The organism is Streptomyces sp. NPDC088706, assembly GCF_044752765.1.
GTDB lineage: Bacteria > Actinomycetota > Actinomycetes > Streptomycetales > Streptomycetaceae > Streptomyces.
On sequence record NZ_JBIVLW010000016.1, the window covers coordinates 68,868 to 123,973 of the forward strand.

Below are 55,106 nucleotides of genomic sequence, written 5' to 3' on the forward strand. Positions count from 1 at the left end.
GGGGGGCGGGCCCCCCCCACAGCCCTCGCCCGCTCCGCCCGCCCCACTGTAGGCTTGCTCGGCGGTGTTGATAGGCGCCGGGGGGCGGGGGGCGCCCCCCCCCCCCCCCCCCCGCCTCAGACCAAGCCCCAGGGAAACTGCCGTCAGGAAACCAACCGATAGGAACGCAAAGCTAGAGTCGCGTCATCCGATACCACCGCCAGCAGGCCGTCATCCGCTAGCCGATCGAGGCTCCGCGCAGCAATGCGTTCGGGGATGCTGATGGCCCATGCCACATGCCGCGCCGTGGCGCCAGGGTGCGCCGCTACATACACGAGGACGGCACGATCGCCGCGGTATGCCCGTTGCAACAGGTCCTCACCGAACAGGCCGGCCGCACAGGCGCAGAGACAGATTCCGCTAGACACGGCAAGGTAGTCACCCGCCATGTGGCCAGCCCAAGCGTTCAACCCACCAAGGACAAATAGGGTCGGCGAAGTGAAGCGAGGGGATCGAATAGCAGATTCAGACAAATGCGCCTCCTCAAGTACGGACCAAGCCGACACGCAGCGGTCCCGGACGGATATTTTTGGAGTGGTTGTCACCTTGCGGTGTAGCCCAACCGCCCGGCCTGGTTCTTTCCGGGACGTTGTACGTTGACATGACCCCGGCGGCGTTATCCAGTCTTTTGGAGTTCTTTCTCGTCTGCCGTGAGCGAATCCCCCTTCAGCCGCCGAGAAAAAGCTGGTTCTAGGTATGCCGGGGCAGCGATCCACATGACCCGACCCACTACAGCGGCCGCTGGTCTCGGCGCTCGCGCCAGCAGTTCACACGATGCTGGGCCGCGCCATGCCACTTAGGTCGAAGACGTCGTGCTCCACTGCGCGCCTGGGCCCAGGTCGCACTCAGCGCCTTCGGCAGAGGCGGGCCGGTCCGCGGACTTGTCCTCGGTGACGACCTCGGTGGCCCTCGTCCGTACGGGAGCAGACTCCAGGCCCGCTCCGGATGGAGCCGGAAACGAAGTCGCCGCCGGACCGATCTGACGAGCTGAAACTCGGTTCCCAGGTCAGCCTCCGCTGCCGCGAGCTTGCATTGGCGTACGTAAGCGGATCGGCGGGGCGGGCGCGCGTCGGCCGGTATTCCTGGCCCTGACTGACGTCCAAGGGCAACCCGACGCCCCGGGACCAGTCCACCAAGCGCGGCAAGAAGTCGAAGTCGGGGTCAATCAACGATCGCGTGCAGGTGCTCGCCGACCGGGCTGGTATCCCCTGCGTCGGTGGAAAGAAAGTCACCGCCCGCTCCCTGCTGGCCGGGCCGAACACTGACCTGGTGCAGGCGCACGTGCCGCTGGCCGAGCGGAGCCGGCGCGGCCGGTGGGCGCCGGGGGCAACTACGGCGGCCACCGTCTACGACCGGCCCGCACTCCGCAGGAATGACCGATCCACTGTCGGAGGTGCCCGTGTGCGGGCACCCTACTGACACGTAGCGCTGACGGGGTACTCTGCGCGAGGCTCAAGGGCCCAGGAGTACGTGAGGCCCGCCTCCCCCAGTTGGCATGGGGGAGGCGGGCCTCAACGCGTGTGGCGCTTGCTCAGATACTGAACTCGCCGGACTTGATGCCCGCCATGAACTGCTCGAACGAGTTCGAGGGGAAGATCAGCGCCGGGCCGCCGGGGTTCTTGGAGTCCCGAATGCCGGAGGCGGCAGTCAAGGTGGCGACCTCGACGCACTGCCCCTGAGAGTCCCCGCTGTAGGAAGACTTCTTCCAGACAGCCCCCTCAAGCTCCGATGCATTGAGCGGGTGTCCGTTGTTGGTGGTCACTGGTGCAGTCCTTCCAGGTACTCATTGAGGAGATCCCGTGACTTGTCCACGGGAAGGGCAGAGGAAGCGATGTTCTCGAACTCAGCTTCCAGGTAGGCGACCTGGGCCGGGTCGTAGGTGTGCGAACCGCCCATCGGGTTGTCGATGCTGGCGACGGGCGTCCACGGGTGACGGAACGTGAGGATCGTCATCGCACCGTTCGATCCCACGGATGGGTGGGCGGTGAGCGGCAGGATCTGGAGGGTGACGTTCTCCATCTCGGAGGCATCGATCAGTTTGCGGAGCTGGTCCTTCATGAGGCCGGGGCTGGACTCGAACTCTGCGTGGAAGGCGGACTCAGGGATCAGTCCATGGAACTTGGCTCGGCTGAGAACTTCCTGCCGAGCCAGACGAAGGGCGATGAGTGACTCCGGATCGTTCGAGCGGGCACTCGAATGCATCTCCCTGACGTAGCGGGGTGACTGCACGAGGCCCGGGATCACCTTGGGGTGCATGATGCGGATAGTCTCCGCCTCGGCTTCCAGTTCCACGAAGTCGAGGTACGCCTCGCTCACCTTCTCGGCGTACGACGCCCACCAGCCCTTGCCCGCCGGCTCTTCCGCAACGCGGGCAACCTCCGCAACGCCGTCTTCGTCTTCGACGCCGATCTTCGCACACAGGGTGAGCACATCGTCTCGCCCGATGCGGTAGTAGCCGCGCTCGACGCGAGAGAAACGTGCCTGGCTCCAGCCCATGGCACGAGCAGCGTCGCCTGACGGCAGGTCAACCGCCTCGCGCCACTGGCGCAGTTGGGCGCCCACGCGTCGCCTCTTGATTGACGGCGTCGCCCGCTTCGATGACGACGTCGCTCTGTTCTGCGTCATGGGCGCAGTCTGGCACGCCCGCGTTACCTCTGGCCATCCGCACGAACGTTCCCGCCGTTTTTGATTATCCGCGAAAGTGTTGCACTCCGAACCAAAAAAGGAGCAGACTGAGCGCACGGCGGCATGACTGTCCATCAGGTCATGATCATTTGTGACGCACGGTGATGCCCGCCTTCCTGCGGACCGGTCCGCCGGTTCGGCTGGGGATCGCCCTCCCGCCCCCGAGAGGGCGATCTCCCGTCACCCACACCTCAACCGAAGCCGAGGCCGCGATGACGAGCCAGAGCCACACCCCCGCGTCCACCGTGTCGATGGGCAGCAGCAACCGAGACGTCCGGACGCCGCACGTACGGTTAGCCCCGGGCACCCAGAACGAGACCTGCTTGATGCAGTCCACCTTCGGCATCACGCGCCGGCCGCCCGGCGAGCTTCCACCGCCGGAAGACGGTCGGCAGGTCGGCGCCATCCGGCACCAGGCGCGCGAACACCTGTCTGCGCACGGCCTGTCCGGCCTCGCGGACCAGGCCGTGCTGATCCTCTCCGAGCTGGTCACCAACGCGATCGTCCACAGTGGCGGCCAGAAGGTGACCGTGGCGCTCTCGCTCCGCGCCGGCTTCCTGCGCATCGTCGTCCGCGACGGCATCCCCAGCTTCCGAACACCACGTCGGCCTTCCGGGGACGACGACGAGAGCGGTCGCGGACTCGCCCTTGTCGAGGTCATCACCTCGGAGGGCGACGGTGCCTGGGGCGTGATGGACGGCGGCTCCGCCACGTGGTGCGAGCTGAACTTGGCGGCGGCTTGATGACCAGTGTCGCCACCGGCCGCCGGGTACCACGTTGGACGCCGCCCCACGACGCGGCTGAGCTTCAGTACATCCTCACCGCCCTGTCGAAGTACCGAAAGGTCGAATGGGACAAGGTGCTCAGCGCCCTGGATGTCGTCCTGCAAGGTCAGGAGGAGACCAGTCACCACGCCGCAGGCCGGTCCGGCAAAGGCCCTTCTCCCGCGTACAAGGACGCCGCCGAACTGGCCGAGCACTTCCGCATCGTCCTCACGGAACTGACGAACCGAGGTCTCAATGACCACGCCGACGCGCACGCGGACGTCGCCGTCCTCATCGCCGAGGCGCGAGAGCTGACTTCCGAGGAGTCGACCGACACCCTGCCTCCGCCGCTCTCTGTCCTGCGGAGGATGGCAGTCCTCACCTTGGCCCTCATCGAGCGTCTGGACGAACTCCGCATCGTACGAGGGGTGATCGAGCGGTGATCACGACGACCCTCGCCACGATCGCTTCCTCCCGGGCGCCCCTGAACCGCCCTCTCCGGACCGTTCCCGAGGCTGCTCCCCCGCGGCTCGGCCACTCCGACGGGGGCCCCGACTCCAGCACGTGCACCGAAAGGAAGACGACCAGGATGTGCCGCCACATTCCGCCTTGTCCCACGGGTGACGCGCCCGACCGGCAGGCCGCCCGTGTCTCCGTCGCCCACCCCGAGCAGGGCTGGGACCTGCTGTGCAACGGTGTCGTGCTCTTCGACGACACCGGCCACCTCCTGCCCGACGGCAAGATCATCGCGCCGTGCCGCCGGCCGTACGCGGTCGCGGAACTGCGGAGGGCGGCATGAGCAGCATCCTACGGAGCGTGCCCCCGCGGGATGCCCTGCTTCGCGTCGGGTCCTACAACGTCATGGACGGCAGCGGAGACCGCTGGGCCGAACAGATGGACCTCCTGGAATCCCTCGACCTCGACATCCTGGGCATCCAGGAGGCCAAGCACTGGGAGCGGCAGGACCGCGCGCGGCTCCACGCGACTGCCGAGAGGCTGGGGATGCAGCCGCTGTTCGCGCCCTCGCAGAGCCATGGCTGCCACCTCGTCCTCTATTACCGGTGGCCGCGGGTCCGCTGCACGAAGTTCACGCCGGACATCTCCAACGGTCGTTTCCATCACACCGCCTCCCGCGCCGTGATGAAGGTCGCCGGGCTGACGATCAAGGTCTTGCACGCGCACTTCAACCCCTTCAGCCCGGCCCTGCGGCTGACGGAGGCGGGATGGCTGACGGAGTACGCCGCCGACGACGAATTCTCGATGATCGTCGGGGACCTCAATGTCTCCGGCCTCGGCGACGAGGACCCCGCCGACTGGAACCGTGTCCCCTCCCATCTGCACTCGCGGCATCGGAAGGTACTGCCCGATGGCAGTTACGGCGACGCGGACCGTGACGCGATGCGCGCCCTGCGCAGCGCGGGGTTCGCCGACCCGCCGCTGCATCTCGGGATCGTGCCGCCCCGTACGGCCGGCCACTGGGGCGGGGGCACGGAGAGGTGGGACCGCCGGTCGGACTACGTCCTGGCGTCACCCCCGCTGATCCCGGCGATCTACGACCACCGGGTGGTGGACACCCCCACATCGCGGGGTCTGTCCGACCACTTGCCCACGATCACCGTCTTCCACCTCTTGGTGCCGTCCCTCCAGGGAGCAGCGCGATGAACGACTCCACACCGGAGCCCGGGGCGAAGCCCGCCTTCTACGTCACCGCACGCGCCGGCGAGGTGATCGGCCCCGACGCGGCGTCCCTGATCGTGAGGCGCGACCCGGAGGGGGAGCACCTGACGTACTGGGACGAGACGGAGGGCGACCGCGACAGCAAGGGCACGCTCTGGACTCGGTGCTCCCAAAGGCTGAGCCGCACCGAGCGGCCGGTCGGGCAGCCTGCCGGCGGCCTGCACCCGGACCGGCAGTACGGCATCCAACTGCACCGGTACTGCGGGGCCTGCGGCTGCCCGGCCCGTCTGCGGGACGGACGCTATCTCCACCTGGTCACCGAAGACGAGCGCATGGAGAACGGGGTGGTGCGGACGGTTCACCCGCCGGTCTGCCTGGATCACGCCGCCGCCTGCGCGGCCCGCGACCCGAGACTCCGCAGCGGGTTCACCGCGCTGCTGGTGGGCGTCTCCGCGCTCTGGGGCGTCGTCGGCACCCTGTACGAGCCGGCCGGCCGCCACGAGGTACGGCCGCGCCCCGGCGGCCCGCGTCCCATCCCGTACGGCGCCGACGCGGAGATCCTGCGCTGGGCCCTGGCTGGCCTTCTGGTGCGTGAACTCTCCGACCTGGAGGAGGTGGTCGACCTCGACCGCTTCCTCAGCGAATCCTCCGTCTGAGCACTCAGCCCCCCTTTCCCGAAGGACTCACCGTGGAATCCGCCCCCGCTCCGGCAGGTCGGCCTCCGGGCCCGGCCGTGACGCCCGGCCCTAAGCTCCCCTACCTGCGAAGGGAGTTACTGGCCCGCTTCGATACGGCGGAGCCCCGATGGCAGCGCCTGTCCCGCCAACAGCTTTCCGAGCAGGAGATCGGCCGCGGCCTCCAGGACGACTACGCCAACTCCGTCATCCTCGGCCGGATCATCGGCGAGCACGGGTGGCCGGTCGCCGGAATGGTCGGCGAGGACGGCGCGGCGGCGGCTCTCCAGCTCGCCCTGCACGCCGACACCTGCGCGACCGTGCAGAAGCTCAGCGCTCGGGCCATGTACCAGGCGGTACAGGCCGGCACCGCATCGATCAGGCAGTGGGCGCACCTGCACGACCGGTGCCTGCTCCGGGCGGGGATGCCGCAGCTCTTCGGCACCCAGTACGTCCTGGGCGCCGACGGCCACGTACGAGAGCCGGTGCGTGAGCCGGAGAAGCTGGACGAGCGACGCGCGGACGTCGGGCTGCCGCCTGCGGCCGAGGCTCTGGACCGTCTCCGCCGGCGTCTCCGGGAGCCGCCCCCTGCTCGGGAGGACTCGCCCACCGCCAATCTCATGGCCGCAGCATGAGCACCACAACGACGAGGAAGCACTTCCGCTGGCGGGGCCTGCACGTCCCGTACATCGCCCCGTGGACTGCGGAGACCACCCTGCCCGGTCAGATCGTCCGGCTGGCGGGAGTGGGCGGTACGGGCATCGGGTACGCCGACGAGCAGCCCCACGACCGTCGGATGGGGATCTTGTGGACCCGGCAGTCCCTCGCCCGCGGACGGGGCACCCCTGACCTTGGCGGGATGCATTCGCTGCGTCAGCGGCAGGCCGTGACGCACATGCTCTGCGGCGTCTGCGGCGCATCGACGTTCGACTCGGACTTCGCGCGCGCTGGGGTGAGCGGCATCTGTACGTCGCGCGGGCCGCGCAAGGCCGCCCGATCGCGGAGGGGGAGCGCACGGTGATGGCGCCGGTCTGCCGGCCGTGTGCGGTGGAGTCCGTGACCGACTGCCCCCACCTGCGCAAAGGGTGGACGGCCGCGCTGGTGTCGTACGCACAGGGCTGGGGCGTCGCCGGGCTCACACTCGACCCCCGGACCTTGGAGCCGCTGCCCCTGCCGGAGAAGCAGCTGCACATGGTGGCGACCGACGACCTGGCGGTGCGCTGGACGATCGCGATGCAGATGGTCACCACACTCCACCGGGTCACCCCTGTCGCACTGTCCGACCTCGTCCTCTCTCCCTAGACAGCCGCCCGGCGGCCCGGATGGTACGGGCCCGGCCGTCAGGCGGTGATCACCCCGGCGCGGGGCTGTCGCCTCGTACCTGACGCGAGCCCTCGCACCCCGCGCCGGCCAACCGCGCTCCCCGGAGCGCGCCAGTCGGATACCCGATCGAAGGGAATTGCTCATGAAGACCAGCACGGCCGTACTCGCAGCCGGGGGGGCCGGCGCCGCCATCGCCGTCGCCCAGCTCGTGCAGAGGCACCGCCACCACAAGCAGGACATCGACACCGCGCTCTCGCGCATCCAGATCGAGTGGCTGGCCCGAGCCTCCTCGGACCCGCTGGAGGCCGCGTTCTGGGCGCCCGAAGGGATCGAGCCCCAGCAGTACCAGCAGATGCTGTCCGGCAACCGCTCTCTCTGCCAGCTCAGCCTGCGTTTCCGGCGCGGTCTCGTTCCACTCCGCCAACTGGCCCTGCACGCAGACAAGCTGATGGCGACGGAGACCGGCCGCGCCTACTGGCAGAGGTTCGGCTCGTACCGCGAGGCCGAAGCCGAGGCGGGAAGCCGTGCCGAGCGGCAGTTCACCCAGGCCATAAAGGACGCCTACCTGCGCGCCACGACCCTGGCCGCCTAGCCGCAGCTTCGCTACACACGCCGTCGCGGGGCCCAGCTCCCCCCCTAGGAGGCGAGCCCTGGCGGCCCCGCGCCGGCCACGTCCCGCATTCATCACCCGACCACTGGACTGGAGAATCGGATGCCCCTGACAGCAACCACCTATCGCACGGTCGAAGGCGCGTACCTCGACCTGATCCGGCTTGCCTGCGGCGACCCCGAGTACCACATCGACGCCCGAGGGAACGAGGCCCGTGAGGTCATCGGCGTCACCTTCCGCCTGACCGACCCGCGGCAGCGGTTACCGTACATCGCCGCCCGCAAGGCGAACCCGGTGTTCCAGTTCGCCGAAGCCCTCTGGTACCTCGCCGGCCGCCGGGACCTGAAGATGATGGAGCACTACGCCTCATCGATGCGCGCCGGCTCCCCCGACGGCGTGAACCTCGGCGGCTCCGCGTACGGTCACACCCTCTTCGCGCGGGGTGTCTACGGCGAGCCCTCGCCTTTCGAGCGGGTGATGCACCTGCTGCGGCACGAGCCCGACAGCAAGCGCGGCTACCTCCCCGTCTTCTCCGCGGCCGAGCACGCGGTCGCCGTCAACCCGGACATGGCGTGCCTGGCGGGCCTGCACCTCCTCGTCCGGGACGGCGCCCTGCACATGGTCTGCCACATGCGGGCCAACGACCTCGACTGCGGGTTCCTGTCGGACGTGTTCTCCTTCACGATGATCCAGGAGTTCATCGCCGTCCAACTCGGCCTGGAGCTGGGCCACTACACCCACACGATCGGCTCCGCCCACGTCAACGAGCGCAACGTCGCGCGCGTCAAGCGGGTACTGGAGGAGGCAGCGCTGCGGCCCTCGTCCCTCTCCTTCCCCTTCCCGGCGATGCCCTCAGACACCACCCCCGAGACCATCCGGCAGGTCCTGGGGCACGAAGAGCGGCTGCGCACCAACACGGACAAGTACACCGCGGCCGACATCGCGCACCTGGACCTGGCCCCGTACTGGCAGCAGGCGCTGCTGCTGTTGGAGCTGTACCGGCAGCTCCAGTACGACGACATCGAATGGGTGAGCCAGGACGTCATCGACGCGCTGCACCCGGGCCTGCGCTGGCTCGTGGGCCACAAGTGGGACGGTGCCGTGGCGGAGGGCTCCCGATGAGCCGCAAGCCTCCGTCCGGCGCGGTGGTCGAGGGCATCGACTTCGCCCGCTGGTCCGTCATCCTGTGCAAGCCGGACGCGGTCGAACGCGGCCTGGTCGATGCCGTCCTGGACAGGATCGCCGCCGCCGGAGTCACCATCACCGGTCGGCAGGACGTGACGGTCCAGGCGTGGCAGGCGCACGTCCACTACTGGGATCTCCTGGTGGACCGCGACTGGTTCCCCGGCCGCGACATCCCGGCCTGTCTGGACGCGGCGTACGCCTGCCGGGAGGTCACCGTCGCGCTCGCCCACGGGGAGCCGGGCCTGCACACCCGGCTCCGTGACCTGCTCGGCCACTTCGACCCCACGGTGGCCGCCCCCGGCACGATCCGCGGCGACCTCGGGGACGACAGCCTCGAAGCAGCCCTCGCCGAGAAGCGGCTCGTGCACAACCTCGTCCACACCAGCGACGACCAGGACGCGGCCCGCCGCGACTTCGGCACCTGGTACGGCGCCGGCCGTCGTGCCCTCCTCACCCCCGCCGTTCCCTCGCAGAGCACACCCACCTGACCCCGGGAGACACCTGATGAGCGTACCGACCATCGAAACCCGCCGCCCGCTGCCGATCCTGTCTTCGGACCAGATCAGCGGCATGAAGCCGGAACTCGCCGACGTCATCGAGTACCGCAAGAGCGGCCTGTCGCTGAACTGGATCGTCGGCTGCCCGCTCGACTGCGGGTACTGCATCCGGCACACCTTCGCGAACTTCGAGATGAAGGTCCCCCGGCGCCTGATGAGCGACGAGGAGGCCGTCCGCAAGCTCGTCGGCCACCCGTACTTCCGGGCGCACCGCACGCCGATACAGCTCCTGAACCGGGCCACGGACCCGATGCTGCCCGCGGTCAAGCCGCACCTGTTCAACGTGCTGCGGCAGCTCGACGACCAGGGGCTGACCAACCACGTGCTGATCATCACCCGGTGGCGCGTCGACCCCGAGGACTGCGCGGTCCTCAACAACTTCCGCAACCTGCGCCTGACCGTGCTGGTGACCCACTCGAACATTCAGGACGAGCGGATCGAACCGGTGGACAGCAAGATCGCCGCGGCCAGCCTGCGCACCCTGTACGAGCACGCAGAGCGGTACCGCACCATCCTCTACTGGCGGCCCATCGTCCCCGGCCTGAACGACTCACCCGCGGACATCGCCCGAGCGCACGAGCTGTCGCGGTTCGCGCACGCCACCGTCTTCACCGGCCTGTTCTTCCGTAAGGAGATCGCCGCGTACTACGAGGACCACGGCCTGGAGATGCCCTACGAGGACACCGCCCGGCGCAAGATCATGCCCGAGCACGCCGAGCAGCGCATCCTCGACGCCTTCGAGAAGGACGCCTCCTGGGGCCCGCTGTTCCGCAAGACGAGCTGCGGGGTCGCGTACGCGCACGGGGAGGCCGACTACAACGGGCACTACGGCATCCGCGAGCTGTGCGACATCTGCCCGCCCGAGCAGATCAAGCTCTGCGAGAAGGCATGGGTCAAACCCGAGTTGACAGCCGTCACCCAGGAAGCGCGCGCCCTCGGCGCAACCGGGCCGATCGACGTCACCGAGCGTGCCATCGTCGTTGAAGGTCTGGACGAACCGCCGCGCTACTTCCTCCAGCACGGCTTCGGCTACCAGTGCCACGACCGCGCCAAGCCCCACCACCCCCGCCAACACGGCCGAGCCCCCATCGGCTGGGAGGCGGAGAACGGACCCTCAGCAGCATGAACTTCCCCTCCTGGCCCGCGCTCCTCGTTGTCGATGTCGAAGGCAACGGCGCCAACCCGCCCGACCTGGTCGAGGTCGCAGCCCTCCCCGTACGCGACGGGAAGCCCGACACGACCACGGCCGGCGCCTGGCTGATCAAGCCGCCGAACCCGGTCACCCCGTTCGCCGCCCGGGTGCACGGCCTCACCAACCAGGTACTCGACGGGAAGCCCGGCTGGGAGGAGATCAAGGACCAGGTCCACACCTGCCTCGGCACGGCGTGGATCGCCGCCCACAACGCCCACGTGGACTACCGCGTGCTGTCCGCGCACCTGCCCACGTGGCGGCCGGCCGGAGTGATCGACACACTCCGGCTGGCCAAGGCCATCTACCCCGGGCTGCCCAAGTACAGCCTGGACGCCCTGATCGAACACGCCGCCCCGGACCTGAGCCGAGCCCCGGCCACCGGCCGGCACCGCGCCACCTACGACGCATACGCGACCGCTCAGCTCCTCACCGCCATGGCCACCAAGTACGAGAGCTGGGAACAGCTCGTGGCCGCCGCCGTCCCGCCGGGCCTGCCCGGCGCCCCCGAACCCGAACAGGAGCCCACCCTGTGGTGACCCCGAAGACCCTCATCCGCATCGGCGTGATGGGCACCCACTCCACCGGCAAGAGCCTGCTGATGCGCCGGATCGAGATGGAACTGCGCGGCCGAGACATCCCGGTCGCACTGACCGGCGGCCTCGGCCGCCGCGCCGCCCAGGTCTCCCTGCCGAAGATGCACAACCACACGGCGGAGTCCACCCGCTGGGTACTCGCCACCGGCATCGCCGACGAAGTGGCCGCAGCCGCGAGCCTCGACTCGGACGCGCCCGTGCGCGTGGTCCTGGCCGACCGCGCGTGCTGGGACGCCCTCTCCTACTACCGAGCCGCCCTGGAGTGGCGCGGCGACACCGCTCCCCGTACGGACCGCGAGTCCCTGCACAACCTCGCCGCCGCCCACACCCCGTACGACCTGCTGCTCGCGACCACCCTCAACACCACCATCCCGGTCAAGCCCAAGCACGACTACGACGACCGGTACCGGCGGCTGGTCGACCAGCACACCCACGCGCTCCTGCGCGAGGAGAACCTGCCGCACGTCCGCGTCTCCGCACGTGAAGACAGCCAGGAACTCGCCATCGCCCACGCCCTGCACCTGTGCACCACGGAGGCCCCGGTATGAGCAGCGCCCCGCTCGGCGGCACCATCGAGATAGCCGGGAAGACGGTCACCCGGCTGGGCTTCGGCACCATGCGCCTCACCGGTCCCGGCACCTGGGGAGACCCGGACGACCGCAACCGGGCCCTCGCCGTCCTGCGCCAGGCCGTCCACACTCACGGCATCAGCCACATCGACACCGCCGACGCCTACGGCCCCCACACCGTCGAGCACCTGATCAAGGACGCCCTCTACCCGTACCCCGACGAACTCCTCATCGCCACCAAGGTCGGCTTCGCCCGCCCGGCCTCCAACATGTGGGCGCCGCACGGTCACCCCGTCTACCTGCGGTCCTGCGTCGAAGCGAGCCTGCGCCGCCTGAACGTCGAGCGCTTGGAGCTGTGCTATCTGCACCGGATCGATCCCGAGGTGGCTCTCGCCAACCAGCTGGGCACGCTGGCCGCGCTCCGCGACGAGGGCAAGATCGGCCACATCGGGATCTCTAAGGTCACCCCCGAGGACTTCCGCCGAGCGCAGAAGGAGGTTGCGGTCGCGGCCGTGCAGAACGTCCTCAACGTCAACGACCGGTACGACCCGGTCCTGGAGCTGTGCAGCGACGAGGAGATCCCGTACGTCGCTTACCGGCCGCTCGACGCCGGCACGGCAGTCGACAGCGGACCCGGATTGACCGGCGCCCTGTCCTGGCTCCTCGCACGCGGTCCCCACGTCGCGCCCATCCCCGGGACCAGTAGCCCCCAGCACCTCAACGACATCGTGCAGGCCGTGGACGGAGGGGGCTGCGCATGACGTCGGTCGCCGTGTTACCGGCGTCGGGCACTCGGCGCCGGGCCCCGTACGCGAACTGGCGCCCTCCGATCGTCGGCGTCAGCGTCCTCGCCGTCGTGAGGAACGGTCGGCTCCTGCTAATCCAACTCCACGACGGCTCCTATGTGCTGCCGACGGCGAATGTGGAGGACGGGCAGAGTCCCGAAGAGGCCGCGCAGGGCGCACTGGCCGGGCTAATGCCTGGCCTGCCCGTACAGCGGCAGGTTGCTGTGGATCGGGTCCAGATGTGGCGTCGGCAGGTCTTCTCCCATGTCGTCGTCACGGAAGCGCTGACCGCGCCAGAGGTGCGAGCCCTGACGTACCGCGACCCGCGTGCGGACGTACAGGTACTGCCCACGGCGCGCGCCCTCGCCGTGCTTCCCCCAAGGGCACAGCTTCGCGCAGTGCTCGGCCTTCAAGCAGCATCGATCGGCGCCGTGCTCCACCTCAACGACGGCCAGATAGCCAGGGTCGAAGATGTGCTACCCCGCAGCGCACGGTCGAGAACGTCCGGCAGAAGGTAATGACCCGCTACCAACTCCCCAACCGTACGGCGGCGGTGCACACGATGGGGGGAGGGCTCATCTGATGCGCGCGACAGAAACCAGAAAGCCATGGCAGACGACCCCAATGAGACGAACAACCTGACCGGGGCGCCCAACGCACCCTCCACCGCCCGGCAAAACCGCCCGGCGAGACCGGATGTGGCAGCCGAGTCCGACGCGCTCCACGGCCCCTTCGAGACAGCCAGGTCGCTGGCGCACCTTGCCCGTGCCAAGAAAGCCACGGGTTCCGCCGACCGGCTCGCTGTCACTGCCAGTAGAGACGAAGAAGTCACGATGACGGCGTGAGCTCTGACACGGACCTGCCGAAGGAACTGCTGGACGGGCTGTCGCGCGAAGGAGTCGAGCAGGCCCGCGCGGCGATGGTGCCCCGCGGCGGACCACCCGACGCGGAGGGCCGCGTGCAGCGGGGGGTGCTGGGTTCGCGGGGTCTGCAACTTCACTCAGATCGCACCGCGAGCGCGAGACGCCGCGGCGTCGACCGCAGAGGCGCTGCCCTTGTACGAACGCATACTCAACGGCGCCTTTCACGGCGTCATGGCCCGCTATCGGCTGCCGAATTGCGCGGCGGCCGTAGCGTACACATGCGGCAAGGGCTCATCTGATGCCCCAGGCGGAGGGCCGGAGCACCGAATCCGGCACCCGCAAGGAGATGAGCAGCGCGGTGGACGCCAGGGCATCCACCGCCAGTCAGCGAATCCGACGTGCGGTGAGTCCGAGGCTGGCCGCAACGCCCGACGTACACCACGACCCGCAAGGGTTGAGCTCGCTGAGCACGACCGACCTCCTACTTTTCGAGGCTGCGGTATGAGCCGGAATCAACGGCCGAACTCATTGCCTGATCGGGTGGCCACAGAGCTACGCGCCCGAATCACCGATGGCCGTTGGCCGCCGGGCCGCGTGCTTACATACGCAGATATCCAGCAGCTGTACGGAGTCAGTCGCGAGACCGTGGCTGCAGCCCTTACGAGGCTGCGCGATGCAGGACTGGTGGAAACCCGACGCATGGGCACCCGACCCAGGGTCGCGGGAAAGAGTTGGCCCGCTGCCACAGGGACATCGATTCAGGACGAGATCACAGCCCACGTTCGAGACCAGGTGAATCGCGGCGTCTACGGCCCCGGTGATCGCATCCCATCCCTGGAGGCACTCGCCGCCGAACACTCCGTTTCCGTGGCGACAGTCCGAAGATCACTTTCCCCCTTGCTCGATGAGGGGGTCTTGATCACTATCCGGCCGCGCGGCACGTTTGTGGCAAACAGTCCCGCCGACGTAGATTGAGCAGCCGCTGCGCCGCTCTCCTATGGGCGCCACGCGCGTGTACGGGAACCGTCAGTTACGTAAGGCCGTAGAACGCCCGCCCCGTTATGGGGGCCTCGACTCCGGGCGCACTGAGGCGGCGAGCCCTCTGCATCCCCCCGGGTACACAGAGTGCATTTTGCGCGTTACATCACATTCGGTTCATAACGTTCGTCATATGACGCAAACTGACGATATGGACATAGCCGCATCGAGTGGACTTTCGATACCGGACCTTGCCGCCCATCTGATGCGAACGGCGCCCACGGAGGAGCTGCAGCCGCCGGTCACGCTCGGCATCCGCCCGGTGCCACCCCTGGCGCGATCGGGCATCGAGAGGCTTCGGCAGGCGATTAACGCGGTGAGCGAGAGTCTCGGCCCGCCGACGCTTTATGGCGGGAGCGCCGTCGGGCCTACGATTCGCTGGCGGGCACCATCACACACCGTGATCCTTGATTCACCCGATGCCGCAGAGGGTGGTCTGCAGCTCTCGGTGCGCCGGACCGAGGCCCTGGAGCTGTCCGAGGCCGATCGCTTCCGGCACGCCACAGGGCTGGACACTGCGGATCTGCCCTTTCTGTGGCAGTGGCAGCCGATCCCGACCGCACCCCCTCCGCCGTCCGTGCCCGTCGCACACGACTGGACGAGCCTTCGAGCTTCCCTCGAAGCCCTGCTCCGCGCCTGGTGTGAGCAGCTCGAAGGGCAGCTGGGCCAGGACGACGCCTGCTTCGACATCGTGGTCGACACGGAGGGCAAGCCGCGGCGGCTGGTGGTTTTGGTCAGCCCCGCAGACAGCCTGACGGTGCTTGTCGATGACAGGGACGGCGCAGACAGCGACGATCACCATGCCGAGATGACCGGCCGAGGGTGGCAGGACTTCATACCCCTGCATCGTTGGTGGGGTGCCTACTTCGAGCGCACGTCGGCGGGGGCCGCCGCAGCAGCCGAGCTGATCGGCACGGAGCTGCGGGCGCGTGGAGCCCAGACCCCTCACGACCTGCGCCTGGCAGACGTCGGAGCTGGCGAGGGCCACGGACTCCTGACCCTCCCGGCCCTCGGGATCGCCCCCGCCCTCCCACGGTGAGAGCGCTGCGGCACAAGTGGATGAGCTACACCCGCGGAACTGACCAGTCGTCACCACATCCCGATGGATTACTGATTGCCTCGCCCGATTCCCCGGGTTGATCGTCGAGCGCTGCGGCCAACCCCGCATCGCGGAGTTGAACAAAGTCCGCCCAGAAGCGGGTTGGGCTTCCGCCTTTGTGAACACCCTCCGAGGGGCGCATAATTGCGCACCGAGGTCGGATTACAGTCAACCGAATATGCACACCCACTTCCTAACGACCACCAGCTGTAGACCAGCGAGGGTCTAATGCCGAAGCCATAGGCGCGCTGGTACATTCTGCAACGAACAGAATTCTGCAACGAACAGAATGCGGAGCCCCGAGGTAGAACAACCCAACCCTTGACGGGGACGTTAGGCATCCACTATCCGCGACAAGACATTTTAGATCGCCCGCGTCAAGGTGATTCGCCTCACGTGAATTTCTAAGAAGTCTTTACCGTTTCGCCTGTCTCGGTCAAATCGGGCGAACCGGAATTCGGCCTGCCCCCGCTTCCAGGACACCAGACGACCGGCATATGGTCGGCCTTCCGGGATCTGCTCTTCCCGCATGCCCCCTTTCGGCATGCGGGGAGGAGCTTGCAATCGCCCGGTTTCGATCGGATGGAAGCTGGGGTGAGAACCATGCTGCGGGCCTTGCGTGATGCAGGCGAAAGGCGCAAACTGCTCAGGTATTGCGCAAGGGAGGTTGCCGACCTGCCGGTCCCGGATCCGTTCTCCCTTCCCGCCCTGGTGGGCGCGATGGAGGCGGCCAGTGGACGCGGTATCCGGTTTGTTGCGCTGGATGCGCCTGAAGCCAATCTCCAAACGGCCTGCGGATTGCGACTCCGGGGCCCCGAGAGCACCTGGGTGATCTATCACCCTCGGCCCACTCCGCACCAGACCGAGCACGTAGTGCTGCACGTCCTGGCCCACGAGTGGCTGGACCACGGCACCACCGTCCCGCTCGCCGAGGCGATACAGCCCCTGCCGACCGCTCTGCAGCACGGCGTGACGGAGGCATTCCAGGGGGCACCTGTTCACGCACACGCTCGGTACCGAAGCGTGGACGAACGTGAGGCCGAGGCGTCCGCGTACCTCATCAAGCAACGGATCGGCCGGAGCCGCGAATCAGGGTATGACCTGGTCAGCAGGCTGGAGTCGACTTTGTCGCACCCTCTCGCGCGGCGCGGCCCTCGACCAGAAGAGGTCGCGTAGATGACCACCATGCTTTGGGCCGTGGCCATCGGAATGACCATCACGGCGGTATGGCGTTTCCCGGCTCTCAGGCACGGCGATCCGATGCGGCGAGCCCTGTGGGCGTGCTCTGCCGCCTTCGCCGCCACCGTCTGGTGCAGGGTTCCGCAAGTGAAGCAGGCGCTGGACACCTCGCCCGTGACGGACCTCTCGGCCTTGCTGAAATACCAGACGTCTCTTGTCGCGATCCTCGCGGGCCTCCGCTACATCACGGCCGTCTACGGGGAGCCCTCGGGGGGCACCGACCGGCACATTGCCATAAGCCGGCGCATCAGCCATGTGGCGCACACGTGTGCACTGGCGGCGATGGTCGTCCAGGTCGTGCTCTTCTTCACCGTGGTCGACCGGAGTCACCCGAGTACCGACTTCGCCTCCGCGCAGGCCGGCCAGTGGGGCGGCGCGCTCTTTCTGACGATCCAGTACACCTACCTCGGGGTGGCTGCGGCCACCTGCGGGTACCAATGGGCTCGGGCAGCCCGACGGGCCGAGAAGCGCGCGCTGAGGATCGGGCTGGCACTGATGGCAACGTCCATGGCGATCTACACGATCTATCCCGTTCTTCGCACCGTGACCATGTGGATCCCGCCAGAGGTCAGCGCGCTCACGATGCGCACGGTGGCTGATTCCGTGAACATGGTGGTCGCCTGCCTCTGGGCCGCCGGCGCCGCCGTACCGTCCACCATGGCGCTCTCGACCCGCTGGAACGCCTGGAGAGCTCTGCAGAAGCTTGACCCGCTCTGGTCAGACCTCATGAACGCGTTCCCGCACCTTGCGCTGGAGCGACCGGGAGCGAGGATCTTCGAGTCGCTGCGCTGCGCCCCCTCCCTCGACGTACGCCTGGACCGGCGGACGCAGGAAATCGCCAGCGGAATCGAGCAGCTGCGCCACCACGCCTCCCCAGACCTGCTCTACGTCGCCGAGGACCTGGCCGAGTCCCACGACGACCCCCAAGCAGCGGCCGAGGCGTACTGGATCAGGGCCGCTCAGCAGAGTCAGAAATCGGGTAAGCGTTGCGCCGTGCCCTCCAGGAGAGTGCGCGAGAAACCGTTGACGAGCGCTATCGCCGAAGCGAACTGGCTGGCGCGGGTCGCCGCGGTGCCCGTGCCCGACCCGCTGGTGCAGCTTCTGCACCTGCGGGCAGGCGAACCGCCCATCGACACTGCCCTTCAATCCGGCGGCCAGAGCCCGGCGTCTACTTGGGCGTAAGCAGTTTCGGCCGTGTCATGTCTCCGAGAGGTCGGCCCGCCCAGGGCTGAGCAGGCCCGACAGCAGGCCGATCATCTCGGGCGTGACGCCACCCTCGCCGCTGCGAGCGGCGAGGTCGACGTCGTAGCGACTCGCGAGGTAACGAAGGTCGTCCAGGACTCGGCTCTCGGGATCGTCATCGAGATGGAGCACGGACACGCCGAAGTAGCCGGCCATGCCGGTGATAGCTACGGCCCGGGCTACCCGAGCATCCCCGAAGACGCGCTCGGCCGGTATGCCACGGAGCAGGGCTTCGACCTGGTCCCCTCGAACGACTTCGGCGCCAGCTTCGCTGTTGACCCCCGCCGCGATCGTGTCGGGCGACGTTGCACCGTCCGGGAAGCGGTCGGCGACCAGGGCGCGGAGCGCCTCGGTGAGCGGCGGCAGCGCTGCTGGCGTAGAGGCTGGCACCTCCTCGCCGAAGGACCGGCGCTGGGCAGCAAGCAGCTCGTCCTCGTCCACTCCGTACAGCGCCGCGAGGGGGGCGATCCACTCCTCGTTGAGCCGGCGCGCGCCGCGCTCGGCACGGCTCAGGCTGTACTTGCTGATCTGGACCGCCTCTGCGGCGGCAAACTGCGCGTACCCAGCGTCACATCGCAGGTCGGCCAGATCGCACGCACCCTCGCGGGGGAAGAGAACGTCGATATCGGCGCGAACCCCCCGAGCGATGGCCGGGAGCTTCTCCCCGGCCGGGAACGTCCTCTCCGCCTCCCAGTCCCCGACAACCGCCTGCGACTTCGCCCCCACCGCAGCTGCCAGATCGCGCCGAGAAACATCGACGGCGCGGCGCGCTCTCATCAACTGAGGGCCGTTAAACCGGCGTGGCGGCAAGGTTGACACTCCTGAACGTGCTGGTGGGTGGCGGTGGAGCCGCACAACAAGGTCTTGCAACCAAAACCTACATCAGATACTTTTCGTTGCAGAGCCGGAGGGGGAACCCCTCGCGGGTCACCCTATTCCCCTTGACCGCCAGGCAGGCACCCCGGGTTCTGCCACGAACAGGTAGGACTGGCCCTGATGCCGGCATACCGACAGGCGCTGTCAGGCAGCGGGTCCGGAGCGGGCCGCAGTCCTGCTCACGCCTCGCGGGGTGACTCTCTGCAACTAGTACAGGGTTTAAGAACCAAGTCTGGATCTTGACGCGGGTCCGTGCGTATGTTCGTCGTCCCCCGGGCAGCCCGCCCGCGGCGGCGGACGTGAGGAGCCGGCGAGCACGGAGGGGACCGGTAGGTCCCGTAAGACAGCGGCGGCGTCCGGGAGCGGTAACTCCCGGACGCCGAACGCTAAGCGGCATACCCGCCCCTGCAAGGGCGGAGATTGCCCACCATCACCACGCTGAGTCCTTCCGAGGGGCGCTTCAGCGTGGCAACACTGCAAAGGGGAGTATCGCATGTCTCCTGTCCTGCGCAAAAAGCCGTTTCGTACGGTCTGCGCGGCAGCCATCCACGCTTCGGCGCTTCTGCGGCCCGAGCCGGAACGCCTCGTCCAGGCTCGTCCCGTCACCGGGAGCGGGCGATGAGCAGCGAAGCCCGCGAGTGGGTCTGGGAGCACAGCTCCAGCCGAGGTGCCGCGCGCCTGGTCCTGCTGTCGATCGCCGACCGGGTGACCGACGACCAGTGCATCTCCTGGGCCTCGCTGTCCAGCCTGGCCAAGCGGACGCGCGCCTCGGTCTCCACGGTGCGCGAAGCCATCGAGCGCCTGGTCCTCGCCGAGGAACTGGAACAGCTCGACGACCTCGTCGGCCCGCAGCGCAGCACGGTCTACCGCCTGCCCCTCGCCGCCGATGCCCTCGTACAGGCCCGGCGCGAGCAACAGCAGGAGGAGGACGGCGAGACGGGGGGCGCCGACGCGCCCACGGGGCCCGCGAAGCTTCAGCTCTCGGCTCTGCGGCGGTACGGAATCCGCTCGCGTGAGGTGCCGGAATCCCCCGCGAGGGGCCGGAAACCGGCAGTACCGGGAACCGGCAGGCCGCGACGGAAACCGGCACCCCGGCGTGCCGGTGACCGGCACAGCGATGTGCCGGTCACCGGCACACAGAACCGTAGTGAACCTGATTTGAACCGGAGGTACAGCAGTAGTGGTGCTGCCGTCATCTCCGCTGCCGAGTGGCGGGTCGACCCTGCCACCCACTCCTGGATCCGCCAGCAGGGGCACCTCGACCGCCTCGGCGAGCAGGGCCTCCAGGCAGCCGACGCGAAGTGGCGTGCCCATCGCGCCGACTTCAAGCCGAGGCCGGCGGACGCCTGGGCTGCGGACTGGAAGTCCTGGGTCGCCCGAGAGCACGCTCCCGGCCGCCCGAACCTCCACGCCGTGCCCGGCAGCAAGGGCGGCGCTCCTGGCGGGATGACGCGGGCCGAGGCCCACACCGCCGCCCTGCTGGCCGCCCTCGACGAGCCGACCGGAACGGAGGGCTGACCGTGGACCGCCGCGAAATCGCTGCCCTGCTGGCCTACATCGGCCGGCTCGACCCCCGCACCATCCGCACCGACAAGGGCGAGGTGGCCGACCAGCTCGCCCAGTGGCACGAACTCCTCGGTGACGTGCCGACGGCCACTCCGTACGGCTGGGATGCGCTCGCCGTGGCCCGGCAGCACATCCGCACCTCGCCGTACCCGATCCTCCCTGCGGATATAGCCCGTCCCTGGGAGAGCTACCGGCGCGACCGCCTGGCCAGGCACTCCGACCCGACGCCGTCCGTCGACCCGGACGACCAGGCTGCCTGGACCGCGGAGCTGGTCGGTACGCGCCGAGCCGTCGCCACCGGCACCGTCCAACCCGCGCAGGCCCGGGCCATCGCCACCGGCCGCGCGGGAGCCGACCCGAGGCTGGAGGCAAGGCTGCGGGAGATCGGCTCCTGCATACCGCCCGCCGCCCGAGCAGCCCTCGCTCCCTTCCGGCCCGCCCGCGCAGCCCGAGAGGCCGCTGTCGCGCAGGGGCTGCCCGACGCCCTGAGCGTGCGGTGCGCGTGGTGCCTGGCCCAGCCCGGCGATTCATGCCGTCGCCGGAGGATCGGTCCCGACGGTGGAGCCCGCGGAACCGCCCCCTGCGCCACGCACCCCAGCCGCCTCGATCTCGCCGCCGCCCAGCAGGCACAGCTCACCGAGCAGACCCGGCGGCCTGCCCTCGCCTGACCGGCGCTCCCGGCACGTGCACCCCGTCCGCTGCACGGCCACCTGAAACCACCGTCCCGCTCCGGCTGCGGCGCGCGCCTCCGCGCCGCAGCCGGCACCCGACGCCGCACCCGCCGAGCACCGCGCCCGCCGGTCCGTGCGGCAGCACATCGGAGACCCAACTTGCGCCACATCACTACCCATGCCGCGCCGGCCACCGGCCTGCGCGGCATCGGAGACACGAGCTGGCAGACCCGCGGCACCTGCCACGGCATGGACACCGAGGACGCCGAGGCCGTCTTTTTCCCCGGCCCCCGGGACCACGAGGAGATCGCGGAGGCTAAGGAGCTGTGCGGCTGGTGCCCCGTACGTCGCGAGTGCCTGGACTTCGCCCTGGAGAACGCCCTCAAGGAAGGCGTGTGGGGTGGCCTGACCGAGGCCGAGCGCCGCCCGCTGCACGACAAGCTCCAGAAGCGCCTGGACTACCGGCGTGTGATCGCCTTCTTCCAGGGGCGTGACGTGCACCTGACGGAAACCGAGCGGCAGGTCGTCATCGACCACGCCTACGTCCGTGGCTGGCTGCCCGACCGGCTCGCCGTCGCCCTGCGGATCAGCCACAAGCACGCCCGCGACCTGCTCCGACAGGCAGCCAACAAGGTCCTCGACCGCGACCGTCACCACGGGGCGCCTCGCCCCAAGAAGAAGCGGAAGAAGACCTCGAAGGCCAAAGGAACTCCCACGCCCGCAGCCACCGGCACCCAGCAGCCCGCACCCCGCCCGGCAGCGTCGTCCCCGACGCACGCCCATTTCGGAAAGGCCGCATGACCCACCCCGTACTCGCCTTCGGCGCGACCTCGGACCTCCCTCTCCTCCTGGCTGCCGTCGTGCCCGCCACCCTCGCGCTCGTGCTGACCGCCTGGGCCATCCGGCGCCGGGGAACCCGAACGCAGAACCGTGTCGGCGGACCGGCGGTAAAGGTCGCCGCCGTCGCCGCCTTGGGCTGCACGGCCTACAGCGCCGACACGAGCTGGCGGTTCGCCGCCGACTACCTCGACATGGCCGGCACGGCCGAGCGGGCCGCCATGTTCGCCGCAGCGGAACTCGCGCTCTTCGCCACTGCGCTGATGGCACGACAGAACCTCGCCGTCCAAGGCGCCCCCGGACTACCGGGCACGCTGGTCTGGGTGATCACCTCGGTGCAGGTGATCCCCGCCTACGCCGAGAGCGGCCCGGTCGGCGGTACCGTTCGAGCCTTCGTCGGGCCGATCATGGCGGCGATGCTGTGGCATCTGGCCATGGGCATCGAACTACGGCTGCGCACCCCTGGCGCCGCGTCGAACGGGCTGGTCGCCGTACTGGGGCGCGAGGCCCGCGAACGGCTGCTCTCCCGCCTGGGCATCGCCGCGCGAGACCGCGACGCCGCACAGATCACCCGGGACCGAGCCACCGCCCGCGCGGTCGCCCTTGCCGCCCGGCTCGCGGACCGTACTCCCACGCAGCAGCGAAACCGTCGAGGCCGGTGGCTGACCCGACGTCTATCGAAGGCGGTGGGCAGGGCCGCGGTCGGCACCGATCCACTCCAGCGGGCACAGCTACTCGACCAACTCGCCGCCCGGCGACACGCTCTCACGCTCGCCACGGTCCCGCTCCCTTCCCCATGGTCCCCGGCGAGCAGCAGCGCATCGGCTGCTCCGGTCCCAGCCACCGGTCCCGACGGTCCCGACCAGCCGGTCCCGGAAGGAGGACTGGGGACTCCTCGGGGACCGGTCCCCAGCGAGACGGCTCCGGAGACAGAAACCGGGGCCGGGACCGAGGCCGGGACCGGGACCGAGGCCGGGACCGAGGCCGGGACCGGGACCGGGGCCGGGACCGAGGCCGGGACCGGGACCACCACCGGGACCGACGCCGGGACCGAGGCCGGGACCACCACCGGGACCGACGCCGGGACCACCACCGGGACCGGGACCGGGACCACCACCGGGACCGACGCCGGGACCACCACCGGGACCGGGACCGGGACGAAGAAGGAGCAGTGCGGCCAGCCCCGCGCCTCTCAGGCGCGGCGCCCGTCGGGCACGCTGACCGCCACCGAGCGCAAGCTCGTCCGGGGTGCACTCCCGCACGTCCCCGCTCTGCTCGAACGGGACCGAAACGAAGCGGTCACTCGGAGACAGCTGCGGGAAATCATCCACGCGCATAAGTTGCCGGGCGTGGGAAACCGCCGAATCGGCCTCGTACTCGGCGAACTACGGAGTGCCGACACCACCCGGGCAAGGAGCGCCGCCTGATGAAGACCTGTCGCCGGTTCGACACCGTCCGCGCGGAGTTCGAGCGGGAGATCAGCTTCATGCTGGCCCACTCCCAGCGGTACGAGGGCAGGCCCTCGGGAAAGTCCAGCGCGAAGCTGGCCACGTCGGCGAAACAGCAGATGGCCCGCGCGCTCTCCACCCACGTCGGGCGCTGCATCGAGTGCGGCTGACCTGTCAAAACCCCAGCTCAATGGCCCTATTCACAACAGGTGGTCCGGCTCCGTGCCGGGCCACCGTTCCGCTTGGGAGGTATCGCTGTGATTCCGCGTTTTCCTCGGTCATCCGAGCCCACCGTCGCCGAGGCCGGCGCCTGGGCGGACGTCTTGGTCCGCCGACGGCTCCTGCACGCCGCCGTCATCACGCCTACTGGCCAGTGGCTCGTCCAGGACCGTCCCAACGCCCCCGTCCGCGTCCTGCACGGACCGGAAGGCTTCCTGGCGCTGACCGCGTCCATCCAGCACCGAATCCGCTCCACGAGGCCCGAATCCCGATGACGAACGCTCCCGAGAACGGCACCGCCCCGGACCCAGCTCGCGACATCAACTCGGTGCCTGGTCGAGCAAGTTGGGGCGGAAGCATAGCTTCCGCCGATCCCGCCCCCAAGGGGGCGGGATCGGACCTGCACCGGGGGGCGCAGGTCCTTCAGGCTTCGACCGGGGGCGGATCGAAGCCGAGGCAGGAGGAGAAGCAGACGCAGCCGCTAACCCGCCGAGAGAGAGCTTCTCGCTCCCGTCAGCGACCGCGTCAACCGCCCGAGAAGAAGCGCCTGCGCCAGCCCGCCACGCGATTCAACGAAGACGAATACGCCCTGATCAGATCCGCCGCCGACCGTTGCAAGCTGTCGGTCGCCGGGTTCCTCGCCCGAGCCGCTCTCGCCGCCGCCCGCGACCTCGACCGCACCAGCGCCGAGATCGCCGACGAACGCGAAGTGATCGTCGCCCTGTTCGATAGCCGCCGTCGGCTCGGCTGGGCCGGCAGCAACCTCAACCAGGCAGTCAAGGCACTCAACTCCGGCGCGGACGCTCCCCAACTCGAAGCGACCATCGCCGCCGTACGGCACGCCGCCGAGGCCGCCCACGAAGCCGCCACACGCTTGATCGAGGGCAACAACTCATGATCCCCAGCGTCAATCCATCAGGGTCGGACACCCGAGGTCTCCTCTACTACCTCTACGACACCGGCAAGCACGAGGACCACACCGACCCCCATCTCGTCGCCTCCTTCGACAGCATGTCCCCCGACCCCGGACGCGACCCGAACGCCACCCTCACCGACCTCACGAAGCTCCTGGACCAGCCGATGATGGCCCTCGCCCGGCACGCCCGCCCGGCCAAGCACGTCTGGCACACCTCCGTACGCGCCGACCCGGGCGACCGGATCCTGTCCGACGAGGAGTGGGCCGGCATCGCCCGCCGGATCGTCGCCGCCACCGGCATCGACCCCGGCGAGGGACAGTCCGGCTGCCGCTGGGTCGCCGTACGGCACGCCGACGACCACATCCACATCGTCGCCACCCTCGTCACCGAGGACGGCCACCGCCCCGACGACTACCGCTCCGGCGCCCGCGCCCAGGCCGAAGCCCGGCTCATCGAGAAGGAACTTGGACTCCACCAGGTCGCACCCGGTGACGGCACCGCCGCACAGCGGCCCACCAGCGCCGAACGGCACAAGGCGAAACGTCAGGGCCGCGAACGGACCGCCCGCGAAACACTCCGCGAGACCGTACGGCGGTCGGTGACCGGCGCGAGGAGCGACGAGGAGTTCTTCGCGCGGCTCGCCTCCGCCGGCCTGCTGATCCGCAAGCGCACCGCGCCCTCCGGTGACCTGCTCGGATACAAGGTCGCGCTGCACGACGACCTGAACAAGGACGGCGAGCCGGTGTTCTACCCCGGCGCACGCCTGGCCCCCGACCTCTCACTGCCACGCATCCGCGAGCGCTGGTCCGGCGACCCGGCCTCCGACCAGGACGACAAGATCCGTACGAGGCCGAGCACCCCGGCCGCCGCCCGGCGGACCACGGCATCAGCGGCGTGGCAGGCGGTACTCGTCATCGAGCGCGGTGAAGACGCCGTCGCCGCAGCCCACATCGCCGCCGCCGGCGAAGTCCTGGACGCTCTCGCGACCACGTCCGCCGCTCACACCCGCCGCGAACTCCGCGCCGCCGCAACGGCCTTCGAGCGTGCCTCCCGTTCCCACGTACGCGCTATACGCGGACACGACCGGGCCCTGCGTCAGGCGGCCCGCGACCTCGTCCACGGCGGGGCGGTTCTGGGCCGGGGTGAGGACGGCGCGAGCACCGCGATGGCGATCGACATGCTGTTCTTCCTGATCACCGTCGCCGCGCACTGGCACGCACGGAAGGGGCACGCACAGCAGGCGGAGGCTGCTGCGCGGGCCGCCGAGCACCTGCGCTCCGCTTACCAGCCCGCCGCCGCTCAGCCCCTCGGCGTGCTTCACGCGCGGGGACGGCGTCTGAGCAGGCCGGTGATCCAGCGGCAGACCGCACTGCTGCGCGACACCCTTCCGAGGCTGGCCGAGCAGATACTCGCCGAGCCCGGCTGGTACGCCCTGGCCGCGACCATCACCGAAGCCGAAGCCGCCGGCCACGACCCAGCCGTCCTCCTCTCGGCTGCCGTGGAACGCCGGGAACTCGACACCGCGGACAACGTCAGCGACGTCCTGGTGTGGCGGCTCCGGCGGACGGCCGACCTGCCCGCCGACGCCTCCGTCCTCCCCGAGACGGGCACGGCATACAGCCGGACCACAACGCGCAGGCCGACGACCCGACCCTCCACACCAGGCAGACGTCGCAACGGGCCAGAGACGCCGAGGCAGGCTCGGTGAGCCCCGCCGAGCACCGGACGTGCTGGTCAGCACACCCCACCGCAGCGATACGGGAGCGAGCGCTGTGGACTTCGTGAATTGAAACCGCTGGGGCCCTAGGGCACGATCATGAAGCGAGTTGGACGAGGCAGAGGAGGACGCCAGGGTGTTTCACCGAATACGCCGCAGGGCCAAGGAACCGAGCGTGGCGGAGCGCCAGGTAGCCGACTGGCATGCGCGGATGGAGAACCAGGTCCCTCCGGGCCTCGGCGAGCCGACGGCTCAACCGGAGCACGCCGGGCCGATGGCAATGGTGGACGACTTCCTGCCGCCGGAGCTGCGGGTGCCGAGCCACGACCAGCTCGACGGCAGGATGATGCCGTGGACGCAGCCGCTCGTCCTCGACGGCGAGATGGCCGCCTGCACCGAGTGCGGCGAATACCGGGACTGGCTCATCCTCTCCACCCGGGACGAGATCTGGCTGCGTTGCCGGGCTGGTCACCAGCAGCAGGAGACGCGCCTCGACACCGCGTGGTACAACCGGCATGCGGGGCCGGCGGACGCGACGCACGCGACGTTCGAGGACTGCCTGCGCCACCTCGGGCACTGACCACCACTCCTACGACCCCACCGGGCCTGCGGGCCCGTACTGACCACCCGTCGCCTAGCACCAAGGGGTCAGTTCCGTCATGCGCGTTCGCGTCGCCACCACCATCCTCGGCATCACCGCCGCCCTCCTCGCCGTACCCGCCTGCTCCACCGACTCCGTCGACAGCCAGCCCACCACCGGACCGGCCGCACGTCCCGGGAAGGCGACGAGTGGCACCACCGTCCTCTCGTCGGCCGCGCTGGAGTCGCGCCTGCTCGACGAGGGCGACCTCGGGAGCGGCTACTTGCGCAAGCCGGAGCGCCCTGCCCAGCACGACGACGTCACCGTCGTCGGCTGCCCGGCCCTGAACGAGCTGGGCGGTGACGCCGCGATCGGTGGCAGCCTGTCCTTCCCGCGCAAGGCGAGGGTCTCCTTCACCTACAACGGCAGCTCCTCGGAGGTCTCGGAGGAGCTGTACAGCGACAGCGCGAACAAGCTGTCCGAAGGCATCGGCCGGATCTTCGAGGCGATGACCGGGTGCTCGACCTATCAGGTCGTCGCGGGTGGCACCCCTATCAACATGGCCTCCCAGAAGCTGTCCCCGCCGCGCGGTCTTGGTGACGAGCAGTGGAGCCAGCTCCTGACGGCCTCCGCCGCAGGGCGGAGCACCGTGGTCAAGCAGACCGCGATCCGCGCGGGCAGCCTGTTGCTGATCGTTTCCGGCTCCCCGGCCCTCGTCGACCGCCACCTCGACAAGGCTCTCGACAAGGCCGCGGCAGGGAGTTGAGACGGAATTACCCACCGGGCGTCGTTCAGCGCGAGCGACGCCCTGCGTGGGTCGGTTTCGCAGCCTGTGAAGGCTGCTGGGCCGTCGAGTCGCCGTGCCCGGCGCATGCGTGAAGCCCGGCCTCCCCGTACGGGGAGGCCGGGCTTCGTTGGTGTCCGGCGAGGCGGACGGGACCGTGGGCGCCATTCCCACGTCGGGGCTCACGGCCCGGAGGTACCTTCGGGCGTACCACGGCCCGCCCGCCTCTCCCGCTCCGGCCGAGAGCGGGGGCCTTCACCACCTGCGCGGTGAACGCCTCCGCCCTCGGACAAAGCGAGTACCTCACCGTGTCATCGGGTGCGATATCGGCCGAGAACGTGTCGATAGATCGTCTGCGTGCTGACCCCGAAGGTCCGGGCGGTGGCCGTGACGGTGGTTCCGGGGGCGGCGAGCGTTTCGCGAGCCAGCATGATCTGCTTCTCGTCGAGCGGTAGCCGCCTCGGGAGGCTGGGAGCGTCGTCGGCGGCGGGGTCGTAGCCGAACGCTGCGCCGTCGTCGTACGGCAGTCCGGTGGCCATGCAGTGGTAGAGGCAGAGGACGACCTTGCGTCCCAGCTTCCTCAAGGCCGTGGCGTGCGCGTCACCTGCGGAGCGGCGCATCGTGTAGTACGCGTGGGCTCCTGGTGAGTGGGCGACCAGGGAGAAGGCCGTGGTGTGGAGCGTGCTTCTCAGGTTCCTGGAGGACGCCCGCCGGTAGGCAACCCGCACGGTCTGGCCGGAGGCCCAGGTGACCGGGGCGACACCCGCGTAGGCCGCGAGGGAGCGTCCGCTGCCGAAGCGCTCGACGGGCCGGTCGCCGATCTCCGCCAGGAGGTAGGCACCGAGGACGGTCCCGATCCCTGGAACGCCTTTCACCAGCGGATGAAACCGGTGGGCGGCATAGTGCCGCTCCAAGTCCCGCTCCAGCTCGTCGGCCCTGCGCACTGCGTGGTCGAGGGCCGCCAGAAGGTGGCTGATACGCAGACCTTCGGCGGCCTCGACCCGGGGTTCGAGGAGCATTGCCGGGCGGTGGAAGATCATGCGCAAACGCTCTGCTTCGTTCTGAACCGAGCGCTTGCGGCCCGCCGCGGACAGCAGCGCAACCAGAGCCGTACGGTCCAGCAGGGCTGCCGCACGCGGGGTGGGGGCAGCGGCGAGCACGGCTCGCGCCTAGGCGCTGCGCAGTCCGCCGACGCTCGCCGGCCACGCCGATACGGCCGCCGGCCAGATCCGCATCAGCCCCGCCCGCAGGGCGTGCAGGGCTTCGGTGCGGCGCGCTACGGCTGCTCGGTGGGCGTGCGCCACGACGCGCAGGGCCTCTGCCTCCGGAGAGGATGCAACGACCGGACGAGCCTGGCCCGCCAGAGTCATCGAGGCGATCAGCCTCGCGTCGGCGCGGTCTGTTTTGGAGATCCCTTGTGCCGTGCGGTGACGAGCGGCCCGGGTGGGGTCGACGTGAACGACCTCCAGCCCCGAAGCCGCCAGCGCGCGGGCGAAGAGGATGTTCACGTCCTCGATCCCGGTGACCGTCGCTCGCCATCTGCGAGCCAGCGGCGCGAGGAACTCCCGGTAGCAGGCAACAGGGTCCGGGGCCTCGGCGTAGACGATCCGGGTCTCGCCGACGACCGCACCCGACCGGTCGACCACGGCCACGTCGAGCCACTGGTCCGACCAGTCACAACCCGCGAAGAGCAAACACCCACCTCCTCAGGGCAGAAGAATGGAGAAGACGCGTGTGCGCCCTAACTGGCCGGTGCCCGCAGCAGCCGCTCCTGTGTAGCTGCGGGCAGCACCCGGCGCAGGACCGGTGCGGTCGAGCTGAGAGCGGCGGCGAAGGCGGCGACGAGATGATGCGGGACGCCGGCGGCGAACGATGCCGCCCACAACCACGGTGCGCCGAGCGCGGGTTCGGCCCACGCCTGCCACCCGGCCAGACCTGCCCCGTCGTACTCGGCCACGAGGACGCGCGGGTCGGAGTCCTGGATGAGCGGCGGAACCTCGCCGAGGCTGATCTGCGAGGTGAACGTCGGGTCCGCCGCTGCCCCCTCCGGCTGGTCGAGGTCGCGGAACCATCCATGAGCGGCAACAGCGTCAAGGACCAGCTCGGGTCCGGTGAGCGGCTCGGTCGGCTGGTCGCTCGCGTCCAGCGCGACAAGGAAGTCGACCACTGCCTCGCCGGGGACTTCGCGGGTGAAGTAGGCCGACCACTGGGCGAGCGGGCTACTCGACTCGGCTCGGGCGGAGACCTGCCAGGCGACCGGCAGTCCGCCCAAGAGGAACGGCTCGTCCGGCAGCGCCCATTGGGCCCAGCGACGGGCATCGGGGCTGATATGCAGGACGGTGCTGCGCACGACCTGGCGGTCCTCCGGTGCCTCATCCGGCTCGTGCCGTCCGCGGACAACCGTCAGGCTCGTCCAGCCCAGGCCGGACAGCGTGTCGGCAACGGCGTCGTAGAGGCGCCCGTCGTCACCGGCAAGGTGTCGCGGGCCGACCCAGAACGCAGGCGGGCCACCGCGAGCGGCGGAGGGGTCGGTCGGGAATTCGGGGTACAGGGGCGCCTCCAAAGGCTCGGTGCGGATTCAATTGCCGCCGGCACGACGGCGGGCGCGGCGCGTGGGCGCTTGAACGGGGCCCTGCCACGTCAGGGCGACAGCGACCTCGGTCGGCAGATGGCCGAGCTGGGCGTCCGCGTCCCGTCCTTCGGCGAGATAGACGACGATCCGACCGGTCTCGTCCACGGACGCCACCACTCGCTCGATGCGGTGCGCCATCGGGAAGAACGGGTTCATGGCCAGGCGGACCGGAGCCTTCAGGTCACGGGCGGACAGCAGATCGATGAGATCGCCGACGGTCATCTCCGAGGACGTCACGAAACAGCCTCCTGGGGTGGGGAAACGGGGGGACGGCAATACGGATCGGCCGGTGAGCGGTGACGGTAGAAGTCGCCGCAGTCATACGCGATGTGAGGTCGCCAGCACGCGCTCCACCACTGCGGCGACAAGGTCAGCCGGTGTCTCGGTGTCGAACGACATGTGGTAGCCGGGCACCTCGGCCGTACCGGTGACGGCGATCGTCCACCCCTCACCATCCGTACCGGGACGGCCACCTGGGAACCAGCCGAGGTAGAAGCAGCCGTCCTTCGAGCTGATGTGCACGTCCGCCCGGTCATGCACGATCAGGTGGAAGTCGTCAGCGGAAAACTGATCTGTCACGAGCGTGGGTCGGCCGCGGCCAAGCTGCCACTCGCGCAGACGCAGGGCTTCGATGGTGGTGGAGAAACCAAAGCCGGCAGGAGCTACGGTCAACGGCAATCACCTCTCTGACCTGGCATTTCTTGCCAGGTCGTCTACGTTGACATGCGTCAACGCACCTTGGCCAGTCTTTCCGCGATCTTTCTTGTCTGCCCCCGGCGAACTGCTGGCGCAGTCCGTTTCGCGACGAAACCACGGAGCCACGCGAAGGAAAAGAAGTGGCCGACGAAGGCCCTTCTGGTACATGCTGGCCCGTTTCCCATCGCGAGGAGAAGTGCATGGAGATCCGGCCTCTTGCAGAACTGCGCACCGCGGACGGTCTGTCTCTGGCGTTCAACCCCTATGCGTTCGGCGGTCGTATGGAGCCCGAGCACGCTGCGGAGTTTCAGCAGCGCCAGATCGCGGACTGCGACCTGGCGGACGGCGTCGCGGCCGGAACACGTGACTCTTTCGAGCGGCTGCGCACCGTTTTCGCCTACGGCGTGCTGTGTTACGACGTGTACACCTTGGTCGGCGACCAAGCGCTCCTCATCTACGAGCAGGCGTTGCGCGACCGCTTCATGGAATGGTGTGTCGGCACCATCACGTTCCGTCGTCCTAACGACCCGGACGTCTCCTGCTCCGTCACGTCATACGACGACGTGAAGAAGCTCGCGGGCATGATGCTGCGCGAGCGGTCGAAGCTGGTTGTAAATGCCCACGCCGTCGAGTTCAACGGAATGCTGCACGGACTGCGCCTATGGGCGCGGGCCGCGGGTCTGCTCCGAGGGCGCCGCAGCCGCACGGTGGAGGGCGCGCTCGCCCAGCTGCGCAACCATGTGGCCCACCCGTCCGGCCACCATGTCGACACCCCCGTCGAGGCAGCCCGAACGGTGCGAGATCTAGCGGAATTGATCAATCAGCTGTGGGGGCAAGCCACTACCGATGGGCGCCTCTATCCGGCCCCGCTGCGCCGGGAGATCGCCGTGCTGAGCTGGAACGAGTCCGGGAGTACGCGAATGGAGCCCGCCGGCACGTTCATCCTTTCCGATCCCAAGGAAGACCACAGGGACGAGGCGTACCAGCACGTGGTGGTGCGGTCCATCCCCTTCGTACCGGGCAGCCGATGGGATGACGCTCACTGGGCGGAGTTCGACACCCGGTACGAGACCACACGGTTTCCGACGGACTACCTGTGGGGGCCGGGCACCCGAGAGGAGGCCCGAGCCTGGCTGGAGCAAGAGCGCCCCGAGGGGGATACCGTCGACTTCACCGACCGCGTGTTCCTCGTCCAGGACCACCAACGCCTCCTCCCACCGATGCGCCCGGCGGTAGCAGCCGGACTTCCCGAGGCGGAACGGGCCGGGACCTGGCATGCCGTGCGCGCCGACTTCCCGGACGATGCCTTCTCGCACGTCCGAGGTTCCGCAGATCGCAGCGCCGGTCACGCCCGCCGACCCGGTGACTGCCCTGCCTGTTCCGCCGAACTCCTTGGCTTCGGCTCTTATGACAAAGCTCTTCGCGCTGCAGCAGCAGCGCTCGGCCCGATCCAGGCAGTACGCCTGCCCTCCGTCCGGCTCCCCTTGTCCCCCTTCCGACCCCAGAGGTCCTGAGCAGCCCGTGCGACCTACTCGCCGCGCGTGCCTAGTCCCAGCTCGCTGCGGCGACGCTTGACCTGTCGCGCACGGTTCGCGTCTCGTACCGGCGGGGCCGGGCATCACGTGTTGGTGCGCCAGGACGATCCGCGGTGAACGACGAAGCCCCCGGATTCCAGGCAGTGGAATCCGGGGGCTCCGTCGTGGACGGGCGCGAAGATCGAGTCAGCGGTCGGTAGACCCGTCGACCCGAGTGACCGGACGGTTGCGACGTGCCAGGAGGAGAGAGCCTCCGCCGGCTGCGATGAGCACGGCCGCGCCGCCGATCAGCCACGGTGTGGCATCGGCGCCGGTGCGGGCAAGAGAGCCCGTCGGCGTGGAGCCCCCGACCGGAGCTGCGGCCACGGATGAGGAGTCAGTATCGGGCGTGGGCGCGACCTTGGCCGGGAGCGTCGCCCCGCTCGTACCGCTGCTCGGCTTTCCGGGGCTGGACGCGGAGGGGGTGGGCTTGTGCGTCGGCTTCTCTGAGGGATCGGGCTTCGGGTCGGTGACCTTCCTGGCGTTGGTGACGGTCACGGTGACCGGGGCTCCGGGGCCCGCGGTGAACGTCTTGGACGGCTTGTAGAGGTCGTACCCCTCCGGAGCCTTGATCTCCTTGACCCAGAACTCTGTCTTCCGACTCGACACCGGCAGCTCTCCGGAGGCCGTGCCCTTGGGACCGGTGGTCAGGGTGAGCAGCGTCGAGGCGCCGGTGCCGATGTTGACGGTCGCGCCGGGCAGGAGCTGTCCGGTCTTATCGTCCTTGGCCTGCAGGAGAACGGTGGCGGCCTTGAACGGGTCGGTGATCGTCAGCCGCGTGGTTGCGCCGGGGGTGATGATGACGTCCTGGTCGGCGACGACCCCGTGGAGCGGGCTGCCGGAATCCGTTTCCTTGAGCCGGTAGACGCCCGGTTCAAGGTCGGGGAAGGCCAGCCGGCCCTGAGCGTCGGTCTTCCCGCTTCCGGCTTCTTGTCCGGCGGAGTCGAGCAGCAGGAACGCAGCACCGAGCAGCGTTTGCCCCTCCGGGTCCTTCTTGGTGATTTCTACGCTGCCCGCCTCTTGGGCCGGGGTTTCGGCGGGGGCGGCGGAGGCCGAGGGGGTCGGCTCGGATGACAGGGCGCTGGCGGCTGGTGCCCAGGCGAGGGTGCCGGCCACCGAAACGGCGGCGACGGCGGATCGTACGAGACGTGCGTGCACGGGGAGGAAGGCTCCTTGACGGGTTGTGGGAGGTGTCATCGGGTCCGGCCGGGGGCCAGACCCGCAGGGGGTGGAACCGCCGTGGGCTGGTGCCCTGTCGCGGCTGCCATGTAGAGGCTGTGCCGGAAGTCGAGCGGTACGTCCTTGACGCTGCGGTGCAGCGGTTCGGTGGAGATCAGGGAAGCGGTGAAGGCCGCGACGAGCGTGGCGGGGGCACCGCGCGTGAAGCGTGCCGTCCAGTGCGGATTGGCCCGGTCTCCGGCCCAGGCCGTCCAGGCAGCATCATCCAGTCCACGGGATCTACCGGGAGCGAACCGGTGGCGCACGGCACCGAGGCCGTCCGGTGAGCGGAAGGTCTGCGTGCCGACCATCTGCACCTCGTGGCTCCAGCCGCGGGCGAACAACGGCGCGTACGCCGTGTGCGGGGCCGTGTCGTCGTCGAACAGGTAGTCGCGGTCGCTGTAGCGGTCTTCGAGGTGGACATCGAGCAGTTCGGCGTGCACGTCCCGCACGAGTTCGGCGGGGGTGGTGACGTCGAACGTGATCTCCCACGCCTTGGGGCCGAAGGGGATGCGGTTCGCCCCGATGGTCCACGTTCCCTGACCTGACGTGTCGGGTTCGAGGACGAGGCGGGTCCATAGCCGGGCGCACGGGCTACTGGAGAACGCCATTCCCTCGTCGGCCGGGTGGAGGTGCCAACCGTTCTCGAAGGGGAAGGGCCAGATCGAAGCAAGGTCTCGCTCTCCTGGGCCGGCGAGGTGGCGAGGCAGCACCTTCACATTCTGGTCCGGGCCGAAGTTGGTGAAGGGGTCAAGGGGCGGGGGCGTCATGGCGGTTCCTGCCGGAGGTCGGGCGTGGAAGGGCGATCGGGCCGCTGGTTCACCGTCCGCGTGCGGCCTTCACCGTCGGTGCGCCGGGCGCCATGGGAACGGCGTGGTCGATCGCCCGGCTCCGGCTGTGGGCAGCCCAGGCGCCGGGGAACCAGACGGCGGTGTACTTCTCGATGGCGTCGCGCAGCCCGGTGGCGACAGCGCCGTGCCACGGCGGGCGTCCGGGGAGGTGGGACTCGTCGAAGGTGGCGTAGTGCTTGGAGTTGGGGCGTCGGTTGCTGGCCTCGTCGCGGCGGTGGAATGTTCCGTGGTCCAGGAAGCTGAGCACCACCGCGTCGGTCTCACCGCGGTCCGGGTGGACGACCGCCACGCGCAGCCCTCCGTAGGTGTCGGCGTGGATGGTGTCGGCGAAGTCGATCCGAAGCCGCAGGGGTGCGCCGGGGACGGGGGCGGCGAAGTAGGTGTTGCCCACGACGGTGTGGTCGTGGAAGGGGAGGCACAGCTCGGCGAAGAACTCGGCGGCTTGGAGGGGCAAGGGGGCTCCAGGTCGGGGTCGGTGTGGTCCTATCGGCGTGGGCCGGGCAGGGCAGGCCGGCTGGTGGTGCTCCAGCGCGGGACGCTGGCCGCGGGAAGTGCGGCTGGGCGGCGGGCTGCGAGGGCCCGCCGTACGTCGAGGGGTGTAGGAGTCGGCGGTGCGGGCGGGAGGATCGGGGTGAGCTGGGCCATTCCCTTGATGTAGCTGGAGGTGTTCTCTCGCCATCGGGGCAGCGGAGCCGGATTGGCGAGAGACTCGGTGACGGCGGTGAGCAGGGCGACGGGGGTGTTGGTACTGGCCGTGGCGTACCAGACGGGCCGGTCGATGGATCTGCCCGCCCACAGCTGCCAGCGGGCTCCTCGCGTGGTCAGTTCGGCTGCCGGGTCCAGGGTGCCGGTGGTGAACTCCACGCCACAGTGCCCATCCGGGGACTGCACTGCGAAGACGCCCCACCGCGGGTTGTCGATCTCCCACCCCTGCTTGAGGAGCGGGACGAACGCGAGGAACGCCTCGTGTTCTTCCATCCCGGCGGCCGGCCCGGCCAGGTAGGTGTCCGGTCCCTTCTTGTACGCCTCGGCGAGGGCGGTGGTGAATGCCTGGACGAACTCGGTGGGAGCACGGTCGTTGAAGCATGCCCCCCAGGTCGGTGGGCCGAACGGGTCGCGATAGGCGTTGATGCGCCAGAGACCGTCGTCCTCGCCTTCGGGCAGGTAGCCCAGGCGTACGCGCCGGTCGGGTGCGGTCAGGTACCCGTTGGAGTCCTCGTCGACCCGCAGGTCCCAGTCGAGGTCGAGCAGCGGTGCGAGGGCAGGGTCACCGGTCCCGGTGGTCGACGCGAGATAGCGCGGGGAGACGTAGACGTCACCGTCGATCTCGTGGTGCGGATCGGGTTCGTGGTTCACCGGTCTGCCCTCGTGGTGAGGGTGATCTCATCGGCGGCGGTGTCGAGGCGTTCGGCGACCTCGGCGGTGGTCCGGCCGGTGACGATATAGAAGCCCGCGCGCGCGACGTACAGGTCGCCGTCGGGCGGCAGGACGAGCTGGTCGCCGATCTCGCGGATCCACTGGACCTGCCGCAGCCACGGGGTGTGGGCGGCGAAGGGCTGGTTGATGTTCCGTTCGGTGAGGGTGCCGGAGGTGTCCGGGTAGAGCATGCGGATGCCTGCCGCCCCGTTGCGGGTCGGGGTGAGGTCCGGTGTCCGGCCGCACGCGAGGTCGGCAGCGGCCCGAGGCAGGTCGATACCGGTGGCAAGGTGGACCAGGTGGCCGATCATGTCGCCGCCGATGCGCGCGTTGACCTCGATCAGCCGGGGCTGCCCGTCAACGAGGCGCAGCTCGACGTGCTGCACTCCGTCGGTGAGCCCCAGGGCCTTGACCGCGGCAGCGGCGGCTGGGGCGACCTGGGCCAGGAGCGGGTCGTTGGCGTCGACGGTGTGGCCGGTCTCGTCGAAGTACGGTGCGGGGCCCAGGTGCTTGCGGGTTACGGCGACCGCGGTGGTCGTGCCGCGGTGGGTGACGCATTCGACGGAGAACTCCGGTCCGTCGAGGTATTCCTCGACCAGGACGCTGGTGTCCTCGCGGCTGCGGCTGGCGCCCTGCGTGGCGAACGCGAAGGCGGCGGGCAGGTCTTCGGGACGGTCGACGCGGATCACGCCGATGCTGGCGGCGAACGCGGCGGGCTTGAGGACGGCGGGGTAGCCCAGCGTCATCGTCGCCAGGCCCGCCTCCAGCAGGGTCCGTGCCTTCATCGAGCCGGCCGACGGTACGCCGTGGCGGGCGAACAGTGTGCGGGCGGTGGCCTTGTTGCGGCAGGCTCGCATCACCACGACGGAAGGCGAGGGCAGACCCAGCTGGTGGGTGAGGACGGCGGTGGGGAGGAGGTTCCACTCGTCCCAGGTGACCACCCCGGCGAGGTCGTGACGCTCGGCCAACAACCGGCCGCCGGCGAGCAGTGCAGCAGGGTCGCTCAGGTCGACGACGGCATGGTCGACGATGAACGGCTTCTCCCACGACGGCTCGGTGCCGGTGAGCAGGACGACGTCGTACGCGGCGGCCACCTGCTCAAGGCAGTAGCCGCGATAGGTCTCGTCTCCGGGAGACACGATGAGGACGAGGGGGCGAGCGGACAAGAAGGGGTGCTCCGTATCGGTGGACAGCAGGGGAAAAGACGAGAGAGCGGGTGCCGTCGGGTCAGGCGGCACGGCGGCGGCGCAGCTCGAACGCAGGTGCCCAGTGGGGGTGTTCGTCGATCAGCTGGCGTGCGTAGAGGGCGGTGTAGTTGTTGTTCAGCCCGGCGACGCCGTGCGGGAGCTGACGGCGCAGGTCCTCGAAAAGGTCCTTGAGGCTGATCCGGGTCGCGCCGGCGGCCAGGCGGCGTGCGGCCATGCGCTCCAGTGCCCGGTAGACGTGCGGGTTGTGGGCGTCGAAGGTGCGGAACTGCTCGGTGATACTGCGACCGGTCGCGCGGTGCGATCCGCGGATGGCGGTGGGCATGAGGTTCTCCACAAGCTGGGGGCGTGCCGGGTTCAGGTGCGCAGGGCGGGGTCGGTGCGAAGGCGGGCGAAGGCGCAGAGCAGGCCAAGGGCCTGCAGAGCGGCGCACGCGGTGATGACGTGGCCCAGCGCGTCGGGCGGGGTGAGCGCGGTGAGCACGCCGGCGACGGGGAAAGGCAGCAGGAGGATGAGGATGGTCGCCGACAGGGTGCTGCCGAACGCCTCCGGGGGGATGAGCCGGGAGCGCAGGGTGCGCAGTACGACCGCCATGCCGCCCTCTGCCGCCATGAGGACCGCGACCAGGACCAGGTAGGAGCGGTAGTCGGGGGCCTTGGCGGCGGCGAGGCAGGCGAGCGAGGCGAGGGCCGCGCAGGCGGCGCCGACCGGCCACAGGCCGAGGCGGTCGAGAGCGAACCGGCAGATCGTGACGCTGAGGAGCGTGGCTGCCGCAGCGGCGGACCAGACCAGGCCGACGGCGGTGGTGGACTGCCCGAAGTGCTGGACGACGATCACCGGGCCGGCCGCCTGGAGCAGCCCCGTGGCCAGGTTGGACAGGGTCAGACCGGTCACGAGCCAGCCGAGCGCGGGCAGCGAGCGGATCGTGCGCCACCCGGTGCGCAGGCCGGAACTCTGCTGCCCCTTCGGCGTACGGGCCGGCACTACGGGCGAGGGGGGTGTACGCAGGGCGAGCAGCGCGGCGATCAGCGAGAGCACGGTGACCACGACGAGCATCGGCGGCGGACCGGCCAGCAGAAGCAGTCCAGCGAGCGCCGGTCCCGCCAGCATCGCTGTCTGGTCGATGCCGAGCAGGACGGCCTGCACCCGGTGGGCTCGCCGTCCCGCCCTGCGGCCGGCGGCACCGCCCGCGGTCTCGGCGGCGATGTAGCTGAACTCGGTGAGCACGCCGGTCGTCGCGGCGAGCACCATCACGGTCACGCTCGCCACGTGGCCGGACGGGTGCAGGTAGAGGACGACCGCCCCGGCGGCGAGCGCCAACGCGCGGCCCAGGGAAGCGAGGTGGAACACCACCGCCGCCCCGCGCCGGTCGACGACCGTGCCAGCCCACCCGAACGCCGCCAGCCGGGGGATCCACTCCAGGGCGAAGGCCAAGCCTGTCAGCGTGGCGGAGTCCGTGGTGGCCAGGACCAGCAGAGGAATGCCGTAGGTCGACATCGCGAGAGCCAGCGCGTCGGCCGTGCGCGGCAGGTAGATGCTGCCCATCAGTCCGGTGGGGTGGCGGGCGTGCCGGGGTTCGACGCCTAGGCTCACGCGGCGCGCCCGTATTCGGGATCGGGTTCGAGGAGCGCGGTGGTCTGCGGATGGGCGTCCAGCCACTGGAGCAGCAGAGCCCGTGGTCCGGACGGCTCGAAGCCGGGCTCGGCATCAACCAGTTCGACGCCCGGCTGGCGGGTGGAGCCTCCTGCCGGGTCCGGGGCGGGGAGGGATTCCACGAGGCTGAGGGTGTGCCGGATGCGGCTGGTGAAGTCGCTGACGCGGGTCGGGTAGGCGTGGTGTCGGGCCCATCGGGCTATCGCGTCGTAGACGTCGGCCAGCTCCCTGCCAGATGTCGTGAGCTCGAGGCCGACGCCGGGCGCGGCGCGGACGAGATCGTGCACGCGGGCAAAGTGGTTGATCCGGCGCAGGTGGTGCGTGGGGAGGTCGGGCAGGGTGTTGGCGAGCTTCCGCGGGGGGATCGGCCCGTTGTCGTCGATCTCGGTGATCAGCCGGATGAGTGCCGGTGAGGACAGGAAGTCGACGGCGGCACGCAGGTTGGCGGAGGGGCTGTTCATCGGCGCGGGCCTCCCGCCTGGATGGCCGCCTTCGGGTGGACGGTCGTGGCGTGGGAGAAGAGATCGCGGTTGTGCCACGTCGGGGCGGGGTCGCAAATCCCGGCGGGCGGGGCTGCCGCGGGGGCCGGCCGGGACTGGCTGCTGACCCAGGGCCTCGGTGCGGGCTTCGCCTGGGGTTGACCCCACACGGGGTGGTGGGCGGCCTGGTTGAGGGGCTGACCGGCCGACCATGCAGACAGGCTGCCGAGTACGGGGCCCAGGCCGTCGCCCGCCGCGGACAGCCGATAGGGCCGGCCGATGCCGTCGGTGTCGACCAGGCCGTCGGCGACGAGCTGCCGCAGCGGCGGGTACACGTTCGTCCAGTCGCTCTTCGGCATCACGATCCTGGCCAGGGCCCGGCCGCTGACCTCCTGACGGGACTTGAGCACCCACAGGATGGCTGCGGCGTGGCGCCGGGTGAGCAGGGTGAGACTGTCCTCGATCTGCTCGATCGCGGGCAGCGGGTGGTCCGCCTGCTCCAGGTGCTCCTCGGCCCAGGTGACGATCATCGGCAGGACCGGCAGCAGGGCGGTTCCGCGTTCGGTGTGGCCGTAGGTGACGTGCCGGGAGGAGTGTTCGACACGCTCGACGAGGCCGGCGTCGCACAGGGTCTTGAGCTTGGGGTGAAGCTGGCCGCTCTGCAACCAGGAGACCTTGGCCGCCAGATCGCTGTACCGCAGCGGCGGGCCGGAGAGAGCCAGCATGATCCGCACGTTCCAGCGCGGGGTGATCATGGCGAGGGCCTCGGTGACCCGAGCGATGTCGGTGTCGGTGTCAGGGGGCAGAGCAGTGATGGCCATGGAAGGAACTCCTGGGTGTGTAAGGAGAGATCGCGTGCGGATCAGCGGCTGGGTGCCGTGCTTTGAGCCGGAAGAGGCGGAGCGAGAGCGGGCGGCGAGACAGTCGGCGGGGCCGGGGCTGGGGCCGGAACGGACGCCAGGCTCTGCAAGACGGCAAGGACCGACTTCGCCTGTACGTCGCGTACGGCGACTGCCTCGGCGAGCCGACGAGATCCGTCGAGGAGGTGGGGAACCTCGTGTCGCCCGATCTGCCGCTCGGGGTGAATGAGCCGGGCGAGGTGGTCGCGGTGGAGGTCGATGCTGCGCTCGGCGAGAGCGAGGTCGTCGTGCATGCCGAGCAACGCGGAGAGCATGCCGGGCGGCTGGTCCTGAGCGTGGGCTTCGAGGTCGGTGAGCGGTGCGCCGTACAGGTCCTCGATCTGTCCGGCTATCTCGGTGGACGTCAGGTGGGGCAAACGCGGGCTCTCACGGTCGGGGGGCCGGGGTCGCCCCGGCACGCGGGGGTGCCGGGGCGGCCGACGAGGGCAGGGTCGCGGTGGCCCGGAGCTGCGTGGTGCGTGCGGGACGGGCTCGTTGATCGGGCGGAGGCATGGTGCGCAGCAACGCGACCAGGGCGGCGCGGTACCCGTCGCGGGCATCCAGCGCGGCCTCCAGCCACTGCGCGTCGAAGCGGAGCTTGTCCGCCGAAAGCTCGCCCATGTCGCGGTCCGGGCCCATGTCCGCGTGGACGCGGTCACGGACGCAGGCGACCTGCTCCTCCGTGAGCGCCAGGAAGGACCGCAGCTCCAGGGCTCGGGCGAGGGCGGGCGAGGCATCGTGGCCGACAACGGCCTCGGACAGTACGGGGATCGGGTTCCCGAAGACCTTCTGCAGGTCGGCATCCATGGAGCTGGCCTTTCGGCTCATCGGACGGGCCCTCCCGCCCGCCCTGCCGATGCCGGTGCGGGCGTACCCACGGGACGGTGCGGAGCGGTGGCCGGCACAGCGGGGCCGGTCCGGGGGCGAAGGCGGGCGAGGCGTTCGGCGGCGAGACCCGTCTTGCCCGGAGCGTCCGGGTCGAGCAGCCATCGCACGACCATGGCCCGGCCGTCGCGGGTGGTGACGGCCGCGTTTACCCGGTGGGCGAGACCCATGGTCGGGTCGTCGACCTCACTGGGCTGAGTCTCCAGCGCGGCGAGAAGGTCGTCCTCCGCCCGCTCCAGCACGGACTGGGCCTGGACGAGCAGGCCGTGCCACTTCACGACGTCGGTGGCATCAGGGTTCGCGGTCGGCTTCGCGGTGACCGCGGCCTTCAACTGGTTCATGCCCATGGCGAAGCGCGCTTCGATTCGTTCGGTGAGCACGCCCACGACGTCCTCAACGTCTTCGAATATGCCGTCGGACAAAAGAGAAACTCCTGTTCTTCAAGGACCGATGCCTGGCGGAATGCGAGGGATAGCCGTGCCCGGGCGGATCAGCCGATTAGGGGATCTGCTCTGGTTCCTGTCAGGACAGGCACATACGGACGTCGCGATAGACGTACGTGCCGGACACCCAGCCCTTGACGCCGGTCGACTTGTCCGTGATGTAGAGCCAGTTGCCGCTCTTCTTGTGCACGCTGAAGCGGTGGCTCTTGTAGAGAATTCCGAGTGCGGTCGACTTCGAGCTGGCCTTGGACCGGATGGTCACGGCCTTGGTGTGGACTGCGTACGGCAGCGGCGGCAGGTGATGGCAGCTGTACGCCGGGACTGCGGCTACGGCGGCGGGTGCCGCGCCGGCGGGAGTGGCGGACAGCACCGGCACGGCGAGCGCGCCGAGCATCGCCGCGGAAACAGCAATTCGGGTGGAGCGCATGCGGAAGAAGCCTCCGTAAAGGCATAGGGGTTGAGTGGAAGGGCACCGCAGGAGTTGTCCCGGCGGCTGTATAAGAGTCCGGAGAATCGCCGGTTTGGCTAACCGGCGATCGTCGGTTATGTTGCGCCGCCCGCGCTGCGAAACGCGCTCAGCGCCTACGGATGGGCGGGCGCGGAGCGGCGGTCGTCGTCGTACCGGGCGGGCGGTCGGCGGTGGCTGCAGGGCGGACCGGCGGGAGCGGAGCGGCCGTACCGCTGTGCCGCTCGTTGCACCACTGCCAGGCGTCTTCGAGCCGCTTGAACCCGCCCTCGCGCAACGTGTAGGTGTCCCCGTCGGGAGCGACCTCCTCGACCAGCACGCGGAAGGGGGAGGGCACCTGCTCGTCGAGGGCACGCAGTACGACCACGGTGGACATGTCGTCCGGGTCGTCACGGGTGTAGGAGTAGCCCATCGCGAAGTGGTCCCCGTCGCTGGCCAAGCGCCGTTCCAGGGCCCGAGTGGCGTCGTCCGCGGGCCGGGGCCCGAACTCGTGGGTGAGGGCGATGGCTTCGGAGGGGCAGCCGCGGTGTATGAGCCAGGACTGGGCCATCGGCACCAGCGGCAGAGGGCTGTGCTCGAAGTCGAACGTCGACCTCTGCTGGTCTCGGCGCAGGTGGGCGGCGAGATATTGAGGCTCGCCGGGGTGGCCGTAGGTGGCGCTGCGGTCGAACAGCACGTAGTAGCTGTGCGCCCCGTCAGGGGTGTGGTGTTCGGCGATCGGGACGAACGAGTCCTGGTTCACCGAGACGTGGAGGAAGAAGTCGCGGTACTTCTCGGCATCGGCGTCGAGGTCGTCGACGTGGAAGTCGAATTCCTCACGGTCGATGCGCTGGTGGTCGGACGACGGATCAGGGGAGGACAACAACAAGGGCCTTTCACGTCGGGAGGTCAGCGCCGCGGTGCTGGGGTGGAGGGCCAGGCGCCGGTCGGGGCCGTTGTCTTCGGCCTCTGTGCCGTGGGGGCCCTGCGGGCGGCGAACAGCGCGGCGCGCCCGGCGTCGGTGAGCGCGACCGGCTGGCCGGCGTGCACGGGGTGGCCGGTGTCCCGGACGACCAGGCCCGCGCCCTCAAGGCGCTGCAGCTTGGCGTACGGGACACGGGTGCCGGAGGCGGCGGTCACGGACATCCGGCCGGTCAGCAGGTGCTCGTAGAGCTTGGCTCCGCCGGCGATGGCGAGCAGCGCCGCCTGATCATCCGCCGAGAGCGTCCCCGCGTCGCGCGTCGAGGCTGCTTCGATCGGTTCCAGGGCGGCGATCACCGCTTGGGCAGCGGCGACGCGGGCATCCGTGGACTCCTCCAGCTGGTCCACGGTGCGGGCGATGCGCGTGAACAGGGCGGCGTCGACCTCGAACTCGCCGCTCGACAGCCGGTTGAGGAGCTTGAGGTAGAACACGACGCCGGTCTGGGCCTGGGCCAATTCACGGTGCAGGTCGACCAGGTGTGCGTGGGGCTCGTCGAGGACACCGCGGTCGCGGTAGGTCCACAGGGTGTCGATGTCGTGGCCTGTGGCGGCTTCGACGCGATGGTCGAGTGGGGAGACCGCACGCCGGGCTGGTATCGGCGCGGGTTCAAGGGGCATGGGCGGGCTCCGCGAGGATCAGCGGGTGTGATGGGGCGCGGGGTGGGGTGCGGGACGGGGCAGACCCGGCGGTGCGGTGGGCGGCGGGCCGGGCCGGGGCGCGGGGCCGCGCGCGGTCAGCTGCGGCGGGCGGGAGCGGGCCGCGTGGGTACGGGCGCTCAGCGGCCGGCGTGCCATCCCGAGACGGCGGCCGACCTCGTCGTAGACGTCGTTGCCCGCACGCGGCCGGACCGCCACCACGTGGATCTCCTTCTGATGCTCCGACTGTTCCGGTGAGGGGCGGACTCCGTAGATGACGCGCCACTCCTTGCGGGAGTCCACGAACAGCTTCCGAAACCCCTCCAGGTCACCGTCCAGGCGCAGCCCGAAGCGCTGCGCCTGGACGACTTCCTGCAGGCAGGCGAGGGTGAGGTCGCGGATATCGCTGGGAGCCTGAAGGAGGTCGGTCAGGGCTCGGGGATCGAAGCTCAGGCCGAAGGCCGGCTGCCCCTGTCCCGCACTCATGACGTCGACTTTTCCGGCTCGGCAGGTCCGGCGGCCTCCTCCGTGGCCGCCGCCTCCGTACGCACGGACGACGGCGGGCCGGGCAGGAGACGGTGCGCGGGACGGTCGGGAGAGGTCATGCAGGCCGACAAGGGGCCGCCCGGTGCGCGGATCGCCGCGACAGCGTGGGTGAGGAAATCCCTGTGCCACACGAACAGCCCGGACAGCCCGGCATCAGGCTCACGGTGCTGCTGGTAGGCGAGCCATAGCGCGTGGAGCCAGGCCACGACATCGTCGTGCTCCTGCCATCGCAGGCACCAGGGTGCTGCGGTGGTGACCTCCGCCCCGTAGACCGGGAGGAAGAAGTCCTCGACCCAATCGGAGAGGGCATCGAGCTCGTCCTCCCGTTCCTCTCCCGCAAGTTCCAGGATCGGGCGGGGCTCCGGCGGGGCAGGCAGCGGCGGTCCGCCGAGGCCCGGCATGCCGAACGCGGCGAACGGCGATCCGCTCGGTTCCGGGGCGGAGGCGAGGTGGTCGAGTTGCTGGGCCTGCTGCGCCGACTGCTCCATGAGCCGTCGCACGCTTGCTTCGATTCCCTCCAACTGCTGATCGGGAATGCGAACCGGCTCCAAATCCCCATTTTCTGATGGGTTTATGGGTTCGGGCATGAAAGGTTTCGGCCTCCTACGAGACGCGGAAAGAAGGGCGGACGGAGGGCGTCGCGCGTGCCGGTCGGCGATTCGCCGGATTTGCCGAATCGGAATGCCGCCTGGGACACCGGTCGCCTACATGGGCAGCGCTATCGCGACTCAGGCGGTGAGGACGACGTCATCCTGCGTGAGGGTCTCGCGTACCGTTTCGGTCAGCCGATCGGCCGCGATCGAAGCGTAATGCTGGGTCTTCTCCACGCCGATGAAGTCCCGGCCCTCCAGGAGAGCAGCGACGCCCGTGCTGCCCGATCCGGCGCAGAAGTCCAGCACAGTGCCACCGGGCGGGGAGATCTTGACCAGTTCGCGCATCACGGAGACGGGCTTCTGAGTGATGTGCTGGCGCGTGGATCCCGACGGCTGCGAAGCGCTGTAGAGACCGGGGAGGTAGACCGGGTTCGCGGCGGCGTCGATCTTGCCCTTGGCGCCCCAGACGATGTACTCGCAGTCCTGGCGGAACTTGCCCTTCTGCGGCCTGGCCTGCGGCTTGTGCCAGGTCAGGATGCCCAGCCACAGCCATCCTGCCGCCTGGAACGCATCTGTCGTTGCCGGCAGTTGACGCCAGTCGGTAAAGAGCAGGGCACTGCCGCCGACCTTCGTGAGCCGGTGGGCTTCGGTCATGATCTGCGTCAGCCACAGGGTGTAGCTGCGCTGGTCCATGTTCTCGCCGTTGAAGTCGGCAAGGTCGTTCTTGGAGTCGGCGGAGGTGTACTTCTGCTTCGCGGAGCGGGTGGTGCGCTCCTTCGCGGTCCTGCCGCCCGAGTTGTACGGGGGGTCGGTGATGACGGAGTCGACGCATCCGTCCGGGAGACCGGCGAGAACGCTGAGAGCGTCGCCCTGGTGCAGAGAAAAAGGCAAAGAGGAACCCCAAGTCGGTTGAGGGAGTGAGGAGTACGGCGGGACTCGCCCCCTCTCAGAAGTCCTCGCGGGCCGGTACCGGGCATGCAGAAGCCCGGGGCCACAGACCGAGGAAGGAGAGGGGGAGTCCAAAAACTGTAGAGGCGAATCCGCCGACGGCCAAGAAACGATTGCCGAGGTACCGAATTTCGGCACCTCGCGCCAGCTTTTTTGGTCAACCGCCGATCCGGGCCTAGGGTTTTTGAACCGCCCGGCGCACACCGCCGCTGGCCACTCCCCCGCCACATCTCACGGAGGCACCCTCTGCCCCGGCACGCCTAGCTCACGGCCCGGCCCTGCGATGCGAGCTGCAACTCGTCCGCACCGGCCATCCATTGATCGCCCACCCCGGCCGCCGCGCCCTTCCGAACGACTCGCGCACGCGGCACGCCGGACACCGCACCCCTCAAGGACACGTTCATGACCTCTCGCTATCCACCCCTGCCCGAGAATGCTGACCGGCGAGCGGTCCGCTCGGGTTGAAATGGCTCGCCGCCGGTATCGGCGTCGTTTTTCTCGCCCCGATCCCGATCGCCGGCAGCAGCATGATGCTGGCCTCCGCCGCCGACGCCGTACAGAGGAACGGCCCCTCCGGCATCTGCCTGCCTGGCATCGACACCGACAAGGTCACCGAGCAGGTCGGCAAGATCCTCGACGGAGCGTCCGGCACGGACGTTCACATCGAGGGCCTGGACCTGCCCGCCGAGCAGATCCCCCACGCCCAGACGATCGTGGCCACCGGCCTCTCCCTCGACGTCCCCACCAAAGGACAGATCATCGCGCTCGCCACGGCGATGCAGGAGAGCCGGCTCCGCAACCTCAACTACGGCGACCGCGACTCCCTCGGCCTCTTCCAGCAGCGCCCCTCCCAGGGCTGGGGCACCGCCCAGCAGATCCGCGACCCCGTCTACGCCTCCGAGCAGTTCTACAAGGGTCTGCTCAAGGTGAGCGGCTGGCAGCAGATGACCGTCACCCAGGCCGCCCAGGCCGTACAGAAGTCCGGCTTTCCGGACGCGTACGCACAGTGGGAGAACCTGGCCACCGCGCTCCAGTCCGCCATCGCCAAGACCTTCCCCAACAGCGGTGACGTGGACGGCAAGGACGCTGACCAGGACGAGGAACCGTCGTCCGGCTGTACGCCGGGCCAGGACGGTTCCGAGTTCGGCCGCATCCCCGCCGGGAGCGTCCCGAAGGGCTACTCGATCCCCAAGGACGCCGATCCGAAAGCTCGCCGGGCCATCTCCTGGGCGATGCAGCAGCTCGGCACGCTCTACCAGTGGGGCGGGACCTGCACGGACTCCCGCGGCCCTGACCCCATGGGCCGCTGCGACTGCTCCAGCCTGATGCAGCAGGCGTACGCGCAAGTCGGCGTCACGCTCACCCGGACCACGTACACGCAGGTCAACGAAGGCGACGCCGTGTCGCCAGCCCAGCTCCAGCCCGGTGACCTGCTCTTCAGCCGCGGCACCCCCGCTCGGCCCGAGCACGTCGGCATGTATATGGGCGCGGGTCTCGTCATCGAGGCGCCCCGTACCACCAAACCGGTCCGGATCACTCCGATCACGGACTGGGACATCCTCGCCGCCCGCCGCGTCCTCTGACGCCACCCCGCCCGGAGACCACTCCAGGGCGTGCTACCGCGGCCACTTCCGCGCCCTGAGCGCACCTCCCCCTCCGCACTCCCCTTCCCGCCGGCCCTCCCCTGGCCCGCGTACGCAAGGAGCCCCGCCACACCTATGCCCTTCCCTCTCGCCGACCACGTCATCCAGCTCGCCTACGACCCGGGAATCTCGCCCAAGGGCGGCGGACTGCCCGGTCTCGCAGTATTGAAGAACGTCGTCAACAGCATCAACATGTTCGCAATCATCGCCGTTGTCGGAGCCTTGGCTGTCTCGCTCGGCGTATGGGCCTGGGGCCACCACACCGGTGGCCACCAGGCCGAAGCGAACGGAAAGAAGGGCACAGTCGTCGCCGCCGGCGCGGCCCTCGGCTTGGGCGCGGCCAATGCTGTGGTGGCGTTCTTCAGCAATCTGGGGTCGCAGGTCCAGTGATGCGAGACCGCTTCTCCTTCTTCTCGCCGTCCTCGTACGGCGCGGGCTGGCCGGCCAGCAAGCGCATCGCGATCGGCGCTTCGGCCGTCGCGGTCCTCCTGGCCATCGCCGTGGTCGTCGCCCTGCTGACGGGCGGAGGCAACGACCACCGGCCCCCGGAAGCCGCCGCCCCGGCCCCGACCGGCAGCCCGTCTCCCTCTGAGCCCGCACCGAAGCCTTCCGCCGGATCCGGGTCCGTGCCCCACCCGCCGCAGATTGCCGAACCGGTTGCGTACGCCACGGCCGCAGCCAAGATGCTGTGGTCCTACGACACCCGTACCACCAGCCGCGACCAGCAGCTCGCCGGCATGCGCGCCTGGATGACCACCGAGACCACGTACGCCGACTGGGCGTCAGTCTCCGGGCAGGTTCCTGATCCGGTGCTGTGGTCGCGGATGGCCGACCAGGACCAGCACGCCACCGCGAGCGTCACCGAGGGGCACTACCCGTCCGCGTTCAAGCAGGCGCTGGCCGACGAACCGTCCGCGATCACGAAGGCGTACATCTACGTCGTCACCGTCAACGGCAAACAGCAGATCGCCTGGAAGAGCGGCGGTGGCGGAGCCGAGGAACGGGCCGTGACCCTCGCCGTCCAGTGCCGCCCGAACCACGACTGCACCCTGGCCGCCATCGCCCCGAGCGTCACGCAGTGACCCGGACCTGAGAGAAGAAGGGAGGGGGTAACTCCTCATGGGTTTCTGTGATTTCCCTCTGGCAGACAAGCTGTGCTCCGTCGGCGACGCGGTCGACTTCGCCTCGGACCCGGGTAAGGCCATCGGCGACTGGATGGCGAAATCGGCCGGCGAGCTTGCCGCCGCCGCAGCCGACCTGGCCGCCGAGGCGGTCGACAGCACCACGAAGGTGGATCTCAACGCCGGTTGGTTCGTCGACAACTACGAGATGCTCCTGCCGCTGAGCCTGGTCCTGATCGTCGCCACTTTCTGCGCGCAACTGGTGAGGGCAGCCATCCGGCGGGACGGCCAAGCCCTGACACAGGCATTCACCGGCACCGCGTCCGGTGTCCTGTTTGCCTTCTGCGCCATCGCCTTCACCACTGTCGCGGTTGAAGTCGTCGACGCCATCAGCGACGGCCTGTTCAAGACTGCGAACCTGAGCATCGAGAGCGCGGTGCGACGTGTCGTGAGGGTCAACCAGATCGCGGCCCTGACCAGCCTGGGCTGGCTGATCCCGGTCGTCGTCGGCCTCGGCGCCGCCACCGGAGCCTTCATGTACTGGTGCGTGATGATGGTCCGCAAGGTCGGCATCCTCGTCATGGTCACCTTGGCGATCTTCGCGTCGGCCGGCGGCGGCTGGGAGGTCGCCCGTCGCTGGCGCAAGGGGTGGGTCGAGGCCACCGCAACCCTCGTCGTGTCGAAGCTTCTGATGACGGTGATCTTCGTTCTCGGTATCGCCGCCATGGGCAAGACCGAGGCAGACGACGGCATCGCCGCCCTGGCCGACGTCATGTCCGGCATCGTGATCATGGTCTTGGTCTTGTTGTGCCCCTATGCCGTCTTCAAGTTCGTGCACTGGGCGGCCGACGGGACCGACGGCGAGTCCATCCACCGTGCCGGCGGGGCTGGTGCGCAGATCGCGAAGGCGCACGCGGAAAAGGCCGGACGCAAGGCCGCCTCGATGGCGGCCACCGCCGGAACCGGTGGTGCCGCGGCCGGAGCGGGAGCTGCCCCGCAGGGCCCCGACGCCGGCGGGGGTGGATTCCCCGGCGACGTCGCCGCCAACCCGAGCGGTGGAGGCGTAGGTGAGAAGGAAGGTTCGCAATCCGGCGGAACGGGCGTCTCACCCGGTGGCGATGCCCTCAAGTCCGGATTGGAGAAGGCGGTCCAGCCCGCGCCGACCAGCGTGTCCGACGACACCAGCGGCCAGATGGGCGGCAGCCAAGGGCCCGGCGGATCCGGCCCGAACGCCGCATCCGGCCAGGGCGGCGGATGGCAGTCCACCCCGCCGAGCACGACACCGCCACCCCAGGGCGCACCGTCGTCCTCCGGCCCACAGAACGCCACGTCCAGCGGGCCAGCCACGCCGCCGGCCCCGACCGGCATCTGATCCTCTGCCCGACTCCCGGGGGCGGGACGTGTCCGCCACCTCCCGCCCCCGGGTTCCACCCGCGCCTCCAGGACCCGCCCCTTGACTGATCTCTCCGTCGCGCCGATCACGGTGAAGTTTCCCCACCGGTCCCGCCGCGGCATCCTCCTCGGCCTCTCCCTTCCCCAACTCGTCCTCGTATCCTGCTCGCTGGCCCTGCTGCTGATGACGGTGATCTCCGCCGGGCTGCTCGGCGCGCTCGCCCTGGCCCCACTGTGGGCGGTATGCGGGGCACTCGTCGCGATCCGCCGGCACGGCCGGTCCCTCATCGACTGGGCGCCGATCGTCCTCCGCTACGCGCACCGCCGCCGTACCGGCCAGACGCTCTGGCTCGCCCGGCCCCTCACCCGACCGCGGCAGGACGGTGTCCTGCATCTTCCAGGCACCACGGCCTCACTGAAGGTGGTCACCCCCGGTGATTCCGCCAACGGCGCCTCCGCTGTGCACGACCCGCACCGGCAGACGCTGACCGCCATCGCCCGGGTCACCAGCCGGGCGTTCGCACTCCTCGACCCCGCGACCCAGAATCACAACGTGTCGAGCTGGGGGCGTGCGCTGGCGGGGATCGCGCGCACCGGGCACATCGCCACCGTGCAGGTCTTGGAGCGCACCGTGCCGGACAGCGGCGACATCCTGGCCCGTCACTGGGCCCAGAACGGCCAGCCCCAGGCCCCGGTCGCCGGGCAGATCTACTCCGAGCTGGTCGCCTCGGCCGGTCCCGCCGCCGCCCCCCACGAGGTCTACCTCGCCATCTCCCTCGACCTCAAGGCCGCCCGGCGCCTGATCTCCCAGGCCGGCGGAGGGCTGCCAGCAGCGTTCACCGTCATGGAACAAACCACCTCCTCCATCGCCCAGGCCGCCCGCAACGCCGGTCTCCAGGTGACCGGGTGGCTCACCTCGCGGGAGATCGCCGCCGTCATCCGCACCGCCTACGACCCGAAGGCACTCGCCGCCCTCCAGCAGTGGTCCGAAACCGGACGTGCCGAAGCGGACCCCGCAGCCGCCGGTCCTGTCGTCCAGTTCGAGGAGTACGACCGCCTCTCCACCGACAGCGCGCGGCACACCACGTACTGGGTGGAGAACTGGCCCAGGACCGAGATGGGAGCCGGATTCCTCCACGGAATCATGTTCACCCCCGGCGTGCGCCGCAGCCTCTCCCTCATATACGTGCCACAAGGGCTGGAGTCCGCGCTGCGCGACGTCCAGCGGAAGAAGTCGGCGATCATCGCCGACGCCAACGAGAGGGCGCGCCGCGGACAGGTCGACTCCGAGGAGGACTCGGTCGAGTACGCCGACGTAAAGACTCGCGAACGCCAGCTCATCGCCGGACATGCGGACGTGGCCCTGACCGGCCTGGTCACCGTCACCGCCGAAACCGACGCCCTCCTCGACGCCGCCTGCGCCCAGATCGAAACCGCCGCCATCACAGCCGGAGTCGACCTGCGACGGCTCAACTACCAGCAGCCCAACGCCTTCACCCTCGCCGCCCTGCCCCTTGCCCGAACCGAGGCACAGAAGAAGTACGGTCTCGCCGCCTGAATCAGCCCACCCGAAAGGCCCCCTTGATCCGCACGCCTTCCGCGCACGACGACGCGCACCCCTACCTCCGCGCGGCGACCGCCGGGGTACGTCACCACACGCGAGCACTGACACCGTCGGACACGAACCCGAGCAAACCGGCAGACCGCCCGAACCTCGACGTGCTCCACGCCCACCTCGCTGCTCTGCTCCAGCTCCTGGACCGGCTCGCTGACAGCACCCGGCCGCCTCACCCCGCCGCCGGGCGTCACCTCGCCACCGCGCACACTCGAATCTGGCAGGCCACCAGCGAGGTCCACGCCGCCTTCCACCTGCTGCCCAGCACCATCGCGGCAGATTCGGAGTCGAGCGTCTGCCACCCGGAGCGGCTTCCGGAGGGGCCACCCGTATTGACGGTCTGCCAGCGCCACCTCGCCGCTGGGCACGTCGTCCGCCGCAAGACCACTCCCACCGACTTCCGTCCGCACACCACGGCCTGCGTGCGATGAGCACCGTCCGCAGAATCGAGGGCCTCCGATGAGCCACCGGCCCGGCCGCCGTGCCCGCCGAGGGTCCGCCAGTCCGCTGTTCACCCCCCACGGGGCCGACCGCGCCAGCCGCAAGGTGGCCCGCCAGCAGCTTGCCGAAGCCACCGCCAAAGCACGTGCGGAGACCGGCGCCCACCAGAGTGACACCCCACCCACCGAGCGCGAGATGCCTCCAGCTCTCTATCCACCCGGCGGACGCCCCGGTCCCGCTTCTGCGCGGAAGAACCGGCTGAAGCTGCCCGCCCACCGCATGACCACCGCGGTCGCGGCGGGTGCCTATCCTTTCCTCGCCGAGGGCGGCCTCGGCGCCGAGGGCGTCTACATCGGCCGCGACGTCCACGCCGAGGCGTCGTTCGTGTTCGATCCGTTCGAGCTGTACGGACGCATCGAGGGCTTCACGAACCCGAACGTTTTGCTGGCCGGGGTCATCGGCCAGGGCAAGAGCGCGCTCGCCAAGTCGATCGCGCTGCGTTCGGTGGCCTTCGGGGTCCGCATCTATGTGCCCTGCGATCCCAAGGGCGAGTGGACCCCGGTTGCGGAAGCGCTCGGAGGCCGGTCCGTCGCTCTCGGTCCGGGGTTGCCGGGTCGTCTGAACCCCCTGGACGCGGCCCCACGTCCACAGAGCGTCTCCGAGGCTGACTGGGTCGGGGAGATTCGCAAGCGCCGGCTCCTCCTCCTCGGCTCCCTGGCGCGGACCGTCCTGGGCCGGGACCTGATGCCCATGGAGCACACCGCCCTGGACGTCGCGCTGGACGCCGTCGTCACCCGCGCCGCCGACACGCACCGCACCCCGCTCCTCGGCGACGTCGCTGCCGCCCTCAACGACCCAGCCGCGCTCGACGAGGCGGCCGGCATGATGTCGGGCCAACTCGGCGACGCCGCACGCGACCTCGCCCATGCCATGCGACGTCTCGTCCATGGCGATCTGGCGGGAATGTTCGACAGTCCCTCCACCGTCGACTTCGACCCGACCGCGCCGATGCTCACGATCGATCTCTCCCGGCTCGGCGGATCTGGCGACGACACCGCCCTCGTCCTCGCGATGACCTGCGCGAGCGCCTGGATGGAGTCCGCGCTCTCCGACCCGACCGGCGGACGGCGTTGGATCGTGTACGACGAGGCGTGGAGGCTGATGCGACACGTCGGTCTGCTGCAACGCATGCAAGCCCAGTGGAAGTTGTCCCGCGGACTCGGCATCGCCAACCTCATGGTGATCCACAGGCTGTCCGACTTGCTCACCGCCGGCGACGCCGGATCACAAGGCCGGGCCCTGGCCGAGGGGCTACTCGCCGACTGCTCGACCAGGATCATCTACCGCCAGGAGACCGACCAACTCCACGCCGCAGCCTCGCTGCTCGGCCTCACCTCCGTCGAGATGGACGCCATCGCCCACCTCAACCGAGGGCGCGGTTTGTGGAAAGTCGCAGGTCGGAGCTTCATCGTGCAGCACCTCCTGCACAGCTACGAGCTGACGCTCTTTGACACCGACGCCCGTATGCACTGAGGAGAAAGAAGCCCGTGAAGCCCGACTTCGAACGCCACCTGATACCGCGCGACGACGCGCTCCACCTTATCGGCACGCTCAAGGTGATGAAGGACAAAGCGCATAACGCCGCCCACCAGTGGCAGCTGCTGGACGAGGACGGGCACGTACCGGCCGCTCCGTCGTACACCGTGCTGCTCCAGCACGCCACTGACGCACAGGACCTCTCCCGCGAAGTCCTGCGGCTCACCGACGAGTTCGCCCGGAGCCCCCTCCACACCACCCGCGTCGGCAGCACCGTCCTCACGAAGCTCGCCTGGGCGACGACCTCGTCGAGCCACGCTCCCCCGTACTTCGCTCAGACCGCGGAGCACGCCCTGGCCCTGCTCCGGTCCACCAACCCGGCCGACAAGCAGTACCTCTCGAACAACATGGTGCACGACCACGCCACAGGCCGTGCCTATCTGCGGCGCCCCTCCGAGTCCCTCCGGGACGCGGGCAAAGAACTCGAAGACCATCTCGGCTTCCAACGCGTCCTCGCACAACTCACCCGTCAGGAGACCCCGCCGGCATCTCCGGCCCCCAGGCCGGGCGGTCGCCCCCGCTAACCGCGCCGAGCCCACAATCCCGATCCACCCACATCCCCAAGGAATGCTCTGAAACGCCCCCCTCACTTCAGCGACGCCGACTGGGCCGAGTACCAGCAGTGTCAGGCTGAGCATGACGACCTCATGGAGCAGGTCGCGGACCGCGAAGCCCAGCTGGAACGCGAACTGATTCCGACCTACGACGAGTACGGACTCGACTTCGGTCCCGTTCCGACGCCGGACGGCGACCCCGCCCGCCGGGTTCCTCCGCCGAGCCGATCTCCGGCTTCCCGCAGGAGAAGCCGTGGCCGCTGACCAGGAGAACACCCCACCCGCTCGCCAGCCGGTTCCGCTCGCGCCGCTTCCCACCCACCGCAACGTGAACACCTCATGGTGGCAGGAGCTCTGGCGGCGGCACGCACACATCACCACGCCACTTCGGGCACGCGGGTTGACGTGCGACATCGAGTTCGGCCTCAGCGCCTACATTGTGCGCGTTCCGCTCCCCGACGACAGCTACCTGATCATCGGCCCGCCTCAGGAGCCCGTATCCGACCGCCCGCCGGGAGACCCTGAGGGATGGATCGCGACCCGGGAACACCCCATCGACCAGTCGGTGTTCGAGGTCGTCTACGACTCTTCTCCCTCCGACGATCCCGGCGCCCCCCAGCGGCCCGAGGCCCGTCACAGGGGCAGTGCCGAGCCGCTGGTCTCGGCGATCGACCAACGGCTCGCCCAGCTCGGGCTGCTTCCCAGCCCGGAACTTCACACCTTCGAGGTCACCCAGGACGCCGCGATCAGCTTCACCCTGCAGGCCCGGGACCTCGCCGACGCCCACGAACGCGTCGCGGACCTCGAATCAACGGAAGCCGCAACCGACACCGCCCTCGACGGCGGCACGCGTCTGACCCACATCACGTACGGCAGCGTCCACGACACCGACATC

66 protein-coding genes (1 of these 66 only partly in view) are annotated in these 55,106 nt (G+C 69.6%); 39 read left to right on the top strand and 27 right to left on the bottom strand.

The window, feature by feature from the left end:
* Positions 1–1,570: 1,570 nt before the first annotated feature.
* Positions 1,571–1,801 (bottom strand): DUF397 domain-containing protein, encoded by a 231-nt coding sequence (locus ACIQAK_RS27330; RefSeq protein WP_366392474.1) that lies wholly within the window; start codon positions 1,799–1,801, stop codon positions 1,571–1,573.
* A complete protein-coding gene (locus ACIQAK_RS27335; RefSeq protein WP_366392473.1) occupies positions 1,798–2,664 on the bottom strand; it encodes a helix-turn-helix transcriptional regulator in 867 nt (288 codons plus the stop codon). Before ACIQAK_RS27335 ends, ACIQAK_RS27330 begins: the two co-directional genes overlap by 4 nt.
* Before the next feature lie 272 nt (positions 2,665–2,936).
* Between ACIQAK_RS27335 and ACIQAK_RS27340 the strand changes: the two genes are divergently transcribed.
* The 15 genes from ACIQAK_RS27340 (at position 2,937) to ACIQAK_RS27410 (ending at position 12,629) form a co-directional block, all read left to right on the top strand.
* Positions 2,937–3,467: an ATP-binding protein gene (locus ACIQAK_RS27340; RefSeq protein WP_366392472.1), complete on the top strand. Its 531-nt coding sequence runs from the start codon at positions 2,937–2,939 to the stop codon at positions 3,465–3,467.
* A complete protein-coding gene (locus tag ACIQAK_RS27345; protein ID WP_366392471.1) occupies positions 3,467–3,931 on the top strand; it encodes a hypothetical protein in 465 nt (154 codons plus the stop codon). The genes ACIQAK_RS27340 and ACIQAK_RS27345 overlap by 1 nt, the downstream gene beginning before the upstream one ends.
* A gap of 146 nt (positions 3,932–4,077) precedes the next feature.
* Positions 4,078–4,287, top strand: coding sequence for a DUF5999 family protein (locus ACIQAK_RS27350; RefSeq protein WP_366392470.1), 210 nt, complete (start codon positions 4,078–4,080; stop codon positions 4,285–4,287).
* The gene (locus tag ACIQAK_RS27355) at positions 4,284–5,150 is read left to right on the top strand and encodes an endonuclease/exonuclease/phosphatase family protein (protein ID WP_366392469.1); all 867 of its coding nucleotides are present in this window, start codon (positions 4,284–4,286) and stop codon (positions 5,148–5,150) included. The genes ACIQAK_RS27350 and ACIQAK_RS27355 overlap by 4 nt, the downstream gene beginning before the upstream one ends.
* The gene (locus ACIQAK_RS27360) at positions 5,147–5,821 is read left to right on the top strand and encodes a hypothetical protein (protein WP_366392468.1); all 675 of its coding nucleotides are present in this window, start codon (positions 5,147–5,149) and stop codon (positions 5,819–5,821) included. Before ACIQAK_RS27355 ends, ACIQAK_RS27360 begins: the two co-directional genes overlap by 4 nt.
* A gap of 77 nt (positions 5,822–5,898) precedes the next feature.
* On the top strand, positions 5,899–6,474 hold the full coding sequence (locus ACIQAK_RS27365; protein WP_366392467.1) for a DUF6624 domain-containing protein: 576 nt from the start codon (positions 5,899–5,901) through the stop codon (positions 6,472–6,474).
* A complete protein-coding gene (locus ACIQAK_RS27370; RefSeq protein WP_366392466.1) occupies positions 6,471–6,860 on the top strand; it encodes a hypothetical protein in 390 nt (129 codons plus the stop codon). The genes ACIQAK_RS27365 and ACIQAK_RS27370 overlap by 4 nt, the downstream gene beginning before the upstream one ends.
* A gap of 35 nt (positions 6,861–6,895) precedes the next feature.
* Positions 6,896–7,141, top strand: coding sequence for a hypothetical protein (locus tag ACIQAK_RS27375; RefSeq protein ID WP_366392465.1), 246 nt, complete (start codon positions 6,896–6,898; stop codon positions 7,139–7,141).
* 163 nt (positions 7,142–7,304) lie between these two features.
* The gene (locus ACIQAK_RS27380) at positions 7,305–7,754 is read left to right on the top strand and encodes a DUF6082 family protein (RefSeq protein WP_366392464.1); all 450 of its coding nucleotides are present in this window, start codon (positions 7,305–7,307) and stop codon (positions 7,752–7,754) included.
* 120 nt (positions 7,755–7,874) lie between these two features.
* On the top strand, positions 7,875–8,894 hold the full coding sequence (locus tag ACIQAK_RS27385; RefSeq protein WP_366392463.1) for a thymidylate synthase: 1,020 nt from the start codon (positions 7,875–7,877) through the stop codon (positions 8,892–8,894).
* Positions 8,891–9,445 carry a nucleoside-diphosphate kinase gene (locus ACIQAK_RS27390; protein ID WP_366392462.1) on the top strand — a complete coding sequence of 185 codons (555 nt, stop codon included), beginning with the start codon at positions 8,891–8,893 and terminating at the stop codon, positions 9,443–9,445. The genes ACIQAK_RS27385 and ACIQAK_RS27390 overlap by 4 nt, the downstream gene beginning before the upstream one ends.
* Positions 9,446–9,461: 16 nt before the next feature.
* Entirely contained in the window at positions 9,462–10,640 is a 1,179-nt protein-coding gene (locus tag ACIQAK_RS27395; RefSeq protein WP_366392461.1) for a radical SAM protein, read from the top strand.
* The gene (locus ACIQAK_RS27400) at positions 10,637–11,242 is read left to right on the top strand and encodes a 3'-5' exonuclease (protein ID WP_366392460.1); all 606 of its coding nucleotides are present in this window, start codon (positions 10,637–10,639) and stop codon (positions 11,240–11,242) included. The genes ACIQAK_RS27395 and ACIQAK_RS27400 overlap by 4 nt, the downstream gene beginning before the upstream one ends.
* On the top strand, positions 11,239–11,847 hold the full coding sequence (locus ACIQAK_RS27405) for an AAA family ATPase (RefSeq protein ID WP_366392459.1): 609 nt from the start codon (positions 11,239–11,241) through the stop codon (positions 11,845–11,847). Before ACIQAK_RS27400 ends, ACIQAK_RS27405 begins: the two co-directional genes overlap by 4 nt.
* Positions 11,844–12,629, top strand: a complete 786-nt coding sequence (locus tag ACIQAK_RS27410; RefSeq protein ID WP_366392458.1) for an aldo/keto reductase — start codon at positions 11,844–11,846, stop codon at positions 12,627–12,629. The genes ACIQAK_RS27405 and ACIQAK_RS27410 overlap by 4 nt, the downstream gene beginning before the upstream one ends.
* A gap of 212 nt (positions 12,630–12,841) precedes the next feature.
* Here ACIQAK_RS27410 and ACIQAK_RS27415 read toward each other — a convergent pair whose 3' ends face one another.
* Positions 12,842–13,066, bottom strand: a complete 225-nt coding sequence (locus ACIQAK_RS27415) for a hypothetical protein (protein WP_366392457.1) — start codon at positions 13,064–13,066, stop codon at positions 12,842–12,844.
* A 195-nt stretch (positions 13,067–13,261) separates the two neighbouring features.
* Here ACIQAK_RS27415 and ACIQAK_RS27420 point away from each other — a divergent pair, with 195 nt between their 5' ends.
* From ACIQAK_RS27420 to ACIQAK_RS27440, 5 genes are all read left to right on the top strand, one after another.
* Entirely contained in the window at positions 13,262–13,498 is a 237-nt protein-coding gene (locus tag ACIQAK_RS27420) for a hypothetical protein (RefSeq protein ID WP_366392456.1), read from the top strand.
* 519 nt (positions 13,499–14,017) lie between these two features.
* A complete protein-coding gene (locus tag ACIQAK_RS27425) occupies positions 14,018–14,491 on the top strand; it encodes a GntR family transcriptional regulator (RefSeq protein ID WP_078657382.1) in 474 nt (157 codons plus the stop codon).
* A 196-nt stretch (positions 14,492–14,687) separates the two neighbouring features.
* Positions 14,688–15,593 carry a hypothetical protein gene (locus tag ACIQAK_RS27430; protein ID WP_366392455.1) on the top strand — a complete coding sequence of 302 codons (906 nt, stop codon included), beginning with the start codon at positions 14,688–14,690 and terminating at the stop codon, positions 15,591–15,593.
* Between the two features lie 654 nt (positions 15,594–16,247).
* Positions 16,248–16,829, top strand: coding sequence for a hypothetical protein (locus ACIQAK_RS27435; RefSeq protein WP_366392454.1), 582 nt, complete (start codon positions 16,248–16,250; stop codon positions 16,827–16,829).
* A complete protein-coding gene (locus ACIQAK_RS27440) occupies positions 16,830–18,074 on the top strand; it encodes an MAB_1171c family putative transporter (protein WP_366392453.1) in 1,245 nt (414 codons plus the stop codon).
* A 15-nt stretch (positions 18,075–18,089) separates the two neighbouring features.
* On the opposite strand, the gene ACIQAK_RS27445 is transcribed toward ACIQAK_RS27440, so the two are convergent.
* Positions 18,090–18,911, bottom strand: coding sequence for a helix-turn-helix transcriptional regulator (locus ACIQAK_RS27445; protein WP_366392452.1), 822 nt, complete (start codon positions 18,909–18,911; stop codon positions 18,090–18,092).
* A gap of 717 nt (positions 18,912–19,628) precedes the next feature.
* Between ACIQAK_RS27445 and ACIQAK_RS27450 the strand changes: the two genes are divergently transcribed.
* The 9 genes from ACIQAK_RS27450 (at position 19,629) to ACIQAK_RS27490 (ending at position 27,731) form a co-directional block, all read left to right on the top strand.
* Positions 19,629–20,528 (top strand): helix-turn-helix domain-containing protein, encoded by a 900-nt coding sequence (locus tag ACIQAK_RS27450; protein WP_366392451.1) that lies wholly within the window; start codon positions 19,629–19,631, stop codon positions 20,526–20,528.
* Positions 20,529–20,530: 2 nt separating this feature from the next.
* Entirely contained in the window at positions 20,531–21,244 is a 714-nt protein-coding gene (locus ACIQAK_RS27455) for a hypothetical protein (RefSeq protein WP_358889176.1), read from the top strand.
* Between the two features lie 162 nt (positions 21,245–21,406).
* Complete coding sequence (locus tag ACIQAK_RS27460) at positions 21,407–22,048, top strand: WhiB family transcriptional regulator (protein ID WP_366392450.1); 642 nt, start codon at positions 21,407–21,409, stop codon at positions 22,046–22,048.
* Positions 22,045–23,511, top strand: a complete 1,467-nt coding sequence (locus ACIQAK_RS27465; RefSeq protein WP_366392449.1) for a hypothetical protein — start codon at positions 22,045–22,047, stop codon at positions 23,509–23,511. Before ACIQAK_RS27460 ends, ACIQAK_RS27465 begins: the two co-directional genes overlap by 4 nt.
* Entirely contained in the window at positions 23,511–23,702 is a 192-nt protein-coding gene (locus ACIQAK_RS27470; RefSeq protein ID WP_366392448.1) for a hypothetical protein, read from the top strand. Before ACIQAK_RS27465 ends, ACIQAK_RS27470 begins: the two co-directional genes overlap by 1 nt.
* A 320-nt stretch (positions 23,703–24,022) precedes the next feature.
* The gene (locus tag ACIQAK_RS27475; protein ID WP_366392447.1) at positions 24,023–24,649 is read left to right on the top strand and encodes a hypothetical protein; all 627 of its coding nucleotides are present in this window, start codon (positions 24,023–24,025) and stop codon (positions 24,647–24,649) included.
* Positions 24,646–26,376: a relaxase/mobilization nuclease domain-containing protein gene (locus ACIQAK_RS27480; protein ID WP_366392446.1), complete on the top strand. Its 1,731-nt coding sequence runs from the start codon at positions 24,646–24,648 to the stop codon at positions 26,374–26,376. The genes ACIQAK_RS27475 and ACIQAK_RS27480 overlap by 4 nt, the downstream gene beginning before the upstream one ends.
* A 145-nt stretch (positions 26,377–26,521) precedes the next feature.
* Positions 26,522–26,965 (top strand): hypothetical protein, encoded by a 444-nt coding sequence (locus ACIQAK_RS27485; protein WP_366392445.1) that lies wholly within the window; start codon positions 26,522–26,524, stop codon positions 26,963–26,965.
* A 79-nt stretch (positions 26,966–27,044) separates the two neighbouring features.
* Positions 27,045–27,731: a hypothetical protein gene (locus ACIQAK_RS27490; protein WP_366392444.1), complete on the top strand. Its 687-nt coding sequence runs from the start codon at positions 27,045–27,047 to the stop codon at positions 27,729–27,731.
* 329 nt (positions 27,732–28,060) lie between these two features.
* Here the strand turns inward: ACIQAK_RS27490 and ACIQAK_RS27495 are convergent, their stop codons facing one another.
* From ACIQAK_RS27495 to ACIQAK_RS27515, 5 genes are all read right to left on the bottom strand, one after another.
* Positions 28,061–28,909 carry a transposase gene (locus ACIQAK_RS27495; RefSeq protein ID WP_366392443.1) on the bottom strand — a complete coding sequence of 283 codons (849 nt, stop codon included), beginning with the start codon at positions 28,907–28,909 and terminating at the stop codon, positions 28,061–28,063.
* Between the two features lie 9 nt (positions 28,910–28,918).
* Positions 28,919–29,443, bottom strand: a complete 525-nt coding sequence (locus tag ACIQAK_RS27500; protein WP_366392442.1) for a transposase — start codon at positions 29,441–29,443, stop codon at positions 28,919–28,921.
* A 47-nt stretch (positions 29,444–29,490) separates the two neighbouring features.
* Positions 29,491–30,312, bottom strand: a complete 822-nt coding sequence (locus tag ACIQAK_RS27505; protein WP_366392441.1) for a DUF317 domain-containing protein — start codon at positions 30,310–30,312, stop codon at positions 29,491–29,493.
* A 15-nt stretch (positions 30,313–30,327) separates the two neighbouring features.
* Positions 30,328–30,618, bottom strand: coding sequence for a hypothetical protein (locus ACIQAK_RS27510; protein ID WP_366392440.1), 291 nt, complete (start codon positions 30,616–30,618; stop codon positions 30,328–30,330).
* A gap of 81 nt (positions 30,619–30,699) precedes the next feature.
* Entirely contained in the window at positions 30,700–31,053 is a 354-nt protein-coding gene (locus ACIQAK_RS27515; RefSeq protein WP_366392439.1) for a DUF317 domain-containing protein, read from the bottom strand.
* Positions 31,054–31,277: 224 nt separating this feature from the next.
* Between ACIQAK_RS27515 and ACIQAK_RS27520 the strand changes: the two genes are divergently transcribed.
* Positions 31,278–32,591: a hypothetical protein gene (locus ACIQAK_RS27520; RefSeq protein WP_366392438.1), complete on the top strand. Its 1,314-nt coding sequence runs from the start codon at positions 31,278–31,280 to the stop codon at positions 32,589–32,591.
* A gap of 207 nt (positions 32,592–32,798) precedes the next feature.
* Here ACIQAK_RS27520 and ACIQAK_RS27525 read toward each other — a convergent pair whose 3' ends face one another.
* The 18 genes from ACIQAK_RS27525 to ACIQAK_RS27610 all read right to left on the bottom strand — a co-directional run bounded on the left by ACIQAK_RS27525 (position 32,799) and on the right by ACIQAK_RS27610 (position 45,792).
* Complete coding sequence (locus tag ACIQAK_RS27525) at positions 32,799–33,809, bottom strand: SpaA isopeptide-forming pilin-related protein (protein ID WP_366392437.1); 1,011 nt, start codon at positions 33,807–33,809, stop codon at positions 32,799–32,801.
* A 35-nt stretch (positions 33,810–33,844) separates the two neighbouring features.
* Entirely contained in the window at positions 33,845–34,639 is a 795-nt protein-coding gene (locus ACIQAK_RS27530; RefSeq protein WP_366392436.1) for a DUF317 domain-containing protein, read from the bottom strand.
* A 49-nt stretch (positions 34,640–34,688) separates the two neighbouring features.
* Complete coding sequence (locus ACIQAK_RS27535) at positions 34,689–35,174, bottom strand: hypothetical protein (RefSeq protein WP_366392435.1); 486 nt, start codon at positions 35,172–35,174, stop codon at positions 34,689–34,691.
* A 29-nt stretch (positions 35,175–35,203) separates the two neighbouring features.
* Positions 35,204–36,076 (bottom strand): DUF317 domain-containing protein, encoded by an 873-nt coding sequence (locus ACIQAK_RS27540; RefSeq protein WP_366392434.1) that lies wholly within the window; start codon positions 36,074–36,076, stop codon positions 35,204–35,206.
* Complete coding sequence (locus tag ACIQAK_RS27545) at positions 36,073–37,302, bottom strand: ATP-grasp domain-containing protein (RefSeq protein WP_366392433.1); 1,230 nt, start codon at positions 37,300–37,302, stop codon at positions 36,073–36,075. The genes ACIQAK_RS27540 and ACIQAK_RS27545 overlap by 4 nt, the downstream gene beginning before the upstream one ends.
* A 61-nt stretch (positions 37,303–37,363) precedes the next feature.
* Positions 37,364–37,666, bottom strand: coding sequence for a hypothetical protein (locus ACIQAK_RS27550; RefSeq protein WP_366392432.1), 303 nt, complete (start codon positions 37,664–37,666; stop codon positions 37,364–37,366).
* A gap of 32 nt (positions 37,667–37,698) precedes the next feature.
* A complete protein-coding gene (locus ACIQAK_RS27555; protein ID WP_366392431.1) occupies positions 37,699–38,934 on the bottom strand; it encodes an MFS transporter in 1,236 nt (411 codons plus the stop codon).
* The gene (locus ACIQAK_RS27560; protein WP_366392430.1) at positions 38,931–39,455 is read right to left on the bottom strand and encodes a regulator; all 525 of its coding nucleotides are present in this window, start codon (positions 39,453–39,455) and stop codon (positions 38,931–38,933) included. Before ACIQAK_RS27560 ends, ACIQAK_RS27555 begins: the two co-directional genes overlap by 4 nt.
* Positions 39,452–40,294 (bottom strand): helix-turn-helix domain-containing protein, encoded by an 843-nt coding sequence (locus ACIQAK_RS27565; protein WP_366392429.1) that lies wholly within the window; start codon positions 40,292–40,294, stop codon positions 39,452–39,454. Before ACIQAK_RS27565 ends, ACIQAK_RS27560 begins: the two co-directional genes overlap by 4 nt.
* A gap of 41 nt (positions 40,295–40,335) precedes the next feature.
* The gene (locus ACIQAK_RS27570) at positions 40,336–40,749 is read right to left on the bottom strand and encodes a hypothetical protein (protein ID WP_366392428.1); all 414 of its coding nucleotides are present in this window, start codon (positions 40,747–40,749) and stop codon (positions 40,336–40,338) included.
* Positions 40,750–40,759: 10 nt separating this feature from the next.
* The gene (locus tag ACIQAK_RS27575; RefSeq protein ID WP_366392427.1) at positions 40,760–41,200 is read right to left on the bottom strand and encodes a hypothetical protein; all 441 of its coding nucleotides are present in this window, start codon (positions 41,198–41,200) and stop codon (positions 40,760–40,762) included.
* Positions 41,197–41,679 carry a hypothetical protein gene (locus tag ACIQAK_RS27580; protein WP_366392426.1) on the bottom strand — a complete coding sequence of 161 codons (483 nt, stop codon included), beginning with the start codon at positions 41,677–41,679 and terminating at the stop codon, positions 41,197–41,199. The genes ACIQAK_RS27575 and ACIQAK_RS27580 overlap by 4 nt, the downstream gene beginning before the upstream one ends.
* A 100-nt stretch (positions 41,680–41,779) precedes the next feature.
* Positions 41,780–42,094 (bottom strand): SH3 domain-containing protein, encoded by a 315-nt coding sequence (locus ACIQAK_RS27585; protein ID WP_366392478.1) that lies wholly within the window; start codon positions 42,092–42,094, stop codon positions 41,780–41,782.
* Positions 42,095–42,275: 181 nt separating this feature from the next.
* Positions 42,276–43,028 (bottom strand): hypothetical protein, encoded by a 753-nt coding sequence (locus ACIQAK_RS27590; RefSeq protein WP_366392425.1) that lies wholly within the window; start codon positions 43,026–43,028, stop codon positions 42,276–42,278.
* Positions 43,029–43,054: 26 nt separating this feature from the next.
* Entirely contained in the window at positions 43,055–43,744 is a 690-nt protein-coding gene (locus tag ACIQAK_RS27595; protein WP_366392424.1) for a hypothetical protein, read from the bottom strand.
* 18 nt (positions 43,745–43,762) lie between these two features.
* Complete coding sequence (locus ACIQAK_RS27600; RefSeq protein ID WP_366392423.1) at positions 43,763–44,248, bottom strand: hypothetical protein; 486 nt, start codon at positions 44,246–44,248, stop codon at positions 43,763–43,765.
* Positions 44,245–44,796 (bottom strand): DUF4913 domain-containing protein, encoded by a 552-nt coding sequence (locus tag ACIQAK_RS27605; RefSeq protein WP_366392477.1) that lies wholly within the window; start codon positions 44,794–44,796, stop codon positions 44,245–44,247. The genes ACIQAK_RS27600 and ACIQAK_RS27605 overlap by 4 nt, the downstream gene beginning before the upstream one ends.
* Positions 44,797–45,036: 240 nt before the next feature.
* Positions 45,037–45,792, bottom strand: a complete 756-nt coding sequence (locus tag ACIQAK_RS27610; protein ID WP_366392422.1) for a site-specific DNA-methyltransferase — start codon at positions 45,790–45,792, stop codon at positions 45,037–45,039.
* A gap of 518 nt (positions 45,793–46,310) precedes the next feature.
* On the opposite strand from ACIQAK_RS27610, the gene ACIQAK_RS27615 reads away from it, so the two are divergent.
* The 9 genes from ACIQAK_RS27615 to ACIQAK_RS27655 all read left to right on the top strand — a co-directional run.
* Positions 46,311–47,432: an NlpC/P60 family protein gene (locus ACIQAK_RS27615; protein ID WP_366392421.1), complete on the top strand. Its 1,122-nt coding sequence runs from the start codon at positions 46,311–46,313 to the stop codon at positions 47,430–47,432.
* 135 nt (positions 47,433–47,567) lie between these two features.
* Positions 47,568–47,882, top strand: coding sequence for a DUF6112 family protein (locus ACIQAK_RS27620; RefSeq protein WP_366392420.1), 315 nt, complete (start codon positions 47,568–47,570; stop codon positions 47,880–47,882).
* Positions 47,882–48,574 carry a hypothetical protein gene (locus ACIQAK_RS27625; protein WP_366392419.1) on the top strand — a complete coding sequence of 231 codons (693 nt, stop codon included), beginning with the start codon at positions 47,882–47,884 and terminating at the stop codon, positions 48,572–48,574. The genes ACIQAK_RS27620 and ACIQAK_RS27625 overlap by 1 nt, the downstream gene beginning before the upstream one ends.
* 37 nt (positions 48,575–48,611) lie before the next feature.
* The gene (locus ACIQAK_RS27630) at positions 48,612–49,985 is read left to right on the top strand and encodes an ATP-binding protein (RefSeq protein WP_366392418.1); all 1,374 of its coding nucleotides are present in this window, start codon (positions 48,612–48,614) and stop codon (positions 49,983–49,985) included.
* A gap of 81 nt (positions 49,986–50,066) precedes the next feature.
* Entirely contained in the window at positions 50,067–51,563 is a 1,497-nt protein-coding gene (locus ACIQAK_RS27635) for an SCO6880 family protein (protein WP_366392417.1), read from the top strand.
* A 26-nt stretch (positions 51,564–51,589) separates the two neighbouring features.
* Positions 51,590–52,051 (top strand): DUF6238 family protein, encoded by a 462-nt coding sequence (locus ACIQAK_RS27640; RefSeq protein ID WP_366392476.1) that lies wholly within the window; start codon positions 51,590–51,592, stop codon positions 52,049–52,051.
* A 28-nt stretch (positions 52,052–52,079) separates the two neighbouring features.
* On the top strand, positions 52,080–53,594 hold the full coding sequence (locus tag ACIQAK_RS27645; RefSeq protein WP_366392416.1) for an ATP-binding protein: 1,515 nt from the start codon (positions 52,080–52,082) through the stop codon (positions 53,592–53,594).
* 14 nt (positions 53,595–53,608) lie between these two features.
* On the top strand, positions 53,609–54,181 hold the full coding sequence (locus ACIQAK_RS27650) for a hypothetical protein (protein WP_366392415.1): 573 nt from the start codon (positions 53,609–53,611) through the stop codon (positions 54,179–54,181).
* Positions 54,182–54,464: 283 nt separating this feature from the next.
* Positions 54,465–55,106: the 5' portion of a hypothetical protein gene (locus tag ACIQAK_RS27655; protein WP_366392414.1), read on the top strand. The gene runs 405 nt beyond the window's last position; 642 of the gene's 1,047 nt are visible here — the first part of the coding sequence; the start codon lies at positions 54,465–54,467; its stop codon lies off the right edge, out of view.

Excerpts from the sequence above, each read along its gene's own strand:
- ACIQAK_RS27335 (WP_366392473.1), bottom strand. The coding sequence starts at position 2,664 with ATGACGCAGAACAGAGCGACGTCGTCATCGAAGCGGGCGACGCCGTCA.
- ACIQAK_RS27340 (WP_366392472.1), top strand. The coding sequence starts at position 2,937 with ATGACGAGCCAGAGCCACACCCCCGCGTCCACCGTGTCGATGGGCAGC.
- ACIQAK_RS27345 (WP_366392471.1), top strand. The coding sequence starts at position 3,467 with ATGACCAGTGTCGCCACCGGCCGCCGGGTACCACGTTGGACGCCGCCC.
- ACIQAK_RS27350 (WP_366392470.1), top strand. The coding sequence starts at position 4,078 with ATGTGCCGCCACATTCCGCCTTGTCCCACGGGTGACGCGCCCGACCGG.
- ACIQAK_RS27355 (WP_366392469.1), top strand. The coding sequence starts at position 4,284 with ATGAGCAGCATCCTACGGAGCGTGCCCCCGCGGGATGCCCTGCTTCGC.
- ACIQAK_RS27360 (WP_366392468.1), top strand. The coding sequence starts at position 5,147 with ATGAACGACTCCACACCGGAGCCCGGGGCGAAGCCCGCCTTCTACGTC.
- ACIQAK_RS27370 (WP_366392466.1), top strand. The coding sequence starts at position 6,471 with ATGAGCACCACAACGACGAGGAAGCACTTCCGCTGGCGGGGCCTGCAC.
- ACIQAK_RS27380 (WP_366392464.1), top strand. The coding sequence starts at position 7,305 with ATGAAGACCAGCACGGCCGTACTCGCAGCCGGGGGGGCCGGCGCCGCC.
- ACIQAK_RS27385 (WP_366392463.1), top strand. The coding sequence starts at position 7,875 with ATGCCCCTGACAGCAACCACCTATCGCACGGTCGAAGGCGCGTACCTC.
- ACIQAK_RS27390 (WP_366392462.1), top strand. The coding sequence starts at position 8,891 with ATGAGCCGCAAGCCTCCGTCCGGCGCGGTGGTCGAGGGCATCGACTTC.
- ACIQAK_RS27395 (WP_366392461.1), top strand. The coding sequence starts at position 9,462 with ATGAGCGTACCGACCATCGAAACCCGCCGCCCGCTGCCGATCCTGTCT.
- ACIQAK_RS27400 (WP_366392460.1), top strand. The coding sequence starts at position 10,637 with ATGAACTTCCCCTCCTGGCCCGCGCTCCTCGTTGTCGATGTCGAAGGC.
- ACIQAK_RS27410 (WP_366392458.1), top strand. The coding sequence starts at position 11,844 with ATGAGCAGCGCCCCGCTCGGCGGCACCATCGAGATAGCCGGGAAGACG.
- ACIQAK_RS27420 (WP_366392456.1), top strand. The coding sequence starts at position 13,262 with ATGGCAGACGACCCCAATGAGACGAACAACCTGACCGGGGCGCCCAAC.
- ACIQAK_RS27425 (WP_078657382.1), top strand. The coding sequence starts at position 14,018 with ATGAGCCGGAATCAACGGCCGAACTCATTGCCTGATCGGGTGGCCACA.
- ACIQAK_RS27430 (WP_366392455.1), top strand. The coding sequence starts at position 14,688 with ATGACGCAAACTGACGATATGGACATAGCCGCATCGAGTGGACTTTCG.
- ACIQAK_RS27440 (WP_366392453.1), top strand. The coding sequence starts at position 16,830 with ATGACCACCATGCTTTGGGCCGTGGCCATCGGAATGACCATCACGGCG.
- ACIQAK_RS27445 (WP_366392452.1), bottom strand. The coding sequence starts at position 18,911 with ATGAGAGCGCGCCGCGCCGTCGATGTTTCTCGGCGCGATCTGGCAGCT.
- ACIQAK_RS27450 (WP_366392451.1), top strand. The coding sequence starts at position 19,629 with ATGAGCAGCGAAGCCCGCGAGTGGGTCTGGGAGCACAGCTCCAGCCGA.
- ACIQAK_RS27465 (WP_366392449.1), top strand. The coding sequence starts at position 22,045 with ATGACCCACCCCGTACTCGCCTTCGGCGCGACCTCGGACCTCCCTCTC.
- ACIQAK_RS27470 (WP_366392448.1), top strand. The coding sequence starts at position 23,511 with ATGAAGACCTGTCGCCGGTTCGACACCGTCCGCGCGGAGTTCGAGCGG.
- ACIQAK_RS27475 (WP_366392447.1), top strand. The coding sequence starts at position 24,023 with ATGACGAACGCTCCCGAGAACGGCACCGCCCCGGACCCAGCTCGCGAC.
- ACIQAK_RS27480 (WP_366392446.1), top strand. The coding sequence starts at position 24,646 with ATGATCCCCAGCGTCAATCCATCAGGGTCGGACACCCGAGGTCTCCTC.
- ACIQAK_RS27490 (WP_366392444.1), top strand. The coding sequence starts at position 27,045 with ATGCGCGTTCGCGTCGCCACCACCATCCTCGGCATCACCGCCGCCCTC.
- ACIQAK_RS27520 (WP_366392438.1), top strand. The coding sequence starts at position 31,278 with ATGGAGATCCGGCCTCTTGCAGAACTGCGCACCGCGGACGGTCTGTCT.
- ACIQAK_RS27530 (WP_366392436.1), bottom strand. The coding sequence starts at position 34,639 with ATGACGCCCCCGCCCCTTGACCCCTTCACCAACTTCGGCCCGGACCAG.
- ACIQAK_RS27550 (WP_366392432.1), bottom strand. The coding sequence starts at position 37,666 with ATGCCCACCGCCATCCGCGGATCGCACCGCGCGACCGGTCGCAGTATC.
- ACIQAK_RS27560 (WP_366392430.1), bottom strand. The coding sequence starts at position 39,455 with ATGAACAGCCCCTCCGCCAACCTGCGTGCCGCCGTCGACTTCCTGTCC.
- ACIQAK_RS27565 (WP_366392429.1), bottom strand. The coding sequence starts at position 40,294 with ATGGCCATCACTGCTCTGCCCCCTGACACCGACACCGACATCGCTCGG.
- ACIQAK_RS27575 (WP_366392427.1), bottom strand. The coding sequence starts at position 41,200 with ATGAGCCGAAAGGCCAGCTCCATGGATGCCGACCTGCAGAAGGTCTTC.
- ACIQAK_RS27585 (WP_366392478.1), bottom strand. The coding sequence starts at position 42,094 with ATGCTCGGCGCGCTCGCCGTGCCGGTGCTGTCCGCCACTCCCGCCGGC.
- ACIQAK_RS27595 (WP_366392424.1), bottom strand. The coding sequence starts at position 43,744 with ATGCCCCTTGAACCCGCGCCGATACCAGCCCGGCGTGCGGTCTCCCCA.
- ACIQAK_RS27600 (WP_366392423.1), bottom strand. The coding sequence starts at position 44,248 with ATGAGTGCGGGACAGGGGCAGCCGGCCTTCGGCCTGAGCTTCGATCCC.
- ACIQAK_RS27605 (WP_366392477.1), bottom strand. The coding sequence starts at position 44,796 with ATGGAGCAGTCGGCGCAGCAGGCCCAGCAACTCGACCACCTCGCCTCC.
- ACIQAK_RS27620 (WP_366392420.1), top strand. The coding sequence starts at position 47,568 with ATGCCCTTCCCTCTCGCCGACCACGTCATCCAGCTCGCCTACGACCCG.
- ACIQAK_RS27625 (WP_366392419.1), top strand. The coding sequence starts at position 47,882 with ATGCGAGACCGCTTCTCCTTCTTCTCGCCGTCCTCGTACGGCGCGGGC.
- ACIQAK_RS27630 (WP_366392418.1), top strand. The coding sequence starts at position 48,612 with ATGGGTTTCTGTGATTTCCCTCTGGCAGACAAGCTGTGCTCCGTCGGC.
- ACIQAK_RS27645 (WP_366392416.1), top strand. The coding sequence starts at position 52,080 with ATGAGCCACCGGCCCGGCCGCCGTGCCCGCCGAGGGTCCGCCAGTCCG.